The organism is Undibacterium sp. Rencai35W (assembly GCF_049340185.1).
In the GTDB taxonomy this organism is placed as follows: Bacteria; Pseudomonadota; Gammaproteobacteria; order Burkholderiales; family Burkholderiaceae_D; genus Undibacterium.
This window is the reverse complement of record NZ_JBMPPC010000005.1, coordinates 1-56,757: the sequence shown is the minus strand read 5'-3', so window position 1 is coordinate 56,757 and position 56,757 is coordinate 1. Positions and strand designations below refer to the sequence as shown.

Genomic DNA, 56,757 nt, shown 5'->3' with positions numbered 1-56,757 from the left:
GAGACAATGTACTGACCTCATTTAATAAAGAAAAAAACCTCTTCGCCCACGCTAGTCTGCACAGACTCAGAAAATTTATTGAAGATAATATTCTCGAATTCGTCAGCAAAACCCGCAAGGATCAAGCCTTTCAGTTTGATCATACGTACACGCAGAGCTGGATCAATATTACAAAGAAATTTGGCTTTCAGGAACGTCATAATCACGAGAGAAACGTGGAAGGTCTGCCCATCAGTGGTGCCTATTATTTCAATACCAATCAACACGACGGCGATCTCGCGATTTTCCCGACGGACATGCATTACAAATTGTTTGGCAATTATGTGATTGAACCGGCGATAGGTAAGCTGGTTCTGTTCCGTTCAGATGTGTTTCACCGGGTAAGCGCGAATATGACGGACAACGACAGAGTGTCATTTAGTTTCAATTATTTACTGACTAAGTAGGTTTTCTGTTTAGGTTTTCGGCTGGCGATGCGACGCCATGCCTTGCCTTGCAATGCATTACAACTGCAACCCGATCTCACTTCTTTGCCAAATAAAAAAAACCCGCCAGACCTCAGCGGGTAAAAGTTCTACTTTTTGGAGAGAGTAGAAATCAGGAATACATAGGGATAGTAAGACTAGTTACGGCTCCAGAAGTTCGATAAAGACAAAGTTCCGACAAAACAGATACAAACGACAGACAATTGAGTAAGGGCAAGATGTCATTTTTTTCTTCAATGTTTCGTCCTCGTTTGAGCTTTCACCAAGCGAAGCAACCAGATTACTTTTGAGAAAAACTGCGTCAGCTTAAGCAGCAATTGCTTCTGCGGCATCTACGCTAGTCAGCATTCTCAAGGCCTCAAATCCTTGCTGCAGATCGCGTTGTAAATCCTGCACCGACTCTAGCCCGATATGCAGTCGTATCATCGGCGACTTCCATTTAGAGGCATTAACGCTGCGGCAATTCGATGGATTGGTCGGCAGGATCAGGCTCTCGTAGCCACCCCAGCTAAAGCCGATGCCGAACAATTCCGTTCTGTCGATCAAGGCGGCGACTTGTTGTTCCGTGATGTCAGCGTGGAATACAGCCCCCATCAGACCGCACGCATAGTCAGGGTGAAAATCACGTTTCCATAATGCATGTCCTGCGGCACTGGGCATCGGCGGGTACAGGACCTCAGCGATCTCGGGTTGCGCTTGTAACCATTGGGCGATCTGCATGGCACTGACACGATGCACGGCCAGGCGTGCAGCCATACTGCGTAAGCCACGTAAGGCCAAGGCAGCATCATCGACACCGATCGACAAGCCAAGCTGTTTGTAGGTATCACGTAAGCGACCCTGCAACTCGGCAGTGGTCAGAATCACGCCCATCAAGGCATCGGAATGACCGACGATGTATTTAGTGGCTGCATGAATCGAGACATCAATCCCCAATTCAAATGACGACCAGCCTATCGGCGTCGCCCAGGTGCTGTCGGAGACCACGATAGCGCCGCGTGCGTGAGCGATCGCCGCAATCGCCGGAATGTCCTGAATTTCAAACGTCAGTGAGCCAGGAGATTCGACAAAAATCAGTTTAGTATTTAACTGCATCAGGCTGGCGATTCCACGGCCGATCGACGGATCATAATACGTGGTGCTGATACCCATTTGCTTCAGCAGTCCATCGCAAAACAAGCGCGTGGGATCATAGGTAGTATCGACCATCAGCAAGTGATCACCGGGTTTGAGAAAAGCCAGCAGCGTCGTGGTGATGGCGGAGAGTCCCGACGGTGTCAGCAGGCAGGCAGCAGCGCCCTCAGCGGCGCACAGCGCCTGCTCCAGCGCATAGGTGGTCTCGTTACCATGACGGCCATAAATCGCACGCGTGCCGGTCGCCTCCTTCAGTCCGGCGACATTCGGAAACAACATGGTTGACGCACGGATTACCGGCGGATTGACCGGACCGTGATGGGCTTTGCCTTTGCGGCCTGCATGAGTGAGCTTGGTCGCTGTCTGCCAGTGCGATGTGGGATGTGTCATTGTTGTTCTCGGATCGTTTCAGATTGCAGATTGTTTGAATTACTTGTATTACTTGAATTAAATTCGTGATCAAGACTCACGCAAAACGAAAAACTACTACTCATCATTCATATTGAATCCGCAGACTGGATGCGGCTTTCAGGGGCATTTCGTGCTAACAGGCGCACCCAGCCTGCGGATTCGTTTGGTGAATTTCTGAAAACTCTTTAATCGATATTTCATGGACCGGTTACTTCTACCGTTTCTCTATACCTGCGTGTCCCTGAGGTGAGAGGTTTTGGTTTTTGCATAAGTCCTCGTTGCCCTACACACGGTATTTTTTAAAAACAAATTCGCGGCGCCAGAAGCTGGGGCGGTACATCGTCGTTTTTTTAAATTAGGTGCAGGCAAATCCTAACAATGCTGAGATGAAATTTTTTACCAAACTTTCAGCTAAATTTCATGTATTTGAGAAAATTTTTCTATAAAATTAAATATATGGATAAAAAAGATATCGAAATTCTTCATATTTTGCAGAAAGATGCCTCCATCGCTCTGGCAGACCTGGCGCAGGCGGTACATTTGTCAGTCACCCCTTGCTGGCGGCGGGTGCAGAGACTGCAGGATGATGGTGTAATTCAGCAGCAAGTGGTGTTATGCGATCCGCGCAAACTTAATCTGGGACTGACTGTGATGGTGGCGGTCAAGGCAGCGCAACACAACGAAGCCTGGATGCAGCGCTTCGTCAGCGGTGTGCGCGACATACCGGAGATTGTGGAAATTTTTCGTATGAGTGGCGACATTGATTACCTGCTCAAAATGCATGTGCCAGACATGGCGGGTTTTGATATCGCGTATAAAAAGCTGGTCAAAGTTGCTGATTTACAGGATGTGAGTTCTAGCTTTGTGATGGAAGTCATCAAAAGCACCACGGCGCTGCCACTGGATTATGCGGTACTGAAAACGAGTAAATCCTGAAATCAATCAGATTAAAAATTCAATTGAAAATTAAATTAGCCAACATACTCCTATCGAGTATTTTTCCAATCCCTAATCAAATATTGCGGAATAAGGCTAGTTTTATATAACAAAGTGGGGAGTATGTCTCCGTGACGCAGAAAGTCTGAATGGAATTACTGGAAAGAATTGTCTCGATTATTTTGCCGGTGTTTATCGTGATCGGCCTCGGTTACGCCTATGCGCGCTACAAAGGGGCTGGCGTTAAAGACGATATGGTGGCGGTCAATCGGGTCAGCATGGATGTACTGTGCCCGCTACTGGTCTTTACCGCACTGGCTGGCAAAGATTTTGATGTCGCACACAATGCCTGGCTGATACTGGCAGGCGTTTTGATTGCCCTGGGTTCCGGTCTGTTGTCATGGCCTCTGGTGCGTCTGCTTGGTTACGACGTGCGCACCTTTGTGCCACCGATGATGTATAACAATTGCGGCAATATGGGCCTGCCTCTGGCAGCACTAGCGTTTGGCGCGAACGGACTGTCTGCGGCCGTCGCCTTATTCATGGCATGCAATCTGGTGTACTTCACGGTCGGGATCAAAATCATTCAACGCGGCCATCCCGATCATCAAGGTTCATCATTGAAATTTTTGTTCAGCCCAATGATGCTGTCCATGATGGTGGGCATGGTATTCGCATTGCTACATCTTCATTTGCCAGACTATTTATTCATCGCTATGAAAATGATGGGCGACGCCTGCATCCCCATCATGTTATTTGCGTTGGGCGTGCGTATGCTGGACATCAGTTTCTCTAGCTGGCGCATCGGCGTCGTGGGTGCATTGATATGCCCTGTGGCAGGTTTGCTGGTTGCGCTGTTACTCGATCCAATCCTGCCTCTCAACTCCGCTCAACGTGGCCAGATGTATCTGTTCGCCGCCCTGCCACCCGCCGTTTTTTGTTTTATGGTGGCAGAGCAGTATCAGCAAGAGCCAGATAAGGTAGCGTCCATCGTCTTACTCGGTAATCTGGCGGCATTGTTGTTTGTGCCGACAGGCTTATGGCTGGGGTTGCGATAGACAATTACGCAGACACTTTTATTTTTTGTCGTATAAAAGCTCTGCATCTGCACTGTTAATTTAGTTAAAATTCTTTCTTCTTATTTTTTGACTGTCATCATGAGCGACTACGTCCAGACCTCCATCCGTAACCATATCGGCTTTATTACTTTGGATCGTCCGAAGGCACTGAACTCGCTATCCCTGGCGATGGTTCGCGCTATTACGGCCACCCTGCTTGCGTGGCGCGACAATGCCGGAATCCGTGCAGTATTCATTCATAGCAGCAGCGAAAAAGCCTTTTGTGCAGGTGGTGATATTCGCTTTTTTTATGATGTCGGCACGGCGACGCCCAAAGGTGACAGCGCATTGCTGGAAGATTTTTTCACCGAAGAATACGCACTCAATCATCTGATTCATTTTTATCCTAAGCCTTATATCGCGTTGATGAATGGCGTTGTGATGGGCGGTGGCATGGGCATTGCGCAAGCCGGTGAAGGCTGTCGCTTGCGTATCGTGACAGAGCGTACCAAAATGGCGATGCCAGAAGTGAATATCGGGCTGTTCCCTGACGTTGGCGGGGGTTATTTTTTATCGCGTGTGCCGGGGCAAATAGGCACCTATTTAGGATTGACGGGTGAGGTGATCAATGCCGCCGATGCGCTATATGCAGGGCTGGCAGATGTGTATATCCCGACCACTGAATTGCCTGCTTTGATGGAGATGCTGGCGACCACGACAAGCAGCGATATACGCTTAAGCATTACTGAATTTGCCGAGACTTTTACTGGTCAGGTTAGTGCGGAGCAGAGCCAGCTTGCACAACATCGTGCGATTATTGATCAGCATTTCTCTGGTCATGATGCAAAGGTCATTGCCGCTTCTTTGGTCAGTGATCCGCATCCATTCGCACAGCAAGCAGCGAGCGTCATGCAAAAGCGTTCTCCGTTACTGATGAGTGTCACTCTGGAGCAATTACGCCGCGGAATCACAATGTCTGTTGCTGATTGCCTGCGCATGGAACGCACCATGGTGCGGCATTGCTTTAAGCATGGTGAAGTATTAGAGGGTGTACGGGCGCTGGTCGTTGATAAGGACAACGCCCCTCAGTGGCAACCAGCCAGCCTGGCGGATGTGACGACAGAAATGGTAGCGTCGTTTTTTGTCGATGCATGGCCAGATTACGCACATCCTCTGCGACATCTGGATGAATCGATTTAGTCTAAGTCTTGTCAATTCGCATTGAGCAATGAAAAAAAGCGCTGAAGAAAAAATTCTTCAGCGCTTTTTTTCATCGAGATGGTGAGGCAATTATCTCACTGCGACTTACTTCAGCAAACCAAACACTTTACCAATGATTTTGCTGCCGGCTCCGATAGGATCTTGTCTGATCGCTTTTTCTTCTTCTGCAATCATTAAATATAATCCATCTAAAGCGCGCTGCGTAACATAAGCTTCAACGGTCGCCTCTTGTTCGGAGACTACGCCAAATTTCTGCGCTTGCCCCATGACGGAATTGTACTTAGCAGACAACCCTGCTTTATCCGTTACCCCTTTGACGAGAGGTAAAAATTTTACACTTAAGGGTGCTGACGTTTTTTGTTTGAAAAAATCCGTCACCGAAGTATCGCCGCCAGTCAGGATATTCTTTGCATCGGTGACCGTCATTGATTTAACGGCATTCACCAATAGCGGTTTTGCCATTGGCACTGCTTGCTCTGCGGCGCGGTTCATGGACACAACGAGCTCATCCAACTGTTGACCACGACCGGACATTTTCAAAATCGGACGTGCCTTTTCGAGCAAGGATGGCAATTGAATTTTTACTTTGTCATTGTTTAAAAATCCGTTCTCCGCACCGAGTTTGGCAACTGCGGCAACCGAGCCTTTATCCAGTGCCGCTTTTAATCCTGCACTGGCATCTTGATTACTAAGATCATCAAGCGAGAAGGCAAAGACAGCGGAAGAAACCAGAAGCAAAGTAGAGGCCGTCGTCCGGCGAAAAATTGATGTGCGCAACATAGAACACCCCTTAACGGAATACATAATAAAAATGGATGGAAATATTGGATTGGCTTAATCTCGCCACTGATAAACGGTCTTTACTGCGGGACAACGATACTACTCAGTATGAGGCAAGAGTCGCCTAGACTTCGTCCACAGAAAATAGACGACGATGCTCAAGCATCGCGTATCGATCCGTCATACCCGCAATGTAATCAGCAATTTTACGCGCTTGCTGCGTGTCATGTGTAGCCTGGTCAGTGACAGTTTTTTTGATCTGATAGTCATCTGGTAGCAAAATGGGTTCGTCCATCATGACATTAAACAAATCTGTCACTACCCGGCGCGCCTTGCTGGACATGCGGTTAACCATGTAGTGACGATACAAATTCGCATGCAAAAACTGTTTGAGTAGTGTTGCCTCTTTTTGCATCGCATCTGAAAATGCAATCATCGGACTCATGTTACGCACATCATCAAGTGATTGTGGCGCGCAGTCTTTGATGCGTTGCTCCGAGGTCGCAATCAAGTCAACGATGAGTGCGTTGATCATGCGTCGTATGGTCTCAGAAATTGCTCGGCGACCGCTGATACCAGGATAAGTCGTAGCGACTTCTGCGCGGAATTTCGCATAAAAATCGAGTTCGTTTAATTGCGCTTCAATCAGCAAACCTGAACGCAGACCATCATCAATATCATGATTGTTATAAGCGATTTCATCGGCGAGATTCGTGAGCTGCGCTTCCAGACTCGCTTGCTTCTTCTGAATGAATCGCTGACCAACATCACCTAGCTTATGTGCATTCGTCAATGAACAATGCTTGAGGATCCCTTCACGCGTTTCAAAGCAAAGATTTAAACCATCAAAGGCACCGTAACGCTCCTCCAGAGTATCAACGACCCTCAGGCTTTGCAGGTTATGCTCGAATCCGCCAAATGCTTTCATACAGGCATTTAACGCGTCTTGACCGGCATGACCGAACGGTGTGTGGCCAAGATCATGAGCAAGCGAAATCGCTTCGACCAAATCCTCGTTCAGACGCAAATTCCGTGCAATCGAACGGGCGATTTGAGCAACTTCGAGGCTATGTGTGAGGCGCGTCCGGAATAAATCCCCCTCATGATTAACAAAAACCTGGGTCTTATATTCGAGACGACGAAATGCGGTGCAGTGAATAATGCGATCGCGATCACGCTGATATTCTGATCGCGAACTGGAAGCAGGCTCCGCATAACTGCGCCCGCGTGATGTCGCAGATTGAGCGGCATAAGGGGCGAGATGCGTATCGGAAAACATATTATTGGATGCTAGCGCGCAGCGTTTCAAGCAATTTTTCTTTCGGCACTGTGGTAATAAGGGGCGCACCTAGAGGCTTCAGCAGAATGAATTTAATTTGACCGCCTTCATTCTTTTTATCGACTTCCATCAACTCCAGCCAACGCTCCTCACCAAGATCAGGTGCAATTGTTGGCAAACCTGCAGCCTCAACCAGATTAGTGATCCGAACCTTGCTAACATAATCGATCAGACCAAGCCGGAAAGACAAATCTGCCGCCATCACCATGCCACAACCGACTGCCTCACCATGCAACCATTTACCATAACCTAAGCCAGATTCAATCGCATGGCCGAAGGTATGTCCGAAATTAAGAATAGCTCGCAAACCACCCTCGCGCTCATCCTGACGCACAACATCTGCCTTGATCTCACAAGAACGCGAGATAGCATAAGCGAGACTTTCAGGATCCTTAACACGCAGCCGATCCATATTCGCTTCTATCCAGGCAAAAAATGGTGCATCAATAATTGCGCCGTGTTTGATCACTTCGGCTAAGCCTGCCGATAATTCTTTATCAGGCAAAGTAGCCAATGTCGAGGTGTCGGCGATCACCGCCTGTGGCTGGTAAAAAGCACCGATCATGTTTTTACCCAGAGGATGGTTGATACCAGTCTTGCCGCCAACTGAGGAGTCGACCTGCGACAACAAAGTCGTAGGAATCTGAATAAAAGGTACGCCACGCATATAAGACGAGGCGGCAAAACCTGTCAAATCACCGATCACACCGCCGCCTAAGGCAATCATTGTTGTCTTACGATCACATTTCGCCTCTAGCAACGCGTCATACACTGTCATCAGACTATTCCAGGTTTTATGCTCTTCTCCATCAGGCAAAATGATACTGACAATTTGCTTTCCAGAGACACGCAACAACTCCTCGAGGCGGGCCAGATACAAAGGAGCAACAACATCGTTGGTGACGATAGCAACACGTTCGCCTTTGACGTGGAATGCAAGAATCGTTGGATCCGACAAAAGTGACTGTCCAACCGAAATTGGATAGCTGCGCTCACCCAAATCGACATGCAGAGTGTGATGGTTTTGTTGAAGCATTGTTACGCCTGGGATATTCGAGGAATTAGTACGCTGCTCAAGCTGAGCCAAGATAGATTGAACCAGAAACTGCACGTTAGGACGGCCAGTTTCAATGACCAAATGTGCGACTTCATGATAGAGAGGCTCACGCTGCGCCTCAAGTTCTTCGAGCTTTTTGCGCGGATCGGCAGTTCTGAGTAAAGGCCGATTCTTATCATGACGAGTACGCTGCAAAATACTGCTGATACCAGCACGCAGGTAAATTACCGTACCGCGCTCTTGCAGATATTTTCTGCTAGCCTCACTTAGAATCGCTCCACCACCAGTCGCCAGCACAATGCCATCTTGAGAAGTAAGATCACGAATTACATCTGCTTCGCGCTGCCGGAAACTGGTCTCACCTTCAATTTCAAAAATCACAGGAATCGAGACGCCAGTACGCGCCTCGATTTCGTGATCAGAATCAATGAACTGCTTATTGAGCTTTTTTGCCAGGGCCCGGCCAACTGTCGTTTTGCCGGAGCCCATTAGACCTACTAGAAAAATATTACCACTCATGCATAGCAATCATTCTGAACTGAAAGAGAATTCAGATCTACTTCGTCTTATAAGTAACACTTACTCGGGTGGATGCTGGACTACCTTTTGGACTTGTTAAATTAATCTGGAATATGTCTGTAGCAGTATTCGATCCAGTAATATCACATGTAGCAGATGGTTTAACATCAGCACTTTGCACTGTTCCTCTATTAGCAACCTGTCCGATTCCCAATGAGGCGTTCCAGTGCGCTATTTCTGGTACTGACAGAACTACCGTTGGAGTGCCTGACAAATTAGTTGTAGTTATTTTTGTCTTTTCAGGCATAGGATTATCGTTAGAGTCGACAACCTCAAACCAAAGTGTTTGATTTGTACACGAAGACGTAAAATCCATTGATATGGTTCCACCAGTCGTTGCTCTAGTTGTATTACCTTCATAGTCACCTGCGTTAACTTTATATATTTTTCCATAAGATCCTAAAACATAAAAAGTAGCACTCCTCGACAGAGAGGACGTTCCATTGGTCGAAGTTGCAACAATTGTGGCAACCCCATTTTGCCGTGGATTTTGACTTCTCCAAATTACGGAGCAATAACCAGGGAATTTTGGTAGTAAGGTAATATTGTCTTGATTTGTAAGGCATTGTGTTCCCCCAATACCCGCAATTGCCCCCACATCTGTCGAGAATACAACTTGAGTATTATCAGCAACTGCGCCACCAAATGAATCCGCTAATAATGCGGATACAATTAGTCTTTCGTCATCCCAATTGATACCTTCAACCCAGTCTTTACTTAAACTTAACGACATTGCCGCCTGAACAGGGACTCCCGTAGTTACTGTAATAGTATCAGAAATGCTACTAATCGCAGTTCCATCTATGGTTGCGACAGCTCTAACTGTTGTCGGCTGAGTACCCGAATTGACGGTAACGGTAACTTTTCCTGTTGCATCAGTAATGCCAGAATTTACAGGTAATGTCACAGGATTACTACTAATTGTCGAAAAGTTGACCTTAACATTTCCAATGCCAACTCCTGCACTATCGATAACGTTAAATATCAATAGCGCAACTTCTGTTCTACCAGTACCCCCAGCCCCTTTAATTACAATTGATTTATCACTTGGAACAGCAGAACTAAAGTTAATCGCAACGGGAGTAGCATTTGGGGGAGCTGCGACAGAAAAAGTGGTACTTGCTGAGATTACAGTCGTCCCTACTAGCACTGCAGATGCCGTGATAGTTCCTGCACCAGTTCCAGTGCCTGCCTTGATGCTAATTTGTGCAACACCTTTACTATCAGAGAGAGCTGTTCCACTTGTTGGCGACAAAATAGCTATAGAACTGCTCGATGCAAATGTTACGACAACTCCTGACACCGGTGCCCCGGAACCATTTGTCACGACTACCTTAGCTGTCAGCGTCGATGAACCGGCAATTAAATTACTAACGACGCCATTCTGGTCAAAAAGTGAGATCTGCAACTTACCATTTGGATCTTGGGTTGAGCTCCCACCTGATGATGTACCAGACGACCCACCACCTCCTCCGCAAGCGGAGAGAATTGCAACTAATGTCATAGACAGATAAAAACAGACTAATTTATGCACAGCAAATCTTTTACTAAATATATTCATAATTTTTCCTAGGCTAACAGCAAATAATTATCTTGTTGTTAAGCGATCAGTGATAATTTTTGGTGTAATAAAGACTAGTAACTCTGTTTTGTTATTCGTACTTCCGGTAGTTTTAAATAAGTTACCAAACAAAGGGATATCTCCAAAAAATGGAATCTTAGTAACATCACCTCGTTCAGTTTGCTGAAAAATACCCCCAAGTACAACCGTACCACCATTTTCTACCAAAACCATTGTTTTAACTTCTTTAGTATCAATTGCGTAACCAGCACGCGTTTCAACGCCAACACTATCTTTATGAACATCAACGTCTAAAATGATATTTCCATCGGGCGTAATCTGCGGCGTAACCTCCAGCCTCAAACTTGCTTTTCTGAAAAATATTGAGGTCGCACCACTACTTGTAGCAACTTGATAAGGTAATTCCGTTCCTTGCTCAATAGATGCTTTTAGTTGATCTGCGGTGACGACTCGTGGACTAGAGATAATTTTCCCTTTACCATCAGCTTCAAGGGCTGACAATTCTAAATTTAAAAATCGATTAGCAGCAGAAGAAAAGAGACTTACCGCCAAGCTACCTGGGGTAAGCCCATTAATACCTGCGGCCGGCAAACTGACGAATTGGGTATTTGGCAAATAACTCTGATCGGTTAATTTTGCCTGTCCAGTTTGTTCGCCCACCCCTAGATAATTCCCTGTAACAGCAACCCTCTGATTCCCACTTAGCTGGTACCCCGTGTCACCACCACGCAATCCCCTCATATCGGCAAAGCCCAATTTCGCGCCAAGATTTTTGCTAAATTTATCATCAGCTTCGACTATACGAGCCTCAATTAAAACCTGCTTTGAAGCAATATCTGTTTTTTGAATTAACTTTCTCACTTCCTCAAGTTTATTGGCAACATCTGTAACAAACAATTGATTTGTTCTTGGCTCTATCACTGCACTACCACGTTTAGATAGAATTCGGTTTGTGCTAGAACCGTCAGCACCAAAAACTTGCTTAAATGCCTCTGCTTTTTGATAATTTAGTTGAAAAGCTTCTGTCTTGAGCGGCTCTAGCTCAGCGATTTGAGCCTTTTGTTCTAGCTCAAGCTTTTCCTTGGTCAACAATTCATCCTTTGGAGCAATCCAAATTACTGATCCATTCTTACGCATATCCAAACCTTTAGATTGCATAATAATATCAAGAGCCTGATCCCAAGGAACATCTTTTAAACGTAAAGTTGAGCTGCCAGTAACCGTATCGCTTGCAATAATATTTAACCCACTAAATTCAGCAACGATTTGCAATAACGCACGAACTTCAATATTTTGAAAGTTAAAAGAAAGCCTTTCTCCACGATACCCCTGAGTTCCTTGGGTTAATTTGTTAGGATCCTCTTTAATAGGCTTCACTTCAATGACCAACTGAGTATCACTTTGATAGGCGCTATGTTCCCATAAGCCCTGCGGTTCAATAGTCATGCGAACATTCTCGCCTTGTATTCCTGTTGTGATAGTTTGCACAGGAGAACCGTAATCTCCAACATTTAAACGTTTTCTGAGTATCTCAGGAAGCCCCACTTTGATGAAATCAACAACGATTTTCTGGCCCTGCTGACGAACATCAACAGCGACCTGATTATTTGGTAAGTCGACAACAATCCTTCCTTCACCATTACTTCCACGACGAAAATCAATATCGCGCAGATTCTGTTTAACTAAAGTAATCGCTTTAGGCGTAGTCACAGGTAAGCCTACGGAGTTTACGGCAGTTGCTATTCCGCCGGATCCATCAATGGTAACGATGATCGAATTACCCTCTATTGCAGTTGCATAATTGAGCGGCTTATTCATGTTAAAAACTAGTCGAGAGCGACCGCTAGCTTCAACAAGATTCACGCTTCGCAGCTCGCCAATATTGACCTCAACAGAAGACTTACCAGTACCATTGCTGGTGTCTGAAAAATCTAAAGCGATTCGAGCAGGATTTGTTATTGCAAATCCAATAGGAGATTTTATAACCGGATTTTTCAAACCAATTTTGACAATAGTATTAATACCCTGCTGATTAGCAGTAATCGATTCGATACTATTAGATTGTGCAAAAGTTAGCTGACAAAATGTGAGTAAACTCACTGCAGTTAGTTTGACAAGCATAGCGCTTCCTTTACTTGCATTTATTAAGGCATTCATTTTTTTGCTTCCTGCAAATCTAACTTCGCTTGACGTTCAGTCCACTCTCCAGCCGCGTCTTGAACGATTTCCTTAATTTCAATTTCGTTGTCAGTAATTTTTGTAATCATGCCGAAGTTTTGACCTAAATAATTACCAATCTTTGCTTGAATAACTTTATTTTCACCAGACACATGGATTAAGGCATATTTTAAATTTGGCCTCTCTATAGTGCCAACCATATGAAGTGTATCTAACGGATAGGACTCTAAAGCTTCCCTTCTCCTCTCCATATCTGGTTTTAAGCCATTGTTTGATTCAGCCTTTAATCTTGCGAGCACTACCAATAATTTCGCCGAATTAAAGGGGTCGACGTCATTTTTTCCAGCGTACGCAAACGGAACGTAAATTTTTGGCTCAGTGACTTTAGAAATAACTACACGGGTATCTTTCTTTACTTGCCCCATCCACTCCTGAACATCTGATACGCCATTATCACTACAACCTGCTAAGCCCGTGCTCAAAACTAATGTAAAAAAAATGGGTCTAAAAGAGCGTGTCATTTTTTAGCTCCTTTTTTTAAAGCCGCTTGTGCAGAAACCTCTTCTGGATCAAGATAACGAAAAGTCTTTGCAACTACATCAAGCACTAAAATATTATCTTTATTAGTAGCAATAGCTAAATTATTGAGAGTCACAATTCGAGGTAATTTAGCTATATCACTCACAAACTCCCCCATATCGTGATAACTACCAACCAATTTAATATCTATTGGTAATTCGGCATAATAATCTTTAACTGTTGGCTGCCCAGGCTTAAACCCATCAAACGTCAACCCCCTACCAGTAGCCGCTTGGTTGATATCCGACAACAGTGCATCCATTTCGGCCTTACTAGGCAATTGTTTCTCCATCGACGCGACGTATTGGAGGACTAATTTACGCTGCTCTTTAAGAGCATCCAAACTAATGGCTTGTTGCATCTTTTGCTTATAGGAATCCTTTAGTTTTTGCTCCTCCTGCTGCCCCATGTCAAGATCTGTTAATTGAGCGTCCCAATAAACGAACCATCCTAGTGTAATAAGTGCAATTAATAGCAATGCTGCAGCGAGTAGTCTTGGTGCGAGCGGCCACAAACCTGGATGTAATCCGTTTAAATTACTAAACTGCCCGCTAACCGACTCACTAAGCTCATTCAATGTTGTCATCATTATTTCCTGTTCGGTTCCTATCAAGGCTTTTTGATATCTGGATTTATGATGGCGGCACCAGAAGCGGCAGCAGAGTCCCTCTCACGAGGACGTTTGATCCCTACATTAACAGTGAAATCAAATACCTTCTTCGCATCTCGACCTTGACCAAGTCCTGCAGATTTAATCTCAATCAACTCAGGCTTATCCATCCAAGGAGACTTATTACCGAGATTACGCAAAAACTCTGAGACTCTTTGATTCGACTGCGCGTAACCGTTCAGTACAATTCGTTGACCGTCTTGTTTGAGTGCTTTTAAAAAGACTCCCTCAGGCGTCAATTTAACCAATTCGTCCAACATAAATACGGGCTGATTTCTATCGCCCTGCAGATCTTCTACAGCTTGCTGGCGAGCTTTTAATCCGTCGATTTCCTGCTTCAAGCTAGCAACTTCCTTAATTTTTTCATCTAGCTTAGAATTTTCTGCTTTAATAAAATTATTTCGGTCCGACTGCTGAGAAATCCTCATGGAAAAAAAGGTTCCGACTGTAATAATAATTAACGCAGCAACTATCGCAGAAAATAATAGCAGAGTGTAAAAATCATTCTTAAGTTGCTTCCGCTTAGCCTCACGATGAGGAAGGAGGTTAATTTTTATCATTAGCCAAATCTCCGCATTGCGAGGCCACAAGCCACCATATAAGAAGGTGCGTCAGTACGCAAAGCCTTCTCGCTTACATTTGACGATAGTTCCATACCTTTAAACGGACTAACAACGCTAGTGGATATTTTCGTACGCTCTGCAATCATATCTACAAGCCCAGGGATGACTGCGCAACCACCCGCCAGGAAAATCTGATCTACCCTGGTGTAAGGAGTGGAGGTGAAAAAGAATTGGATTGCTCGGGTGACTTCAAGGGCTGCACTCTCTAGAAACGGCTCAAGCAACTCCATTTCGTAACTATCGGGCAAATCCCCTTGTTTTTTCTTGAGTTCCGCTTCTTCAAAGGCCAGGCCATAATTGCGTACAATATCTTGCGTCAGCTGATTACCGCCAAATTGCTGATCGCGCTCGTAGATCACCTCTCCGTTGAGCAAGATAGAGATGTAGGTGACCTTAGCACCGATTTGAAACAAGGCATAAATCTGATCTTGGCCCGCATTTGGTTGCTGCCCAATCAGTCGCAAGACGGATGCGCGTGCAGCATAGGATTCGATATCCATGACCTTAGCCTGTAAGCCAGAGGCCTCAGCGACAGCGACCCTATCTTCGATTTTCTCTTTTCTTGAAGCAGCCAGCATGACTTCAACATCTTCCTCGGCGTTATTAGCCGCAGGACCAATGACGCAAAAGTCTAGGCTGACCTCATCCATTGCAAACGGAATATATTGGTTGGCTTCTGACTCAACCTGAAGCTCAAGTGCCTGCTCGCTCAAATTACCAGCCAAGATAATTTTCTTCGTGATCACAGCTGAGGCGGGCATCGCAAGTGCGACATTTTTTGCACTGACTCCGCTTTTTTTTATTACCTTACGAATCGCCTCTGAGACCTGTTCGATATTTTCAATATTTCCGTCTACCACTGCACCTTTAGGCAGCAATTCGGAGCCATAACGTTCTAGTTTGAACGCCTTATTGCTCCCCTCAGAAATCTCCACAAGCTTGACATCAGACGTACTGATATCCAGGCCAATTAAAGGCGGATTTTTTCTACCGAGCAATGATGCAAGATCTAAAGCCAAGGATATCCCCTCAAAAAATACTGTTTTATTTGCATTACTTTTAGCCTGCGGCTGTTGCTACAAAATGCCTAAATATTGCGCGCGTCAAATAGAAATTTTCGTTTAAAAACCGCTATTTAGGAGACAATCATCCAAGCTTACATGAAATCCTAGCAATAAGCGCTTCATTGTGTAAAGCATTTTCCACGCAGCATCAACATTATCCGTTGCCAATTCCCCACGCAAAAAATGAGATTCACCCGCAGAAACAACAAAAATTCACATAAATTCCTGTTATTTAATTGCAAAAAAGCAAAATTTTATCAAAAATCCAATCCAATTTAGATTTAGCAACGTTTGGTTACACAAAAAATAAATACCGGAAACTACAAGCTGGCAATACCAATTATTGTTGCTTTTATTTATACACTTCACTGCTTTCGCTGGGCGACTTCCCTCAAAGGATATAATGTCAGCCTAAATTCTCAATCGAAACACCACTAAAATCTCCCATGCCAGCGACACCCACTTCTTCAGATACATCAAAACAACAAGCAACAACGAAGACCCGCCATTGGGCAGTCAAGTTACTGCTGGGAACTGGCGGCATCATTCTGGGTTTATTCATCGCCGGATTGCTGATGATCGGATTCGCCTTAACTATGGCTTATCCGAACTTACCTGAACTGGATTCGATCACCAGCTATCGTCCGAAGATGCCGCTACGCGTGTTCTCTGCCGACAATATGCTGATCGCCGAGTTTGGCGAAGAAAGGCGCAATGTCGTGCATTTCAAGGAAATTCCTGAAATTATGAAAAAAGCTGTACTGGCGATTGAAGATGATCGTTTTTACGAACATGGCGGAGTCGACTATTTGGGTATCACCAGGGCAGCACTGCATAACCTGACCGGTGGCGCCAAGCAGGGTGCCTCAACGATTACGCAACAGGTAGCGCGTAACTTCTTTTTGTCCAGCGAACAGACCTTTAAACGCAAGATTTATGAAATCCTACTGGCCTGGAAGATTGAACAAAATCTGACCAAAGATCAGATCCTTGAGGTGTACATGAACCAGATCTACCTAGGTCAGCGTGCTTACGGATTTTCTTCTGCGGCGCAAATCTATTTCGGCAAAAGCCTGAAAGAACTCACCATCGCCGAAGCCGCGATGTTGGCTGGCTTGCCAAAGGCACCGTCTGCCTACAACCCAGTCGCCAATCCCAAACGCGCCACGGTTCGCCAGCAATATATCTTGCAAAGAATGAAGCAACTTGGCTACATCACCGAGGCGCAATATGAGCAAGCCAAAACCGAAGTATTTCATACCAAAACTGATAGTAGCGAATTTGGCATCCACGCCGAATATGTGGCAGAGATGGCACGCCAATTAGTGTACGAGCAGTTCAAGGAAGAAACATACACCCGAGGATTAAACGTCTACACCACGATCACCAAAGCGGACCAGGATGCCGCCTATCTGGCGCTGCGTCGTGGCGTCATGGATTATGAAAAGCGTCACGGCTACCGCGGCCCTGAGGCCATCATTGAAATCCCAGACAGCAAAGAAGCCGCTGAAGATGCGATCGAAAAAGAACTCGCTCAACATTCCGATAGCGATGACCTAGTGATTGCAATGGTGCTTGATGCCAATCCTAAACAGGTGAAAGCCGTGCTGGCATCTGGCGAAGAGATCCAGATTACAGGACCAGGACTGACATTTGCCGCTGCAGGCTTGGCGGCAACCGCACCAGCAAACAAAAAAATTCAGCGCGGTGCGGTCATACGCGTCACGCAAGAAGGCAAAAACTGGAACATCACTCAACTGCCTGAAGTGCAGTCAGCCTTTGTCGCTGCCAGTACCACCGACGGTGCAATTCGTGCGTTGGTTGGCGGCTTTGACTACAACATCAATAAATTTAATCACGTGACACAGGCATGGCGTCAGCCAGGCTCCAGCTTCAAACCATTTATTTATTCGTCGTCACTAGAAAAAGGGCTGTCACCGGCAACCATCATTAACGACGCGCCTATCAGTTTTGATGCGGGTCAGACCGGTGGTCAGGCTTGGGAGCCGAAGAACTACGACGGCAAATATGAAGGTCCGATGACCATGCGCAAGGGTTTAACCAAATCCAAAAACATGATCTCGATCCGTATCCTGCATAAAGTTGGCGCGAAATATGGGCAAGAATATACAAATCGCTTTGGCTTTTTACCGGAAAAAAATCCACCCTACCTAACCCTGGCTCTTGGCGCAGGTGCGGTAACGCCCTTGCAAATGGCGGGCGCCTATGCCGTCTTTGCCAACGGCGGGTACAAAATCAATCCCTATCTGATCTCAAAAATCACCGATACAACAGGCAAAGTCTTATCGCAGGCAAACCCCGACAAATCCGGGGATGAAGCCAATCGTGTAATCGACGAACGCAATGCGTTTTTGATGGATAGCATGATGAAAGATGTCGTGCGCTTCGGCACGGCAACCAAAGCATTATCCCTGAAGCGCCCTGATATCGCGGGCAAAACCGGTACCACCAATGATTCGTTTGATGCCTGGTTTGCGGGTTATCAGGCCAAGCTGGTCGGAATTGCCTGGATCGGCTTTGACCAGCCAAGAAATCTAGGTAATAAAGAAACTGGCGGCGGGCTGGCGCTACCGATCTGGATAGGCTATATGCAAAGAGCGCTCAAAGATATTCCTATCGAAGAGCGCCCGGTACCGAACGGCATTATCTCTGCCAATGGCGACTTTTATTATGCTGAAAATCCACCAGGGACTGGCGTTCAATCCTTAGAAGCAGAAACAAAAGTCATCGAAGAATAGATAAAGCTATAAATACAGCAGAGTTTGCGCCCTTGCCTCTGGTATCGCGATAACGACGTCTGAGACAATTGCATAAGCTTTGCGGACTACATCGCGCCCTGCACTTTAGCTACGGCGGACAAGGTGCTGAAAAATTCTGAGCCGTCGCGCGTATTAAGCCAGTGCTGACCGTCGTAGCGATAGTGAAAGCCACCAGAACGCGCTGCCAGCCACATCTCTTGCATCGGCGCCTGACTATTTACAATGATTTTTGAGCCATTGTTGACGAACTCGATTTCCAATACGTTACCACTTCGTTTGCACTCGACATCCAGTTCATCATTCTCAAACGCCTGTTCAAAAATACTCTCTACCTGACGCAGGCAAGTATCCGCCAGTGTCAAAAATTCGGTTTCGGTCATGCTACACTCCAGCGCAAACTTAAAACGCCATTGTAAGCCTTAATCCCAGATCGACTCCCAAAGGACCACGGAGTGCAAGGGCAATCAGCTTGCAAGTGTAGGCAGACAAGTAACCGTCCACATCAAGCAGACAAACGCTCACATCAACCAGGAATTTGTATGATCATGAAAATCACACGACTGTTCATCAGTACCGCATTCTTGTTCGCAGTCACTGCCTGCGGCCAAAAAGGTCCTTTGTACATCCCGAATAAATCGGGCTTAACAGCAGCAGCTGACGTCGAACCCGCTACCGCTCAGATAACAGCAACACGATAAAAATATATACTAGAGGTGAGTATATTTAAAAGCCTAGGAAAAAAATGCGGCATAAGGCATGTTTTCACCTATACTCCCCCATTATTAGCATTAGTCATCAGCTCTCAGCATGATAGGTGAGGCCAATTCTGGCCGGCATCCCTGCGTATCTTGCAAAACCGCTCGTATCGCCGCCATATCCTTGTCCACGTCGCCAATTAGCGGCAAATAATCGATCAGGCCGATTTCTTTTTTAGCGAAATCGAAATACGCACACCCCACCGGAATCTTGGCGGCCAGCGCAATATGATAAAAACCGCTGCGCCAATATGGGCGATGACTGCGCGTCCCCTCGGGTGTGATAGCCAGCCAATACCAGTCAGCGCGGTTGATACGTTCGGCTAAGCGGGCGATAGCCCCGGTTGATGCCTTGCGCTCAACTGGCTCGCCACCGAGATAGCGCACCAGACGACCGATGGTCGCGCCAGTTACTCCTTCGAACAGCGTGGATTTAGCAATGAAGTGAAAAGGCATACCAATCGCCCACATCGCCAGAACACCAACGACGAAATCCCAGTTTGATGTATGCGGATACACGACGATCACGCCACGCGGTCCGGGCAAGGGTTTATACAATACCCGCCAACCGATCAGTTTCATTGTTATTACAGCAAAACGCTGCAATCCTGTCTCGACATTTTTTGTTGTAAGTAGATGTGCTGTCATAATTTTTCAGTATGATGTCCGGCGATTATGCCAAGGAGAAATTAATGATGCAAAACAAACTGTCGTTTTTGTTCGTGCTAAGTTTGTTTAGCAACACAGCCTTCGCCGCCCACCCGTTGGTGACCGAGGATACGGGCATGCAAGGTCTCGACAAGCAGCAGATCGAACTCAATATGGATCATGTCGACTTCGCAGGCAGGCGCACTCAAGTCAGCGGACTCACCTATACCTATGGACTGCGCGACAGCATTGATCTGTATGCCAATCTACCGCTGACCTGGAGTCAGCCGTCCGGCATTAACGACGTGGCACTCGGCACTAAGATCTTGTTTTTGGAAAAAGAAGAGCTGAAACTCGCATTCAAAGCGGAATGGCAACTGCCAACCGGGAATCCGAAAAAAGGATTGGGAAGCGACAGTCAGGATGCGAATTTATTGCTAGTCGGTAGCTATGATCTCTCGGACTGGACCGTGCAAAGCAATCTCGCCCTGACGGCACATCGATTCCGCGACACGATCAGCCACAAGGACAGCCGCAGCGTCGTATGGCGTGCCTCAACTGCCGTGCTCTATACCATCCGGCCTGAGTGGAAAGTATTAGCAGATATCAGCATCGCACAAAATGAATTGCTCTCCCGGCGCAATGCGGAAGTCACGAGAGTCATCGGCATCATTGCCTCCCCCACGCCAGATATTGACGTGGATATAGGAGTGCAATTTGTACAGCATAATAGTGGCCTGGAAAAACGATGGGGCGCGGGACTTAGCCTGCGCTATTGAGTGCTGCTGTTGAGTACAACTATTGAGTGCCGCTACTGAACACTCTGCTTATTAATGACGACCGGCTATGGGCATACGGCTACTTTGCCAACGCCAGAACAAGCGCGCAATAAGCAATGCCGCTACGATCAGGCCGAATAAAACTGGCTGAGAAAAATCATGCTTACCGGCCTTCATCCAAAAATAATGTAGAACGCCTAAGGGAGCGATCAGGTAGATCAGGCGATGCAGCCATTGCCAGCGCTTACCGCCCAGGCGTTTAATCATGCCATTGGTGCTAGTCACCGCCAGCGGCAGCAACAAGACGAACGCTACAAAACCAACTGTAATAAAAGGCCGCTTCAATACATCCTTCCACATCTCGGCCACATCAAATCCATGATCGAACCAGAGAAATGTCGTGAAGTGCAGCAAGGCATAAAAAAAAGTGAATAAGCCCAACATACGTCGCAACCGTATCAACCAATGCCACTGCGTGAGTTTACGCAGGGGTGTCATCGCCAGCGTAATACACAGCAGATACAAGGTCCAGTCACCCGTATTTCTGGTAATGAATTCGACCGGATTGGCACCCAGCTTATCCAGAAAAGCGAAACTGAACAGACGTAAAAACGGCAACAGCGCGACGATGAACAAAATAACTTTAATCAACGAGAGTTGCTTAGGTGATGGCTGATATGCTGGCAAGCGCATTACATAATCCAAAGTAGGTGGCGTAATTAGGGATGAAACAGATGTGGACAGTTCATTACTATGATCAAAACTCCTCTAATTTCGGCAGATTGCGCGCATTTAACACTGCTTTTACGACATTCATCCGGCGTAATCCAGCATTAATTACAAAGAGACAAACCGGCTGAACCGACCAAAACTAAGTACGGCTCAAGCCTGCTCAGATCAATAGAATTTTTTCAAATCCATCCCTGTATATAAAGAGGCGACTTCGTTATAACCGTTGAACATCAGCGTCTTGCGCTTTTTGGCGAATAAGCCGTCCTCACCAATACGGCGCTCGGTTGCCTGCGACCAGCGCGGATGATCAACATCAGGGTTCACATTCGAATAAAAACCGTACTCACTTGGTGCAGCGATATTCCATGCGGTTCTGGGCTGTTCTTTCGTTAAGCGGATTTTGACAATCGACTTCGCTGATTTAAAACCATATTTCCAGGGTAAAACCATGCGTACCGGTGCGCCGTTTTGATTCGGTAACACTTCGCCATACATACCCAGACTCAGCAAGGCCAGAGGATGCATCGCCTCATCCATACGCAAACCCTCTACATACGGCCACTCAAGCACCGGACGGCGCAAACCCGGCATCTGTTTCTTGTCATCCAGTGTGATGAATTCGACAAATTTCGCATTACCGGTCGGCTCAACTTTTTTAATCAGGTTCGATAAAGAATAACCAATCCACGGGATCACCATCGACCAACCCTCAACACAGCGCAAACGATAGACCCGCTCTTCCAGCGGGGCGAGTTTGAGTAAGGCATCAAGATCCAGCGTCACCGGCTTCTTCACTTCGCCCTCGATTGTGACAGTCCATGGCCTGGGCTTAAGCGTGCCCGCGTTCATCGCCGGCTCTGATTTATCGGTGCCGAATTCATAGAAATTGTTATAGGTTGTCGCGTCTTTGTACGCTGTTTTTTTCTCGATCAGCGCATAAGCGGGATTCAGCGTCGCAGCAAGTTTTTGCGCGCCCGGCGTCTGGGCAAATGCTTCACGGTTCGCCATCTCAAACAAGGCGCTACCGGCAATCGACCCGACCGCCAACTGACGAATGAAATCCCGGCGCGACTCAAATACCTCACGCGGCGTGATCTCGGATGAAAATGGCAATTCGATACCGTTGGGACTACGTTTGATCAACATGATGACTCCATTTACGACGACGAAGGGATGAACTTGCTTGATTTATAAGCCAGTCAAGATGACGGCTTACAACTTAGACGACGCAAGTAAGGATTTAGTTTCTCATGAGTCGACATAGTCTGCTGAACCTTACATTTTTTTGATGTTCGCCATAAAAAAAGCACTGCATTTTCAAATGCAGCGCTTTTTTCCGGTCAGTACAAACTTACAGTGCGCCGTAAGAATGCAAACCCGACAAGAACATATTCACGCCGAGGAAAGCAAAGGTGGTCACGATCAGTCCGATCAACGCCCACCATGCCGCCATCTGGCCTCGCAACCCCTTCATCAGACGCATGTGCAACCATGCAGCATAGTTGAGCCAGACAATCAGTGCCCAGGTCTCTTTAGGATCCCAGGACCAGTAACCACCCCAGGCTTCTGCCGCCCAGAGCGCACCGAGAATGGTCGCAATAGTGAAGAAGGCAAAACCGACTGCAATCGCTTTGTACATCACATCATCGAGCACTTCGAGCGAAGGCAGGCGATCTTGCAAATAACCTTTAGATTTCAGCAAATAGGCGACCGCTACCATCGACGCCAGGGCAAAAGTACCGTAACCAATGAAGTTTGCCGGCACATGGATTTTCATCCACCAGCTTTGCAAGGCCGGTACCAGCGGCTGAATCTCGGACGCATCGCGTTTGACGGTATACCACAGCAAAAAACCGACCGCAGCAGAAATCACAATCAGGACAAACGGACCGAGCTGACGCGTCGCATATTGTTGTTCGTAATACAGATAGAACAGCGCCGTGATCATCGAAAACAGGATAAATACTTCATACAGGTTCGAAACCGGAATATGACCAATATCCGCGCCGATCAGGTAAGACTCATACCAGCGCACCAGCATACCAGTGAAACCCATAATCACCGCAGACCAGCAGAGGATAGATCCGACCGAAGAACCGAAATCCGAGCGCGCAATCAATCCGCCCCAATAAAACAAGGTGGATAAAAAGAACAATGTGCTCATCCACAAAATCGCCGATTGACTCGACAATAAATACTTCAGGAAAAACTTTTGATTCGCCATTTCCAGCGAACCGTTATACAAATGCACAGCAAAGAAGGTGATTAAAGCAAGGACGAGGAACAGGCGACGTACTGGTTTCCAATGCCATCCAAGCCACGCAAACGCAGGAACTGCGCATACCAGAATACCTTTTTCATACACGTCCATAAAAGTACCAAAGCGACCAAGTGCCAATATCGCGCCAATACTAAGCGCAAACGCATAAAGCCAGTCCAGAGTACCAAGACGTTTAAAGAACCCTTGGTAAGGTGCGTTGTTATGTGTCATTTCCATCATGTTTCCAATCTTAAATCTTACTTTCTGGCGTCAAGCGATATATCTGGGACGAAAGGAGCAAGGATCATCCGCTCACTAAAGTGACCACAGTGTAGTCGATTAGCTCGCTTAGGGTACTTGTCCCGGCGTTGATGCAGATCCAGACTGCGGCGACAAATGCGCGAGCTGGTTCTTCAATTGCTCAAATTCTTTTTCAAAATCCAGCGTCTTACGTTGCGAACTCAATGCCATCAGGGCAGTGGTAATGTTTTCGCCACTTGCACCAACATCATTGTCTTTTAACCAGATCCATAAGCGACGCTCCCGGATATAAAACATCGAGAATACGCCAATCACCAGGAACAGGCATCCGAGATAGACCACGTTCTTGCCAGGCGAACGCGTTACCTGTAATACCGATGCCTTCACTTCTTCAAACCCGCTAAGCTGCAAATACACTGGCGCACCATAGAAAAAAGAATCAGACAAAGCGTTGATCGATAACTGCATAAACCGGGCGCGTTTCTCTGTCAGTTCCAGTACAGGCAAACCCGCTTGTTCACGTGAGACTTGCCACAGATCCCACATGCTGCCATTGAGTATCTTCATAAAAACATCGGCGGCTTTTCCCTGCTCCGCTGCTGGAATTTGCTCAAGAAAACGGGAGATCGCGACAAAACCGGTGGCCTGATTTTTACTGTCTTTAGTATCTCCCGCAAAAATTGCCAGACCTTTTAGTGCAGACAAGCGCAACTGTTCCTGTAATTGTTTTTGCATTTGCTCTGAGCTCTCGGGCAGCGCATGTTTGACATAGCGCTGGGCAGCGATCTCACGCCATGCTGGATTTGCTAGCGCAGCACGCAGCCTCATCCACTCAATGATCGTGTCATCATCGTCAGCCGGGATGCGCAGATAACGAAATTGCTCATTCGGATTGTCACGCGTACCGGCAAGGAACATCGTTGCACCGTCGAGCTCCATCGGCTGCATATAATTATGGAATTCTCTGGCCTGTCCGGTCTTGTCTCGCAGTTTGTACTGCACACTCGGGCCGACGTTTTTTAAGTCTTTGCTGTTCGCATTCTTTGCCGCCGATCCGGTATGTTTGTCCAGATCGAGGCTCAGTTGCTGATTAAAACTCGTATTGGTATTCACCGCGCGCAGGTCTTGCCCGGCTTTCATATTTTCCACATTGAATGGCCGGAAGCCCGACCACTCTATCGTGTAATCATTGTCACCCGCCGATTTGAGAGGAGTAGAGCCACCAACCTCGCCTGCCAAAGTGAAGCTAGTCGATTGGGCTCCACTCATAGGAAAGGCCGTCATGGACAAGCGACTGCCGCCATCTTCAAAACTTGACTGATACACTGCCACACCTTTGTAGATCAGCGGCTCATTCACTTTGATGGTGGCGGAAAAAGTCTTACCGGTTTCATGATCCTTGACCATGACCTCGCTGGCGAACAACTTCGGCATACCCGTCGAATAATAATCAATGATGAATTTATTCAGTTTGATGGTGAAGGGTAAATCCTGAATCAGCACGCCTTTAGGCTGAGGAATAATCGCCGTGCTGCTGGTCGCGCCTTCCGGGATCATGGTGTTGCCACGGAATGTAGGATTGGACAGAGATAAACGATGTTGTTGCGGAATATTCGCGATAATACCGCTGCCATCAAATGCGACCTTACCCATAAACCATTGCTGCATGCGGATAGATAAATCCGAGTCCAGCATACCGCCAATGCAGATAATCACAATCGCACTGTGCGCAAAAATATAACCCCATTTGTTTGCAGCACCTTGCTTGGCACTGATCAGCGTCGCACCGTCTTTTTCAGAAATTTTGAATTTATAGCCAAGTCGTGCAATGTGAGCGCTAATCTGAGTCGCGCTGGCAATCCGCGACCCGGCCATATGCCAATCCGCTTTGTGATGAAAATTACGCAGAGACTGCTCGCGTACGTTGTCACGCCAGCTGCGCATATCCTTCAGCATTTTGGGTGCATTACGGATCAGGCACAGGCTGGTCGACAAGACCAGAAACGTCATGATCAGCAAAAACCACCAGGCCGAATACACAGCATACAAACCGAGTTTGGCAAAGATCTCAAACCAGAACGGACCGAACTGATTCACATAATTTGGCATAGGCTCGTTCTGTTTCAGCACCGTGCCGATGGTGGAGGCAATCGCAATCAGCGCTAGCAGGCTGATCGCAAAACGCATTGATGACAGCAACTCAACCGCATCCGCCAGCCAGCGACGCTCGGTTTTGATCTGTATTCCAGCGGTATTTGTTTCCATAAAATCCTGAAAATAAAAAAGGGGATGGCTTTTGCCACCCCCTCCATTGACTACTTATTTATTTGATCGGCGATTACTTAAGCTTACTTAAGAATACTTATTATCGCTTACCTTCTTACTTCAAGCCTGCGACGTAGTCAGCAACTGCTTTGATTTCATCATCGGACATGCGTTTGGAGATCGTCGTCATCTGTGCGCTGTTTTTACGCACGCCAGTACGGAAATTCGTCAATTGTGCAATCGTGTAATCCTGATGCTGACCCGCAATACGCGGGAATTGCGCCGGAAGACCAGCACCATTTGGACTATGGCAGCCAGCACATGCAGGAACATTTTTCTCAGCGATACCACCACGGTAAATTTGTTTGCCGATTTCGACGATATCTTTATTTTTTGCAGAACCTGGCTTGGATTTTTGTGTGCTCAGGTAGGCCGCCAGATTTTTCATGTCGTCTTCTGTCATCGCTTTAGCAAATGTCGTCATGACGGCATTGTTACGATCGGGACCAGTAAAATTCGATAATTGTTTAGCGATGTAGGCTTCGTGCTGACCAGCCAATTTAGGATTCACAGAGATGGTTGAGTTGCCAGCTGTACCGTGGCAGGAGGCACAGGCCACGATGCCGCGTGCTGCATCGCCATTGGTGTACAGAGCTTCGCCTTTGGCCGGGTCTGCTTTAGCAGGAGCTTTGTGCTCTTCGTTGGCATAGGCCATTGAGGTGACTGAAGACAACGCCAGAACAGCGATGCTGAGGGACTTCAAGAAAGGAGAAAAAGCACGGTTCATTCAAACACCTTGAGACTAAATGATGGAAATCTGCCCTATTGGCAACGCATAGTTGTGCTGTTGGTAGCGATGCCTGAATTGCATCCGCACGACCCGACAGTACAATAAATACAACAAACATACAAAATGCGGGATCGGAAACATGCAGCCCAATACCTAACCCCTTATTGTACAATAGCTTTTAAGTGAAACACTTTCTTCTGTTGCATTTTCCATGCAATTTCGATGCTCCGGGTTGCTTCGTTCTGCCTAGTCCAGTGTAAGTAACATCTAAATACGGACTTTAGTGCCGGCTTCACCCCGATCATCTTTACTATTATTTAAAGCGCACGTACCTCTTATGTCTATCCTATGGCAAGCCCGTTTCTTTACCACGGTCAATCATCTGCGCGATTTGCCGCACACCACAGTACCGGAAATTGCCTTTGCCGGTCGCTCCAATGCGGGCAAATCGACTGCGATTAATATTTTGTGCAATCAAAAAAAGTTATGCTTCGCATCCAAAACACCGGGACGCACACAGCATATCAACTATTTCTCCATCGGCGGCGCTCATGTAGGGCAGCATCGTAAAGATGAAACCCGTGTCGATGAAATCCGCGCCTTGCTGGTCGACTTGCCGGGTTACGGCTACGCCGAAGTTCCGGGTGCGGCTAAAACTCACTGGAATCAATTGCTGGGCTCGTACGTACAAAAACGCGATCAACTATCCGCCCTGGTCCTGATGATGGATGCACGTCGCCCTTTTACCGATCTCGATACGCAAATGCTCGAATGGTTTGCACCGACGGGCAGACCCATCCACTGCCTGCTGACCAAGGCGGACAAACTGAACCGCAACGATGCGACCAATGCACTACGCCTGACCAATAATATTTTATCCAGCTATACCGATGCGAATGGCCAACCGTTTCCTTTTACGGCCCAATTATTTTCATCACTGAAACGCACAGGTATTGAAGAGGCTGATGCCAAGATACAAAATTTGTTGGGGCTAGATATTCCGCTTACGCCAAGTATTCCGCTGACCGAGAATACCGCAGACACCCACACCAGCGACCCGGCAGCCATTGGTACACAAGATTAAAAAAAGCAAAAAGCGCAAACCGATCCAGGCTGAGAAAAAAGAGGTCAATAACCGGCAATGCGCCGATTGCATAATCGATTGGATAATCGCAGTGTGATGTGCGGCCATAAAAAAACCCCGGCCGATTGCATCGAGCCGGGGGAATAACGCCGATTCGCATAGGGACGAACGACGCCCGCTCAGGGAGGAGAAGCGGTAGGCTTAAGACACTGGATTTTAAAGACCTGCACTTAACACCTATCCCTCTGAGCTTGCGCTTGGAAAAAAGTTTCATTACTCTGAACAAAAAATTTTTACGGTGATCGTCATGTCTATTACAAAACCTGCCCAATTCCCTGCTATCCGTATGCGCCGTATGCGCCGTGATGTGTTCTCACGTGCACTAATGCGCGAGAACAGCGTGACAGCATCTGATCTGATTTATCCTGTGTTTGTGATTGATGGCGTCAATCAATGTGAAAAGGTTGCGTCTATGCCCGGCGTGGAGCGTGTCTCGGTGGATGTGCTGCTTGGCGTGGCAGAAGACTGCGTTGCCCTCGGCATCCCTGTGATGGCCTTGTTCCCGGCGATCAATCCTGGGCTGAAAACACTAGACGGCGTTGAAGCGACTAATCCAAAAGGTTTAATCCCGCGTGCAATTCGCGAACTCAAAAACCGTTTTCCGGAACTCGGCATTTTGACCGACGTTGCGCTCGATCCTTATACCAGTCATGGTCAGGATGGCCTGATCAATGCAGACGGTTATGTCTTGAATGACGAAACCACCGAGATGCTGGTGCGCCAGGCATTGACCCAAGCGGAAGCCGGTGCCGATATCGTCGCACCAAGCGACATGATGGATGGCCGTATCGGTGCGATCCGTCATGCGCTGGAGTCGCACGGCTATATTCATACCCGCATCATGGCTTACTCAGCTAAATATGCGTCCGCGTTTTATGGTCCATTCCGCGATGCCGTTGGTTCAGCAACCAATCTGGGCAAAAGCGATAAAGCGAATTATCAGATGGATCCGGCAAACAGCGATGAAGCGTTGAGGGAAGTCGCCCTTGATCTGGCAGAAGGTGCCGACATGGTCATGGTCAAACCAGGCATGCCGTATCTCGATATCGTGCGACGCGTCAAGGATGAATTCAAAGTACCGACGTTCGCTTATCAGGTCAGTGGCGAGTACGCGATGATCAAAGCCGCTGCGCAAAATGGCTGGCTCGACCACAACAAGACGATGATGGAAACCATGCTGGCATTTAAGCGTGCAGGTGCCGATGGCATCCTGACGTATTTTGCCCGCGACGTCGCACGCTTGCTGAAACACACTGCCTGATCACCAGGCGACTGCTTATTACGATGACGCTGACTCTGTTAATCATCGTCTCCGCTGCGCTAGCGATCGCTGGTGCAGGCGCGCAAGACAATGTGATCTGGCTGCACTATGTGTGCAAGCCGCTGACCACCATGTTGATTTTTTATCTCGCTTTCCGTGCTACCAGTGTTAGCCCGCCGTATCGACGGGCTATATTGACGGGCATTCTCTTTTCCCTATTCGGCGATATTTTTTTGATGCTGCCAGCGACCGTCGTCAAGCCTGGATTTTTGCTTGGCCTCGGTAGTTTTTTGTGTGCGCATATCTGCTTTCTGCGCGCACTGACTAGCGATCACCGCTTCTTTTCACGTCCGCTAATTTTTCTTGGTATTGGTACGCTTGGCGCAGCGAATTTATTCGTGCTGTGGCCGGGACTTACTTTGGATTTGCGTATCCCGGTTGTCATCTATGTCGTCTGCCTGTTGTGCATGACAGCTCAGGCCATCACACGCCATCTGAGCATACAAACCTCAGCAAGCAAATGGGCAATGGCTGGCGGCATACTATTTATGCTGTCAGATACGCTGCTGGCTTACAATAAATTTTATACGCCGCTACCGCAAGCGAGCCTGCTGATTCTGTCGACTTATTATGCTGCACTGAGCCTGATTGCGCGTTCGGTGAACCGCTCCTGAATACGAGTTAATTACATCTGAATTTTCTTACCCCGACACCTCAAATCATTTTTATCGCGATCATCATGCAAGAGAAAATTATTACCTTTGCGAGTCCCGTTTTTTTCTTATTGATCGCCATTGAATTCATCGTTGCCCGACGTCGTCAGCGTCATCTGTACCGGATTAACGATGCCATCAATAGTTTGAGTCTGGGCGTGATGAGTCAGATCATTGGCGTGTTTTTAAAAGTCTTGGCAGTCGGTGTTTATGCTTGGGTCGCGCAGCGTTGTGCGATCTTTCATTTATCCGGCGATGATTGGTGGGTCTGGGTGTCCGGCTTGTTGCTGTATGACTTCTTGTATTACTGGCTGCACCGTATGGGGCATGAGACCAATCTTTTGTGGGCGGCGCATGTCGTCCATCATCAGAGTGAAGCATACAACCTGACTACCGCATTACGCCAGACCAGCACTGGCGCTTTGTTCGGTTGGATTTTTTATTTGCCGCTGGCGGTGCTCGGCTATCCTGTGCATGTATTCATCATCGTTGCATTGATCGATTTGCTATATCAGTTCTGGATTCATACCGAACAGATCGACAAGCTCGGCTGGTTTGATCGCGTGTTCGTGTCACCATCTAATCACCGGGTACATCACGGTGTTAATGATCTGTATCTGGACAAAAACTACGGTGGCATTTTAATCTTGTGGGATCGCTTGTTCGGTACCTTTATCGAGGAACAAGATGCACATCCGGTAGTGTTCGGCACACGCAGTCCGTTACGCAGCTGGAACCCTCTCTGGGCTAATCTCGAAGTATATAAAGCCGTTGCTGCCGATGCCTGGCGTACCCGCAACTGGTGGGATAAATGCCGTATCTGGCTGATGCCGCCAGGATGGCGTCCTGCCGATATTGCGGCAAGAGAACCGGCGAAATCCTTCGATATACAACGTCCCGAATACAATCCGCCACTGAACGGAGCTCGCATGTGGTATTGCCTGATTCAGTTCGCAGTGAGCTTGCAAGTTGCCACCCATTTTCTGACGGTTGCACCTGTCGCTCATGCCGCACAATTGGTGCCGTATGCAATCTGGCTTGTCGCCGGGCTGTGGATCGTCGGCGGTTTAATGGAACAAACACGCTGGCATACCGGATATATCGGGTTGGAAGCCGTGCGATTACTCACCACATTAGTGATGGTCGTTGTCAGCGCTAGCTGGTTTCAATTAGTCGCTTTACCAGTGTTGGCTCAGATGGCAATCGCTACCGCCTGTATTGCCTCACTTATCGGACTCGGACTCATTTTTAAGACTACTGGGCATGGACATCTTTCACGTTAATGACACACAAGTTGTACTGAACCCGGATGCATCGGTTCAGCCGCAAGGATTTATCTGGCTCGATGCAACACATGATGAGGTGAATCTGAATCCCGAAGCATGGCGCGAAGAGGTCGCACGACTGACAGGTACACAAATTTATGATTTGCATTTAAAAGACGCGGTCAATTTAACCCACCCGTCTTACTTCGATGCGACCCAGGATTATGAGATGGTAGTGTTTCGCAAACTGGCATTGAATGGTGAAGCGAGCGCATTAACAGTCGCGGAGCAAAGCGAGCAGCAAAAGCGCAAAATTCCTGCTGCACTGAATAAACTCGTGACGGTGCCGGTCTCGTTTTTTTTGATGGGAAATGCACTGGTCACTGTCCGAGCAGAAAAAAGCCGCACCATCGATAACGCGCGTACCCGCCTGCTCAACTACAAACACAAAGCAGAGGGTAACGGTCACTCCAGTCGCCTGCCCTGCTCGCCAGAGGATCTGATGTTACGGCTGCTTAACGCGATGGTGGATCAGTATCTGGAATTACGTCAGCCACTGACCCAGCAGCTCGATCGTTGGCAACATGCACTGCTTGATCCGCGTCGGCCTTTTAACAACTGGATGGCGCTGCTCGACTCGCGGCTGGAATTGCGTAAGCTCGATAATCTTTGCGAGGAACAACGTGACGCATTGCAGGAGTTACGTGACCACATCGTCGATGCGCATGACGGTAGCGACAGCAATGATGGCCGCGCCAAGGATTTGCTGCTGGTTCGGACCAACGATGTGATGGAGCATATCAGCCGTGTCCTGAACCATGCCCGCCGCCTGGAAGCATCACTGGAATCGGCAGTGCAAATTCATTTTTCTGCGATGGCACACCGGACCAGCGAGATCATGCGTACGCTGACCGTGATCACCGCGCTGTTTATGCCACTGACCTTGATTACCGGCGTATTCGGGATGAATTTCGAAGTCATGCCTTTACTCAAAAATGTATCGGGATTCTGGATCACAATGGGTGCCATGCTGCTGATCGTGATTGGATTGTTAATCTACTTCCGCAGTCAACGCTACCTTGAAGATCAGGCAAGCCGCCGTCGCGACTGATATCCGTATCATATACTGGGGTGGAGTAGGAACAAAAATAGGCATTTATCCGCAATGATTACCTAGGGATTTAAAAATACTCCTCCATATTTGAATCAATATAAAGAAACCATATGCAAGAACTCAGCTTTCTCTGGCACGACTACGAAACCTTCGGCGCACAAGCGCGGCGTGATCGCCCCGCCCAATTCGCCGCGATCCGCACCGACGCTGAACTCAATGAAATCGGCGAGTCCATCATGCTGTACTGTCAGCCAGCGAATGATTTTTTACCAGATCCGCAATCGTGCCTGATCACGCATATCACGCCACAAACCTGTCTCGAGCGCGGCATCCCAGAATATGAATTCGCCGCAAAAATTGAACGTGAACTAGCCCAAACCAGTACCATCGGCGTCGGTTACAACACCATCCGCTTTGACGACGAGATTACTCGCTTTATGTTCTGGCGCAATCTCATGGATCCGTATGCGCGCGAGTGGCAAAACCAATGCGGCCGCTGGGACATCATGGACATGCTGCGCACCACCTATGCGCTGCGCCCGGAAGGCATCAACTGGCCGACCAATGAGGAAGGCAAGCCAAGCTTCAGACTTGAGCATCTGACCGCAGCGAATGGGATTGCGCATGAAGCGGCGCATGATGCCTTGTCCGACGTACGTGCCACGATTGCGCTGGCGCGTCTGGTACGGGAAAAGCAGCCGAAGCTCTTTGACTTTTGTCTGGCTTTGCATAAGAAAGATAAGGTCGCGGCAGAAATCGGTTTGCCTATGATGGGTAAAGCGTTTCTGCATGTCTCTGGCATGTTCCCGACCGAGCGGGGTTGTCTAGCGCTGATGTGGCCACTAGCAGTCCATCCCAAAAATAAAAATGAAGTCATCGCCTGGGATCTCGCTCACGATCCGGCAGAACTGGCAACGCTCGACGCTGCGACAGTGCAATTACGCATGTTCAGCAAAACCGGCGATCTGCCTGAAGGCGTCAGCCGCCTGCCCGTGAAGACGGTACATTTAAACAAATCACCAATCGTCATCGGCAATCTCAAAACCCTGTCACCAGCGATGGCCGAGCGCTGGAAAATAGATATGAATGTAATACAAGAGCATATCGACAACGCCACCGTATTGATGAGCGATCACGCTGCACCATTACGCGCATTGTGGGAGCAAGTATATGCACCGCGCGATCACGAGACAGCGGATGTCGATGAAGATCTGTATGGCGGCTTTGTGGGTACAGGAGACCGGCGTTTGCTAAACGATTTGCGTACGATGACACCGGAACGTTTGGCACAGGCACAGCCAGATTTCCAGGATGCTCGCTTAAGCGAATTGCTGTTCCGCTACCGCGCAAGGAATTTCCCTGACAGCCTGAATGAGATGGAACAAGCGCAATGGGAAGAACATCGCATTGCCAGACTACTCGATGGTGAAGGCAAGGCACGCAATGTCGATCAGTATTTCAATGAGATTGACCAGCTGTCAGAAGAGGCCAGCGAAGCCGACGAAGAGATTTTAGGCGCACTGTACGACTATGCGGAGATGGTGGTGCCGGCTCGATAATCTAAAATGTTATACAGAGATCAAATGTGGAGATCGGACAACTTAGTAGATCACTGAGCAGATCGCTAAACTGAACGTCAGAACGATTTACCTCAATCTGTGACCAGAATGACTCACGATGCCGGATTCCACGTCGGCATAAAGATCAAGTATTGACATCGCAATTCGTCGCGATTTCAATGCTTTTTTCTTAGCCAGAAAATAATACAAAACTTGAACTATTGCAAAAGTTGCACTATAAAGGAGTATTACGCACTTATTACATAAGATGCTTATGGCTCCTGAAGACATGGATCAACTATTTGGCCTGCTCCTGGAGACAGCCCCCATCGGCGTAGCGGTCGTCAACCGCGACATGACACTGCGCTACATCAACAAGCGCCATGCAGATCTCAACCACCTGCAGGTTTCTGCTCAAGTCGGTCACCACATTCGTGATTTTTTACCCGCAGCTGCCGTCACAGTTGTCGAACCAAAATTACAGTTTGTACTTGATACCGGCTCACCCCTAGTAAACCAAGAGATCCGCGCAGTCGATCCGTTGCAAGCAGGGCGACCACTACATCGACTCGCCTCATATTACCCATGGAAAAACAAGCATGGAGACATTCTCGGCGTGCTGGCGATCATACGCGATGCGACGATTGATCAGTTTTCAGAGCAATTAGTCAGAGAGAGTGAGCAGCGTCTTTTGCGGGTGCTCGACAACCTCTATGCTTTTGTCGGCGTGCTGGCGATTGACGGTACCTTGCTGGATGCGAATGCCGCACCTTTATTGGCGGCGGGCCTTCACATTGAAGATGTACGAGGAAAGAAAGTCTGGGACTGTTATTGGTGGACGCATGACAGTGAAGCGCAAGAACAATTAAAGCAAGCGATAGAACGCTGTCGCCAAGGGGAAACGCTGCGTTACGACGTGCAAGTCAGAATGGTCAATGACAGCCGCATGTGGATCGACTTTATGCTGGCGCCGCTGTACGACAGTGAGGGGCGCATCACACACCTGATACCGTCCGGCATGGATATTTCGCAACGACATGCCAGCGAGAGTCGCCTGCAATTATCCGAAGAACGCTTTCGCTCGGTAGTTGAATCATCAGACGATGCGATTATCAGTAAATCCTTAGATGGTCTGATCACCAGCTGGAACCCAGCCGCAGAACGTCTGCTCGGCTATCAGTCCGCAGAGATCATCGGTCAATCGGTCACGCTCCTTTTTCCTCAGGATAAATTGAGCGAGGAAGCGGAGATCATGAGGCGCATCCAGCTCGGCGAGCGGGTGCCTTCGTTCGAAACAGTCCGTATCCATAAAGATGGACACAAGGTTGATATCGCCGTCACCATCTCGCCCCTGCGAGGCAATAATGGCGCGATCGTCGGCGCCAGTAAAATCGCCCGCGATATTTCGGAACAAAAACGCTATCGCGAATTACTGGAACGAGCGCTCGATGAAAAAACCTCACTCCTCCACGAAGTCCATCATCGCGTAAAAAATAATCTGCAAATCGTATCCAGTCTGCTACATCTGCAAGCGCGCAAAGAAACACCCGAAGTCAGGCAGGCACTGGCAGAAAGTCAGGGGCGCATCAAGGCAATGGCGCTGGTCCATCAGTTGCTATACGAATCAAATACAACCGCCGATATCAATCTGGCTGATTACCTGCGACACCTGGTTTCTTTGACGAGCGCGACCTACGGCATGAGCAGCCGGGATATACAAATTTTATTCATCCCATCACATGAAAAAATCAAAATTGATATTCAGCGTGCGATTCCTTGCGGACTGATTATCAATGAGCTGATATTGAATGCGACAAAACATGCATTTCACGGCAAAACTAGCGGCAAAATTACGATAGAGCTGCACGCCGGTGCTAATAACAAGGCACGAATCGTATTGTCAGATAACGGCTGCGGGCTGCCAGAAGATTTTAGCTGGAGCGGTGAAGGCAGTCTGGGCAAACAACTGATTCCAATGTTTGTGCAACAGTTAAAAGGAGAATTACAGACAGAATCGACATCCAGTGGCGCACATTTTGTGATTGAGTTTGTTTCATAGATTCAGGAGAAAAACAGATGCATGCAGAAACGATACTCATAGTTGAAGATGAACCCGTCGTGGCACTGGATCTGCGACAGACTCTGGAGGAAATGGGACATCGTGTCTGCGGCATTCAGTCAAATATGAAGGCAGCAATCAGTGCAGTAGAAAAATATAGCCCGACGCTGATCTTGATGGACATCAACCTTGAAGGTCAGGAGGATGGCATTGACGCCTGCAATCATATTTATCTGCGTTGGAAATTACCGGTGATTTATCTGACTGCATTTGCTGATGAAAAAACCATTTTACGTGCAGCAGCTAGTAAGCCCTTCGGCTATTTACTGAAGCCTTATGAAACGAAAGAACTGGCAGCAGTCATTCAGGTCGCACGATCACGCTGCGATACGGAGCAGGCACTGGTCAAATCAGAAGAGCGCCTTGCCATCGCGATTGAGGCAGCCGAACTCGGCACTTGGGAGTGGGAATCTTTGCTAGATCATGTGCAGGGTGATGCGCGCTTCCAGTCTATTTGGGGTAGCAACTTGAGCCGCTTTTCTGCAGGTATGACGGCAATGCTTGATCGTATCCATCCGGAAGACAGGGAGAAGGTTGATCAGCTCTTACATCAGGATGGCTTCTTCAGCAGCATCTTCAGGGCTCGCAGGGATTCCGGCGAATTTGCCTGGCTGGAGATGCACGGCAAACTGCGTCCAGGAAAGAACGGAAGCAAACAAGTGATCGGCGCGTTACGCGACATCACAACACGCAAGCAAATGGAAGAACGGCTGCGGCAGGCAAGTGTCGTATTCAGCTCGACGGCTGAGGGCATTCTGATATTGGATGATCACTACCGCATCGTCTCTGCTAATCCAGCCTTTACTAAGCTCACACAATACACATCCGATGAGGTCATTCATCGCCATCCTGACGATTTTTTACTGGTCCGTCGGGAAGGCGACCTTACCTACCAATCCATTGCAGAATCGATCGATGGTTATGTCTATTGTGAAGTCGCTTGCCGTTGCCGGGATGGTCGCATTTTTCCGACCTTACAGCATATTTGTGCGGTCAAGGATGAGGCCGGTGAGGTACAGCAATTTGTACACATCATTTCAGACATCAGTGCAATCCGCGATGTGGAACTCAAACTTGCTCACCTTGCCTATCACGATCCATTAACGGGTTTAGGTAATCGCTATCTGCTGGAGCAAAGACTGGACATCGAATTAGAACGCGCTCATTTTAACGGCAAAAAAATTGCGATTCTGTTCCTTGATCTTGACGGTTTCAAAGCCATTAACGACACGATGGGTCACAATATCGGAGATCGCGTCATTCAGGAAGTTGCAAAGCGTATTAGTCAGCATATCCGTCGTCATGATGAAGCGATTCGGCTGGGCGGTGATGAGTTTGTTGTGGTCGCACCCGAGCTGCATGAAATTAGCGAGGCTTTTTTAATTGCCGAAAAACTGCTCAATGCTTTGTCACAAAAACCTATCAACATTGAAGAACAGGAACTCATGATCGGTGTGAGTATTGGTATCGCCATTTATCCCGATGATGGTACTAATGTGACGCAACTTTTAAGCGCTTCAGACAGTGCTATGTATGAGGCAAAGCGTTTAGGCAAAGGACAATTCTGCACCTATACCAGCAACCTGATAGAACGTGTCAGGGCGCGCCTGAATATAGAACAAAATCTGCATGTTGCGCTCGAAAAAAATGAATTCATTCTTCATTATCAACCGGTGATCAATTTACTGCAAAATCGCCTGATCGGATTTGAAGCCCTTGTGCGATGGAATCATCCGACACTGGGGTTGATCGGCCCCGATACCTTCATCAGTATTGCGGAAGAAAATGGATTGATTGAACGTCTTGGTTATTGGGTGCTGGATACGGCGTTAGCACAACTCAAAGAGTGGGAACTAGCAGGGCACACTAATCTATTCATGGCTGTCAATGTATCCCCTCGACAATTCAATGACGAGCATTTTGTCCATCATCTCGGACACGTCTTGCAGACGCATAAGTTGCGCGGCGAGCAATTGGAAGTTGAAGTCACCGAATCAGTGATCCAGGATTTTCACAAGAGCCGCAAAATCGTTTCTGCTATCAGGGACTTGGATATTACTGTTGCGATTGATGATTTTGGCACGGGGTATTCCTCACTTGCATTGCTTAAACATTTACCGATTACCAGAGTCAAAATTGATCGTTCGTTTATCGTGAATTTACCGGGTACGTCACGTGATCTTGGTATGGTGCATGCGATTATGCATATGGCGAACAGTCTGGAGCTCAATGTCACAGCGGAAGGAATAGAAACACCAGAGCAAGCAGGCTTATTGCGTGAACTAAAGTGTCCCGCGGTACAGGGATATTTTTTTGGACGCCCTCAGGAGGCGAATTATTTTTCTTCCGACTGGCTGAGATTGTCGGCAATAACGGGGCATTTTCAGTGGTGACTCATTGAGCTTAGTTGCAGCGCACCCCAAGATAAAACGCCCCTTTAATTTGGGGCGTTTTATTTTCTAGCTTTTTTCTACCTCTGATTTTCCGCACGCATATCGACTAACTTATTGCATGTCATCAGTCGACAATAAGATCAGCGTTAACATGCGCATTTATTTATTTATTTGGCTGTGGAGTAATGCGCAAATAAGGACGAGGTGCAGTATAGCCTTTTGGATATTTTTGTTTGATCACGTCTTCATCTTTGATCGATAAAGGAATAATCACGTCATCACCATCGCGCCAGTTACCAGGTGTCGCCACCGAATAAGCATCAGTCAGTTGAAGTGCATCAATGACACGCAAGACCTCATCGAAATTACGTCCGGTAGTTAGTGGATAAGTGATGATCAGACGTACTTTTTTCTTTGGATCGATGATGAACAAAGAACGTACGGTAACGGTCTCCGACTGATTCGGGTGAATCATGTCATACAGTGCGGCGACCTTTTTATCCGCGTCAGCAATGATAGGAAAACCGACGATAGTTTTTTGTGTATCTTCAATATCCTTAATCCATTGCAGATGTGATTCTGCACCATCGACAGACAAGGCAATTGCTTTGACATTACGCTGATCAAACTCTGGCTTTAACTTTGCGGTCAAACCTAGCTCCGTTGTGCATACCGGTGTAAAGTCAGCAGGATGGGAAAATAAAACAACCCATGAATCACCCGCCCAAGTGTGAAAATTCAATTTACCTATCGAAGAATCCTGTTCAAAATCAGGCGCGATATCACCTAAACGCAGAGTCATGTTTTTCTCCAATCAAAAAAGTTTGAGATAAAAACTATAGAACGCAACCACAATAGATTCAAGGACAGAGAAGTTGATTGCTTATATCTTGTCCGGTATATGCTGCAATAGAAAATACCGGACAGTTAGTTGATACGGTAGAGCAATACGATTAATTGTATGTTCGTCGTCATTACTTACCGGCATTAGTCTTCAACGTACTCTCTGCTCACTACTCGATATTCACCTCACCTAGCGATGTCAAAAATTTCTCTGCATTTTGGTAACCAATGACACGGCCAGAGGCAATTTCCTCACCGCGCTTATTGAAGAAAATAATCCCTGGTGGTCCGAATAAATTAAAGCGTTTTAAGAGCGCCTTATCGTCGGCATTATTGGCGGTCACATCAACCTGCAATAACAACATTTGTTCCATCTGCGCTTTGACTTTGTCGTCGGTGAAGGTGAGTTTTTCCATTTCTTTACATGACACACACCAGTCCGCGTAGAAATCGAGCACTGCTGTCTTACCTTTAGATTGTGCGATGGCGGCATCTAGTTCTGCAACCGACCTGACTCGCGTAAAGCTAACACCATGTTTTTGTCCGCCCGTCAGATGTGCCAGCGGGGCAAAAACATCTCGTCCCCCGGTGAGAACACCGGCTAATTGAGCCGCACCAGCCAAAGCAAAAATAATGGCGAATCCTTTTGAATACAAATTCCCTTTGTGCAAAAACAGCAGATAGATAGCGTAGCTGATCAGCAATACAGACCAAGCTACCATTTGTGACCAGACGGGTATCACCGGCGAAACCATCCAGATTGCCATCGCGAGCATGAGCACGCCAAAGAAACGCTTGATGCTTTCCATCCAGGCACCTGCGCGCGGTAGCAGGCTACCCGCAGACAAACCAACTAATAACAAAGGAACGCTCATTCCCATTGCCATCGCAAATAAGGCAGAACCGCCAACAACCACATCACGGGTTTGACTGATATAGACCAAAGCACCGGCCAGTGGCGCCGCGACACAAGGACCGACAATGAGTGCCGACATTGCCCCCATTAAAAAGACGCCAATTAACTTACCGTTGCGCTGACCTTCAGATGCAACCGTCAGTTTTGTTTGCAACGCGGCAGGTACCTGTAACTGATACACACCAAACATGGCAAGAGACAAAATCACCATGAGCAAGGCAAACGCGCTAAGCACCCAAGGATTTTGTAATGTTGCCGCCAAGCCCTCACCCAGGAGTCCGGCAGCAACGCCCAATGCGGTGTAAACAAGCGCCATACCAAGCGCATACATCATAGACAACAGAAACCCACGACTACGGCGCACCGAGGTGCCTTCACCAACGATAATGAACGACAAAATAGGCACCATAGGCAGTACACAAGGTGTGAACGACAAACCCAGTCCTAGTAAGAAGAATAAAGGCAGAATGACGATTAACTTACCACTCTTCAATGCAGCGCTGATGCTGCTGATCTCAGTAGTTGAGGTCTGACCCTGGCTATTGGCGCCATCAGAAACTGGTTTGGTCACGGAGGTGTCCACCTTAGCCGACGCATCGGCACCAGCAAGTGTAAATACCGCCTCTTGCGGCGGATAACACAATCCCTGATCGGCACAACCCTGACTGGTCACTCTCAAATTAAAATTACCAGAAGCTTGTATTGGAACTCTCACTACAATATCGTGGCGATAAGTTTCGACTTCTTTTTGAAAGGTTTCATCAAACTTGACTTTACCTTTAGGCAGCACTGGCTCACCTAATTTGCTATCGGTCGAAACAAACTTCAAACGTTCGCGATATAAATAGTAGCCATCAGCAATGTGAAAACTGACCTCAGCAACGCCGGGCTCACTCATTTTGGCGCCGACTTTGAATGCGACCTCAGGGTCTAAAAAATCCTCTGCCTTGATTGAGGTAAATGTCGTTGCTAACGCAATGAATAAGCTGAGGAAAGCAGTCCATCTAATATGGAACTTAGACAAGCCGTTTGAAAAGCGAACTTGAGAATACGTCGTAAAAGTTTTCATGCAGATCCTGTTTCATGGAGAACCCATTGCAGATAAGCCGGTAAGCCTTGCGTGATGGGAATGCCGATAATTTCTGGTATTTCGTAAGGATGAATGCTCTGGATAAGAGTTTGTAAAGCCGTATATTTTGCTTCGCTCGTTTTGATCAGCAAGGCAATTTCTGTTGCAACCTGAGGTATGTCATTCCAATTATAGAAAGACCTGATTGCTGGCATTACGTTCACCCAAGCAGCTAATTTATTTTCCAGAGCGGAGTGAATAATCGCCTGAGCGACGGCTTCATCCGGCACATTGGTCATAACGAGCAACACTTTATCCATATTTGTGCACTCATTCTGGAAATAGATAATCCATGATTCTAACAAGGTCTGACTGATCATGCCCGTCGCCTTATGATACGTACGAATGTAAAAAAGCCAGGCAATGCCTGGCTTTTTTGACGCTTTATACAAACAGCAAGTTACTCTGCTGTCGGCGCTGCATCAACATCAGTAACTTCTGGACGATCTAACAGTTCTACGTAGGCCATAGGCGCGTTGTCACCAACACGGAAACCCATTTTCAAGATACGCAGGTAACCACCATTACGATTTGCGTAACGTGGGCCAAGTTCAGCGAACAGTTTCAAGACCATTTCCCGATCACGCAAACGGGAGAAAGCCAAACGCTTGTTAGCCAATGTGTCTGTTTTACCCAAAGTCAGAATCGGCTCGATAACACGGCGTAATTCTTTTGCTTTTGGTAAAGTTGTTTTAATAGCTTCGTGGCGCAGCAACGATACTGTCATGTTGCGCAGCATTGCCAGACGGTGGGAAGAGGTACGATTCAGCTTACGTAAGCCGTGACGATGACGCATGATATTTCCTTTCAGATTTTTAAAATAATTCCAGCTCTTCTATCACTGGGTTTTACAGTGCGGGCCGGTAATTGCTTGAGACTACTGATACAACCGATACTACTTACTACTAATTTATTGAACAGCCTGAATAAATTTACTATTCAGGCGTGACCATAAATTACTTTTCCAGGCCAGCTGGTGGCCAGTTTTCCAATTTCATGCCGAGAGACAAGCCACGGGAAGCCAGAACCTCTTTGATCTCGTTCAAAGATTTGCGACCCAGATTTGGTGTCTTCAACAATTCATTCTCGCTACGTTGGATCAGATCACCAATGTAGTAAATGTTTTCTGCTTTCAAACAGTTAGCTGAACGTACTGTCAATTCCAAATCATCGACTGGACGCAACAGAACCGGATCAACTGCCGGTGCGCGCGATGGCGCTTCAGCAGCAGCTTCTGTACCCTCCAGAGCAGCGAAGACATTCAATTGATCAACTAAAACTCGGGCGGACTGGCGAATCGCCTCTTCTGGCGTAATAACACCATTCGTTTCGATATTAATGACCAGTTTATCCAGATCTGTACGCTGCTCTACACGCGCGGACTCAACAGAATAGGATACACGGCGTACTGGCGAAAATGACGCATCCAGTATCATACGACCGATCGTTTTGTTCGCATCTTCTGACAGACGCCGAACGTTACCTGGCACATAGCCGCGGCCTTTTTCAACCTTAATCTGCATATCCAGCTTACCGCCGGCTGTCAGATTAGCAATAACGTGATCTGGATTAATCAGCTCTACATCATGCGGCAAGTCGATATCAGAGGCCAGTACTGCGCCTTCGCCATCTTTCTTTAATGTCAGCGTGACTTCATCACGGTTATGCAACTTGAAGACGATGCCTTTCAAGTTCAACAAAATATCTACAACGTCTTCTTGAACACCATCTAAAGATGAATATTCATGAACGATACCGGCGATAGTAACTTCTGTCGGCGCGTAACCAACCATAGAAGACAACAATACACGACGTAAAGCATTGCCTAATGTATGACCATAACCACGTTCGAATGGCTCCATCACAACTTTAGCGTGACCAGCACCCAACATTTCCACGTCAATAATGCGTGGCTTCAATAGATTGTTTTGCATAACAATGTCCTTTTCAATACCCTCGACTCGTTACGTCGATAAGGCTGATGGCATTAAAGAAAAAAGCCTGCCTATCAAAAAATAGGCAGGCGGTGAAACTTGAATATTAACGTGAGTACAATTCAACGATCAGAGATTCGTTGACATCATGAGCGATATCGCTACGATCTGGCATAGACTTGAAAGTACCTTCCATTTTCTTTGGATCTACAGCGACCCAGGAAGGCATACCAGTTTGCTCTGCCAAAGAAAGCGCTTCAACGATACGTACTTGTTTTTTTGATTTTTCACGAACAGCAACAACATCACCAGCTTTAACTTGGTAGGAAGCGATATTCACTACGATATTATTTACTGTGAATGCTTTGTGACTTACCAGCTGACGTGCTTCAGCGCGAGTGGAACCGAAGCCCATACGATAAGCAACGTTGTCCAGACGGGATTCCAGCAACTTCAACAGTGTTTCGCCTGTGTTGCCTTTTTGACGGTCAGCTTCAGCAAAGTAACGGCGGAACTGACGTTCCAAAACGCCGTACATACGTTTAACTTTTTGCTTTTCGCGCAACTGGTTACCGAAATCAGAAGTACGAGCACCGGAAGTGCGACCATGCTGACCTGGTTTTGCATCGAGTTTGCATTTTGAATCTAATGAACGACGTGCGCTCTTTAAAAACAGATCCGTGCCTTCGCGACGGGATAATTTTGCTTTTGGTCCGATATAACGTGCCACGATATTTTCCTTGTAAATGACGTAATGTTTTCTACACTACGCTAGTCTGATCTGCCTGCAATCAGACGGTGGTCTTAACAACAAAGACGGTGTCTTTGTCAATTCTAAAACTTCCACAACACAAAACCCGCCAACGAAATGGCGGGCCTGCATTCTAACGGAGATTCCGCAAGAACGCCAGCAGAAAATAAATCTGCTTAGATACGACGACGCTTTGGAGGGCGGCAACCGTTATGCGGAACTGGAGTCACGTCTTGAATCAGGGAAATTTTAATACCCAGATTGTTCAACGCGCGCACTGAAGATTCGCGACCTGGGCCTGGGCCTTTGATACGAACTTCCAGATTTTTGATGCCGCATTCTACGGCAACTTTACCAGCTGCTTCTGCTGCAACCTGCGCTGCAAACGGTGTAGATTTACGTGAACCTTTGAAACCCGCACCACCAGCAGTTGCCCATGACAGCGCATTGCCTTGACGATCAGTGATCGTGATGATGGTATTGTTAAATGAAGCGTGTACGTGGGCAATACCCTCGGCTACGTTCTTTTTAACTTTTTTACGAGCGCGGGCTGCTGCTGCGTTATTTTGTGCTTTTGCCATAATATTTCCTTGAATCTAGTTACCTAGATTATTTCTTCAAAGATTGCGCTGCTTTACGTGGGCCCTTACGTGTACGAGCATTCGTACGTGTACGTTGACCACGGCAAGGCAAGCCCTTACGATGACGCAGGCCGCGGTAGCAACCTAAGTCCATCAAACGCTTGATGTTCATCGAGAGTTCACGACGCAAGTCACCCTCTACGACGAATTTTGCAATCTCGTCGCGGAGTTTTTCCAGTTCGTTGTCGTCCAGATCTTTAACTTTTTTATTAGTTAAAACACCGGTAGCGGCGCAGATGTCTTCTGCGCGTGGGCGGCCAATACCATAGATAGCTGTTAAGCCGATTACGGTATGCTGATGATTTGGGATATTAACCCCTGCGATACGTGCCATTCGTTATTCCTCGTCAATAACCTGAATTAACCTTGACGCTGTTTATGGCGTGGTTCTGTGCAAATTACACGAACTACACCTTTGCGCTTGATGATCTTGCAATTGCGGCAAATCCGCTTAACTGATGCGAGAACTTTCATTTTTTGCCCTCTTCCTTCTTTACTTGGTTACTTAGTACGGAACACTATTCGCGCCCGGCTCAAATCATAAGGCGTCAATTCCACTGTCACCTTATCGCCTGGAAGAATACGAATATAATTCATACGCATTTTTCCAGAAATATGGCCTAGTACAATATGCCCGTTTTCCAACTTAACTCGAAATGTTGCATTTGGAAGATTCTCAAGAATCTCACCCTGCATCTGTATAACGTCGTCTTTTGCCATTCGGTCTGCTGTTCCTCTGAGTGCTACCTTGAAGGTATGCCACCCTTGAAATTTGCTTTACGAAGAAGCGATTCGTATTGCTGTGACATCACATAGTTCTGCACTTGTGCCATGAAGTCCATTGTCACTACCACGATAATCAATAATGATGTACCGCCGAAGTAAAATGGAACCTTCCAGTGTGCCACCAAGAACTCTGGCAACAAACAAACCAAAGTAATGTAAAACGCTCCGGCCAAAGTCAGACGCATCAAAATTTTATCGATATAACGCGCTGTTTGATCACCTGGGCGAATACCTGGTACAAATGCACCGCTCTTTTTCAAGTTATCTGCAGTTTCTTTGCTATTAAAAACTAAAGCAGTGTAGAAAAAACAGAAGAAAATAATTGCAACGGCGTATAACAAAGCATGAATCGGTTCGCCAGGAGCCATCGATGCAGAGAGATCTTTTAAGAAGCGAATAAAACCGCTATCTGAAGACTCCATACCTTTGGTGAACCAACTTGTAATCGTCGCAGGAAACAAAATAATAGAAGAAGCAAAAATCGGAGGAATTACACCAGCCATATTAAGCTTCAACGGCAAGTGACTGCTTTGCCCACCGTATACTTTATTTCCTACTTGACGCTTCGCATAATTGACCAGAATTTTACGCTGACCACGCTCCACGAATACCACAAAGAAGGTTACTGCAGCGGCAATCAAGCAAATCAATAATGCAGATAAAGCATTCATAGAACCTGTACGAACCAGTTCAAACAGACTAGCCAAACCATTGGGCAAACCTGCTGCGATACCTGCAAAAATGATGATCGAAATACCGTTCCCTAATCCACGCTCAGTAATTTGCTCACCTAACCACATTAAAAACATGGTGCCGGTAACCAAAGTGACTGTCGTAGTGAAGCGGAATGCCACGCCAGGGTCAATCACCAGTCCGGGCTGAGCTTCAAGACCGAAGGCAATGAAATAAGCCTGTAAAGTTGCGAGCAACAAGGTTCCATAACGCGTATATTGTGTAATCTTACGACGACCAGATTCACCTTCTTTTTTTAAGGCTTCTAATTGAGGCGAGACTATCGACATCAACTGCATGATAATAGATGCAGAGATATACGGTGTGATCCCTAGTGCAAGCACAGCGAATCGTGACAATGCACCACCGGAAAACATATTAAACATCCCCAAAATACCACCTTGGTTTTGCTTAAATAAATCAGCCAATGCATTAGGATCAATGCCTGGAACCGGTATGTGCGCACCTATCCTATATACAACTAGTGCCCCCAGCAAGAACCAGAGTCTTCCCCAAGGAAAACCACTGGCGGCACTTTTAGCTTGTTGTGGAGATGTTGCCAATTATTGCTCCAGTGTCAGCACTGATTAAGCGACTGAGCCGCCAGCAGCTTCGATTGCAGCTTTAGCGCCTTTTGTAGCGATTAAACCGTTCAAAGTTACTTTTTTAGTGATTGTACCTGCCAGGATCACGCGAACAACGCGAGCCAATTCAGACACTACACCAGCTTGTTTCAAGGCTAGAATATCGATTTCAGTCACTGGTAAATTTTCCAGATCTGTCAGACGAACTTCTGCTTTGTACGGCGTTGCCAAGGATTTAAAACCACGCTTAGGCAAGCGACGTTGCAAAGGCATTTGACCGCCTTCAAAACCGACTTTATGAAAACCACCTGAACGAGACTTTTGACCTTTATGACCACGGCCTGCTGTCTTACCTAAACCAGAACCGATACCGCGACCAACACGACGTTTGTAGTGTTTTGCGCCATCTGCTGGCTGGATTGTATTTAATTCCATAATTTGCTCCGATCGCAAACCTAACGGCTTACGATACAACCTTCACAAGATACGAGACTTTGTTGATCATGCCACGTACGGATGGTGTGTCTTGCAATTCAGAAACTGAATTCACACGACGCAAACCCAACCCACGGACTGTAGCGCGATGAGACTCACGAGTCCCGATCAAGCCTTTGACCAAAGTTACTTTTACTGTCTTTGTCATTTCGCTCACCTTAGCCCAGAATTTCTTCAACGGACTTGCCACGTTTCGCAGCGATTTCCGATGGCGTACTCATTTTGGACAAACCATCCAAAGTTGCACGAACCATATTGTATGGATTAGTGGAGCCGTTGGATTTAGCAACGACGTTAACCACACCCAATACTTCGAAAATAGCGCGCATTGGTCCGCCCGCAATAACGCCAGTACCTTCTTTAGCTGGCATGATCATCACTTTGGATGCACCATGGCGGCCTGTAACGGCATGCTGCAAAGTACCGTTGTTTAAAGTCACCTTGATCATCTTGCGACGTGCTTCTTCCATTGCTTTTTGTACGGCGACAGGAACTTCTTTCGATTTTCCCTTACCCATACCGATACGGCCATCACCGTCACCAACGACTGTCAGTGCTGCGAAACCCATGATACGACCACCTTTAACCACTTTGGTTACACGGTTGATCGCGATCATTTTTTCGCGCATGCCATCATCTGGCTTGTCGGCTGCCGTTTTCGCTTGCATTTTTGCCATGACGAATTTTCCTTAGAACTTCAGACCAGCTTCACGCGCGGCTTCTGCCAACGCCTTGATGCGGCCGTGGTAACGGAAACCGGAGCGATCAAACGCGACTTCGGTAACCCCTGCTTTCAATGCTTTCTCTGCAACGCGCTTGCCGATCAATGTTGCCGCAGCTGCATTGCCACCATTGCCAGACGCTGCTGCCAACTCTGCACGAACTTCTGCCTCTAGGGTAGAAGCCGACGCTAACACTTTGGCATCTGGGCCAATGATGTTTGCGTAGATATGCAGATTTGTACGGTGTACCGCCAAGCGGTTCACCTTGAGTTCTGCGATCTTGGCACGGGTTTGAGTCGCGCGGCGCAGACGTGATTGTTTCTTGTCCATCGTCAACCCCTATTACTTCTTCTTGGTTTCTTTAATCACAACCACTTCGTCCGCGTAGCGGACACCCTTGCCTTTATAAGGCTCTGGGCTGCGGTATGCACGGACTTCAGCTGCTACCTGACCTACTTGCTGCTTGTTGATCCCTTTAATCAGGATCTCAGTAGGTGTTGGTGTAGCGCACGTTACGCCTTCCGGCATTTGGTGCACAACTGGATGTGAAAAACCCAAGGACAAATTTAATTTGTCGCCTTGTGCTTGCGCTTTATAACCAACGCCAACCAAAGTGAGTTTTCTTTCGAAGCCTTTAGTAACGCCGTTAACCATGTTATTGACCAGAGCACGTAATGTGCCTGTCATTGCATTGGCTTCACGACCATCATTGGCTGGTGAAAAACTCAAAGTGCCGTTATCGTTCGCTATTGTGACCAAGCCGTTTAAGCCTTGAGTCATCGCGCCCATTGGGCCTTTTACTGAAATCGCTTCTGCCGAGATCTTAACTTCTGCACCTGCTGGCAAAGCGATTGGCATTTTACCTACTCGTGACATCTTGCACTCCTTAGGCGACGTAGCAAATAACTTCGCCACCGACACCGGTTGCGCGTGCTTTGCGGTCAGTCATGACGCCTTTTGGTGTGGAAACAATCGCCACTCCCAAACCGTTCATCACACTTGGGATTTCGTCTTTACCTTTGTAAATACGAAGACCAGGACGTGAAACACGTTCCAAGCGCTCAATAACAGGACGTCCTGCATAATATTTCAAACCGATTTTCAATTCGGATTTACCTGCAGCTTCAACAACTGCGAAATCCTCAATGTAACCTTCATCTTTAAGTACGCTTGCAATTGCAATCTTTACTTTGGAAGATGGCATCGCAACAGCAGTCTTTTGAACAACTTGCGCGTTACGAATGCGGGTCAGCATATCGGCGATAGGATCGCTCATACTCATTGCATATTCTCCTATTACCAGCTGGCTTTAGTCATACCCGGAACTTCACCACGCATGGCGACTTCACGGAGTTTAATACGGCCCAAACCGAATTTACGGAATGTTCCACGTGGACGACCTGTCAAGGCGCAGCGATTGCGCTGACGAGTCGGATTGGAATTACGTGGCAATGCCTGCAATTTGAGGCGAGCTTCATAACGCTCTTCCTCAGATTTTGATTGGTCATCAATGATGGCCTTCAATTCGGCGCGTTTGCCAGCGAATTTCTTCACCAGATCTGCACGCTTTTGCTCACGATTAATCAGTGCCAGTTTTGCCATGGCGACCTCAGTTTCTGAACGGGAATTTAAATGCGGCGAGAAGGGCTTTCGCTTCTTCGTCGGTCTTTGCTGTCGTCGTGATACTGATATTCATACCACGCAGCGCGTCAATCTTGTCGTACTCGATTTCAGGGAAAATAATCTGTTCCTTGACGCCGATATTGTAGTTACCACGACCATCAAACGCACGACCAGACACACCACGGAAGTCACGTACACGCGGCAAAGCCACTGTAATGAAACGATCCAGGAATTCATACATTTGAGCGCCACGCAAAGTTACCATACAACCAATTGGATAACCTTCACGAATTTTGAAGCCAGCAATAGCTTTGCGCGCTTTAGTGACAACAGGCTTTTGACCAGCAATCTTCGTCAAATCACCAACAGCGTGCTCAATGATCTTTTTATCAGCAACTGCTTCTGACAAACCCATGTTCAGGGTGATTTTCAAGATACGAGGCACTTCCATTGAAGATTTGTAAGAGAATTTCTCTGTCAAATCAGCAACAACTTTTTCTTTATAAAATGCTTGTAGACGGGCCATGATGTTATGCCTTCACAACTTCGCCAGTCGACTTATAGGTACGGACTTTCTTACCATCCACAACCTTTAAGCCTACACGGTCTGCTTTACCAGATGCAGCGTTAAACAACGCAACATTGGAAACATGAATCGGCATCAATTTATCAACGATGCCACCAACTGCGCCAGTCATTGGGTTAGGCTTAGTCGCTTTTTTAGCAACATTAACACCTGCGACAACAACGTAATCAGCTCCAACGCACTGCTGAACCTGACCACGCTTACCTTTGTCTTTACCCGTTAAGACGATGACTTCGTCGTTTTTACGAATTTTGCTCATGACGTTCCCTTACAGCACTTCTGGAGCAAGCGAAACGATTTTCATGAAACGCTCAGTACGCAGTTCGCGTGTCACTGGGCCGAAAATACGAGTTCCGATAGGCTCAAGCTTTGCATTTAACAAAACTGCAGCATTGCTGTCGAACTTTACCAAAGAGCCATCTTGACGACGAACACCCTTAGCAGTACGAACCACAACTGCATTGTAAATCTCACCTTTTTTTACACGACCGCGAGGAGCAGCAGATTTCACAGTGACTTTAATAACATCACCGATACCTGCATAACGACGCTTAGAGCCGCCCAACACTTTAATGCACAATACTTCACGAGCACCAGTGTTGTCAGCCACTTCCAGCCGGCTTTCTGTTTGAATCATAATGTTCTCTTTCCCAACTTAATCCACATAATCCGCACGATGCAAATCTGTAGTCAGTCTTGGTCCCGCCAGCCAACCCAATACACAACAAACAATGCACGAGCCAACTGATTAGGTGGACGAATTTTTAATTACTTTCACAACATATTTAATGTCGAGAAAGGCATTTAGGCTGCCACTTACAAGCTTTGCAAATGACAGCCAACTATTATTACATCAAAAAACGATTTGTGCAATAACTTTATAAAACTTGAGCAACTTGAACCACACGTGTCACCGTCCAAGCTTTAGTCTTGGAGATTGGACGACCTTCTTGAATCTCAACAGTGTCGCCAGCCTTTGCCTGGTTTGCTTCATCGTGTGCATGGTACTTGTTAGTACGGACGATGATTTTGCCATACAAAGGGTGCTTGACGTGACGTTCAACGACCACTGTTACAGTCTTGTCCATCTTGTCAGAAACAACCTTGCCAATCAATGTGCGCTTCAATGCCACCTTAACTTGATCGTTCATTATTTGGCATCCTTCTGATTCATGACAGTTTTTACGCGTGCGATATCGCGACGAACCTTCTTCAATTGAGAAGTATTATTCAGCTGTTGCGTAGCAATTTGCATACGCAGGCTGAACTGAGCCTTCAACAATTCATTCAGTTCTTTCGTCAAAGCCGCCTGATCCTTACTTTGGAGTTCAGATACTTTCATTTACAACTCCTATTATTGGCCGACTTGACGCACGACGAACGTAGTCAATAACGGCAGTTTAGCTGCAGCCAAGCGGAACGCTTCGCGTGCCAGCGCTTCATCAACGCCATCCATCTCATACAACATTTTGCCTGGTTGAATCTCAGCAACGTAGTACTCAGGATTACCCTTACCATTACCCATACGAACTTCCGCTGGTTTTTGGGAGATTGGCTTATCCGGAAAAATACGAATCCAGATACGGCCACCACGTTTGATATGACGAGTCATAGCACGACGTGCCGCTTCGATTTGACGCGCAGTAATACGACCACGGCCAACCGCCTTCAGACCAAATTCACCAAAAGAAACAGCTGTGCCGCGAGTATGTGAAATACCCTTGTTACGGCCTTTTTGTTCTTTACGATACTTTCTGCGTGCTGGTTGCAGCATGATTATTCTCCTGCTTTCTCAGCCGGTGCTGCTGCTACGCCATCCGCCTTAGTGCGAGCACGTTTGGCTGCTGGAGCTGCTGCTGTACCGGGTGTGTTTTGTCCTTCTGGGCGCTTAGTGCGAGGACGGCTATTTGGCTTGCCATCATCACGACGCGGACCACGACGCTTTTTGTCGTCTTCCGGAGTGGATTCAATCACCGGTGCGTCGCCATTAGCTAAACGGTCACCTTTGTAAACCCATACCTTAACGCCAATAATGCCGTAAGTTGTCGATGCTTCGCCGAAGCCATAATCGATATCAGCACGCAGCGTATGCAGAGGCACGCGGCCTTCGCGATACCATTCTTTACGTGCGATCTCAATACCATTCAAACGACCGCCAGACATGATTTTGATACCCTTAGCACCCAGACGCATTGCGTTTTGCATCGCACGCTTCATAGCGCGACGGAACATAATACGTTTTTCGAGTTGCTGAGCAATGGAATCAGCGATCAATTGTGCGTCGATTTCTGGCTTGCGAATTTCTTCAATGTTGACATGCACAGGCACGCCCATCAACTTCGCCAGGTCAGCCTTCAACACTTCAATGTCTTCGCCTTTTTTACCGATTACAACACCCGGGCGGGAGCTATAAATAGTAATACGGGCATTTTTTGCCGGACGCTCAATAGTAATACGACCTACGGATGCGTTTTTCAGTTTTTTCTTCAGATATGCACGTACTTTCAGATCTTCACCAAGCATGGAGGCAAAGTTACCATTGCCTGCATACCAGCGTGATGACCAGTTACGTGTTACCGCAAGACGAAAACCGGTTGGATGTATCTTCTGTCCCATCGTGACTCCTTAATTACCGACAGTCACGTAAATGTGACAGGATTGTTTAGAGATACGATCACCACGACCCTTAGCGCGTGCTGTGAAGCGCTTCAGGATCGCACCTTTTTCAACATAGATAGTCTTCACTTTCAACTCATCGATGTCGGCGCCATCATTGTGCTCAGCGTTTGCAATTGCAGACTCCAACACTTTCTTGATGATTGTTGCGCCTTTTTTCGGGCTGAAGGCCAAGATATTCAATGCTTGATCTACTTTTTTACCGCGAATCAGATCAGCCACCAGGCGACCTTTTTGCTCAGACAGACGCACACCGCGCAGAATTGCTTTAGTTTCCATCATTGCACCTATCTCTTAGCCTTTTTATCGGCGGCGTGACCCTTGAACGTACGAGTCAACGCGAATTCGCCAAGTTTGTGACCAACCATGTTTTCGGATACATATACTGGTACATGCTGCTTACCATTATGTACCGCGATCGTCAGGCCAATGAAGTCCGGCATAATTGTCGAACGGCGTGACCATGTCTTAATTGGTTTTTTGTCTTTAGTTGCTTGCGCAGTTTCGACTTTCTTCACCAAGTGGGCGTCGCAAAACGGCCCTTTTTTCGCTGAACGTGTCATGTGTTATCCCTTATTTCTTACCACGGCGTGAGACGATCATCGAAGTAGTACGCTTGTTGCGACGTGTCTTCTTACCCTTGGTCTGTTGACCCCATGGCGATACTGGATGACGGCCGGCTGCAGTTTTACCTTCACCACCACCGTGCGGATGATCGACCGGGTTCATTACCACACCGCGAACGGTAGGACGAACACCGCGCCAACGCATCGCACCAGCTTTACCAATCTTACGCAAATTGTGCTCGCCGTTACCGACTTCACCGATCGTTGCACGACATTCAATGTGAATGCGACGAACTTCACCGGAGCGCAAACGAACCTGCGCGTAAGTGCCATCACGAGCCATCAACACAACACCAGCACCGGCTGTACGCGCAATCTGAGCACCTTTGCCTGGCAGCATTTCGACGCAATGCATCGTAGTACCAACTGGAATATTGCGAATAGGCAAGCAATTACCAGATTTGATCGACGCTTGCGAGCCATTCATTACCTGATCACCGACAGCCATACCTTTAGTTGCAATAATGTATTGACGTTCACCATCCGCATAGCACAACAAAGCGATGTGCGCAGTACGGTTAGGATCGTATTCAATACGCTCAACTTTTGCAGGAATACCGTCCTTAGTACGCTTGAAGTCCACCAGACGATAATGCTGCTTGTGACCACCACCAATATGGCGGGTAGTGATGTGACCGTTATTATTACGGCCAGCAGTTTTTGATTTTTTTTCCAACAGAGCAGCAAACGGACGGCCTTTATACAGACCCTCAGTTACTACTTTCACCATACCGCGACGACCTGGTGAGGTTGGCTTCATCTTAACGAGTGCCATGCTTATGCCCCCTCAGTGAAGTTGATTTCCTGACCAGGCTTCAAGCATACAAAAGCACGTTTTGTATGATTGCGACGGCCATTAAATCTACCGGTACGTTTTTGTTTACCTTGGCGATTTGCAACTTGAACAGATTCAACTTGAACCTTGAACAGCAATTCCACGGCGGCTTTAATTTCTGGCTTGGTTGCATCTGGCATTACCAGAAAAACCACCTGCTCATTCTTTTCAGCAACCATAGTTGCCTTCTCAGAAATCACAGGAGCCAGCAACACCTTCATCAGGCGCTCTTCGCTATGCTTTACTAATGCGTTCATGCCAGCATCTCCTCAATCTTTGCCAATGCAGGCTTAGTGATCAACACTTTCTTGTAAAAAACCAGAGAAACTGGATCAGCGTAGCGTGGCTCAACGACCAAAACATTTACCAGATTGCGAGCAGCCAGCATCAGATTTTCGTTGAATTCTTCAGTAATAATCAAAACTGAATCCAAGCAACCCATTGCCTTCAACTTATCAGACAATAATTTTGTCTTTGGAGCATCAACAGCCAGAGTATCAACGACATTCAAACGACCTTCACGAGCCAACTGAGACAGAATCGAGCAAATACCTGCGCGATACATCTTCTTGTTAACTTTGTGAGAGAAATTCTCATCAGGCGAGTTCGGGAATATACGACCACCTCCGCGCCACAGCGGGGAAGAGGACATACCAGCACGAGCGCGACCAGTACCTTTTTGACGCCAAGGCTTTTTGGTTGTGTGATGAACTTCTTCACGATCCTTTTGCTTACGATTGCCACTACGAGCATTCGCTTGGAAAGCAACAACCACTTGATGAATCAAAGCTTCGTTGTAATCACGACCGAAAATAGTATCAGGAGCAGCAACATTAGATGCAGCTTGACCTTGTTCGTTTAGGAGCTTCAGTTCCATAGATTAAGCCCCCTTCTTTGCTTTAACTTTAATAGCAGGAGATACAATCACCTGGCCATTTTTCGCACCAGGCACAGCACCCTTCACCAGCAACAACTGACGCTCAGCATCAATGCGAGCAATTTCCAGATTTTGCACAGTACGATTCACATCACCCAAGTGACCAGTCATACGCTTACCAGGAAAAACACGACCTGGATCCTGCGCCATACCGATAGAACCTGGCACGTTATGTGAACGAGAGTTACCATGAGTTGCACGACCAGAAGAGAAGTGATGGCGCTTGATAGTACCGGCATAGCCTTTACCAATCGTAACACCTTGCACGTCTACTTTTTGACCAGCTTCGAACAAGCCAACAGGCACAACATCACCCGCCTTGAGTTCAGCAGCTTTAGCAGCATCGACACGGAATTCTTTTAAGACAGTACCAGCTTCAACACCTGCTTTTGCGAGGTGACCTGCAGCCGCTTTTGTTACGCGGGATGCACGGCGCTGACCGAAAGTTACCTGAACAGCGGAATAACCGTCTGTATCAGGAGTTTTGATTTGTGTCACGCGATTGTTAGATACATCTAAAACTGTGACTGGAATTGAATCACCATCATCAGTAAAGATACGCATCATACCAACCTTGCGACCAACAAGGCCCAAGCTCATTGTTTTCTCCATTCCCACCTACGATTGGGTGGGGCTGACTGTTTAAAAAACTTAAACAAATAGGTCAGCATAAGCCGACCCACATCTAAGCCTTCGATTATAGCCTGCAAAATTTTATTTCACAAGACTAATTATTTGAAAATACCAAAAATTGTGGTATGTGGCATTTTCAGAAAAATTTATTGCAATTTAATCTCAACATCCACACCAGCTGGCAAATCCAACTTCATCAACGCATCAACAGTCTTATCTGTTGGATCAACGATATCCATCAAACGCTGATGAGTGCGAATTTCGAATTGATCACGGGAAGTTTTATTCACATGCGGGGAACGCAAAACGTCAAAACGCTGAATACGCGTTGGCAAAGGAACCGGCCCCTTAACAACCGCACCAGTGCGCTTAGCTGTTTCAACGATTTCCAGTGCAGACTGGTCGATCAACTTGTAATCAAACGCTTTCAAGCGGATGCGGATTTTTTGATTTGTAGACATAACAATCCTATAAAGAACGAGCCGACACCTGATTTGGGACGGCATTTTAAACAAAGAACGAATACTAAAAAGTCGGCTGCCATACCAAAAAGTATGACAGCCGACTAGTGTACTACAAAATTAAAGCAAACCACCGAACAAATCACCTAATTTAGGTGATTTGTTCGGTAAGTTTATTACTCAATAATTTTAGCAACGACACCAGCACCAACAGTACGGCCACCTTCACGGATCGCGAAACGCAGACCTTCTTCCATCGCGATCGGGTTGATCAGCTTGACTGTGATGGAGACGTTATCACCTGGCATGACCA

64 protein-coding genes and 1 pseudogene (1 of these 65 only partly in view) are annotated in these 56,757 nt (G+C 47.1%); 15 read left to right on the top strand and 50 right to left on the bottom strand.

Annotated elements, in window-relative coordinates; all coding sequences use genetic code 11:
- On the top strand, positions 1-446 hold the 3' portion of the coding sequence (locus tag ACO0K3_RS12180) for a putative 2OG-Fe(II) oxygenase (RefSeq protein WP_422984927.1). It extends 154 nt beyond the left edge of the window; the window shows 446 of its 600 coding nt (coding positions 155-600); its start codon lies off the left edge, out of view; the stop codon is at positions 444-446.
- Between the two features lie 345 nt (positions 447-791).
- On the opposite strand, the gene metC is transcribed toward ACO0K3_RS12180, so the two are convergent.
- Positions 792-2,009: a cystathionine beta-lyase gene (gene metC / locus ACO0K3_RS12175; protein WP_422984925.1), complete on the bottom strand. Its 1,218-nt coding sequence runs from the start codon at positions 2,007-2,009 to the stop codon at positions 792-794.
- A gap of 477 nt (positions 2,010-2,486) precedes the next feature.
- On the opposite strand from metC, the gene ACO0K3_RS12170 reads away from it, so the two are divergent.
- From ACO0K3_RS12170 to ACO0K3_RS12160, 3 genes are all read left to right on the top strand, one after another.
- The gene (locus ACO0K3_RS12170; protein ID WP_422954686.1) at positions 2,487-2,966 is read left to right on the top strand and encodes an Lrp/AsnC family transcriptional regulator; all 480 of its coding nucleotides are present in this window, start codon (positions 2,487-2,489) and stop codon (positions 2,964-2,966) included.
- 149 nt (positions 2,967-3,115) lie between these two features.
- Positions 3,116-4,024 (top strand): AEC family transporter, encoded by a 909-nt coding sequence (locus tag ACO0K3_RS12165; protein WP_422984923.1) that lies wholly within the window; start codon positions 3,116-3,118, stop codon positions 4,022-4,024.
- A gap of 99 nt (positions 4,025-4,123) precedes the next feature.
- Entirely contained in the window at positions 4,124-5,224 is a 1,101-nt protein-coding gene (locus ACO0K3_RS12160) for an enoyl-CoA hydratase/isomerase family protein (protein ID WP_422984921.1), read from the top strand.
- Between the two features lie 105 nt (positions 5,225-5,329).
- Here ACO0K3_RS12160 and ACO0K3_RS12155 read toward each other — a convergent pair whose 3' ends face one another.
- The 9 genes from ACO0K3_RS12155 to ACO0K3_RS12115 form a co-directional block, all read right to left on the bottom strand.
- Positions 5,330-6,025 carry a DUF4197 domain-containing protein gene (locus ACO0K3_RS12155; protein ID WP_422984919.1) on the bottom strand — a complete coding sequence of 232 codons (696 nt, stop codon included), beginning with the start codon at positions 6,023-6,025 and terminating at the stop codon, positions 5,330-5,332.
- 124 nt (positions 6,026-6,149) lie between these two features.
- Positions 6,150-7,304, bottom strand: coding sequence for a deoxyguanosinetriphosphate triphosphohydrolase (locus tag ACO0K3_RS12150; protein ID WP_422984917.1), 1,155 nt, complete (start codon positions 7,302-7,304; stop codon positions 6,150-6,152).
- Position 7,305: 1 nt separating this feature from the next.
- Complete coding sequence (gene aroKB / locus ACO0K3_RS12145) at positions 7,306-8,940, bottom strand: bifunctional shikimate kinase/3-dehydroquinate synthase AroKB (protein WP_422984915.1); 1,635 nt, start codon at positions 8,938-8,940, stop codon at positions 7,306-7,308.
- A gap of 37 nt (positions 8,941-8,977) precedes the next feature.
- A complete protein-coding gene (locus tag ACO0K3_RS12140) occupies positions 8,978-10,561 on the bottom strand; it encodes a hypothetical protein (RefSeq protein ID WP_422984913.1) in 1,584 nt (527 codons plus the stop codon).
- Between the two features lie 27 nt (positions 10,562-10,588).
- Positions 10,589-12,703: a type IV pilus secretin PilQ gene (gene pilQ / locus ACO0K3_RS12135; protein WP_422985515.1), complete on the bottom strand. Its 2,115-nt coding sequence runs from the start codon at positions 12,701-12,703 to the stop codon at positions 10,589-10,591.
- A gap of 32 nt (positions 12,704-12,735) precedes the next feature.
- Positions 12,736-13,281: a pilus assembly protein PilP gene (locus tag ACO0K3_RS12130; RefSeq protein ID WP_422984911.1), complete on the bottom strand. Its 546-nt coding sequence runs from the start codon at positions 13,279-13,281 to the stop codon at positions 12,736-12,738.
- On the bottom strand, positions 13,278-13,925 hold the full coding sequence (locus tag ACO0K3_RS12125; protein ID WP_422985513.1) for a type 4a pilus biogenesis protein PilO: 648 nt from the start codon (positions 13,923-13,925) through the stop codon (positions 13,278-13,280). Before ACO0K3_RS12125 ends, ACO0K3_RS12130 begins: the two co-directional genes overlap by 4 nt.
- A 23-nt stretch (positions 13,926-13,948) precedes the next feature.
- A complete protein-coding gene (locus tag ACO0K3_RS12120; protein ID WP_422984909.1) occupies positions 13,949-14,569 on the bottom strand; it encodes a PilN domain-containing protein in 621 nt (206 codons plus the stop codon).
- Entirely contained in the window at positions 14,569-15,651 is a 1,083-nt protein-coding gene (locus ACO0K3_RS12115) for a pilus assembly protein PilM (RefSeq protein ID WP_422984907.1), read from the bottom strand. Before ACO0K3_RS12115 ends, ACO0K3_RS12120 begins: the two co-directional genes overlap by 1 nt.
- Before the next feature lie 491 nt (positions 15,652-16,142).
- Here ACO0K3_RS12115 and ACO0K3_RS12110 point away from each other — a divergent pair, with 491 nt between their 5' ends.
- Entirely contained in the window at positions 16,143-18,455 is a 2,313-nt protein-coding gene (locus tag ACO0K3_RS12110) for a penicillin-binding protein 1A (protein ID WP_422984905.1), read from the top strand.
- Between the two features lie 86 nt (positions 18,456-18,541).
- On the opposite strand, the gene cyaY is transcribed toward ACO0K3_RS12110, so the two are convergent.
- On the bottom strand, positions 18,542-18,856 hold the full coding sequence (cyaY, locus tag ACO0K3_RS12105; protein WP_422984903.1) for an iron donor protein CyaY: 315 nt from the start codon (positions 18,854-18,856) through the stop codon (positions 18,542-18,544).
- Between the two features lie 165 nt (positions 18,857-19,021).
- On the opposite strand from cyaY, the gene lptM reads away from it, so the two are divergent.
- A complete protein-coding gene (gene lptM, locus ACO0K3_RS12100) occupies positions 19,022-19,174 on the top strand; it encodes an LPS translocon maturation chaperone LptM (protein WP_422984901.1) in 153 nt (50 codons plus the stop codon).
- A gap of 90 nt (positions 19,175-19,264) precedes the next feature.
- Here the strand turns inward: lptM and ACO0K3_RS12095 are convergent, their stop codons facing one another.
- Positions 19,265-19,879 (bottom strand): 1-acyl-sn-glycerol-3-phosphate acyltransferase, encoded by a 615-nt coding sequence (locus tag ACO0K3_RS12095; RefSeq protein WP_422984899.1) that lies wholly within the window; start codon positions 19,877-19,879, stop codon positions 19,265-19,267.
- A gap of 44 nt (positions 19,880-19,923) precedes the next feature.
- Here ACO0K3_RS12095 and ACO0K3_RS12090 point away from each other — a divergent pair, with 44 nt between their 5' ends.
- Entirely contained in the window at positions 19,924-20,658 is a 735-nt protein-coding gene (locus ACO0K3_RS12090) for a transporter (RefSeq protein WP_422984897.1), read from the top strand.
- Between the two features lie 51 nt (positions 20,659-20,709).
- Here ACO0K3_RS12090 and ACO0K3_RS12085 read toward each other — a convergent pair whose 3' ends face one another.
- From ACO0K3_RS12085 to ACO0K3_RS12065, 5 genes are all read right to left on the bottom strand, one after another.
- Entirely contained in the window at positions 20,710-21,351 is a 642-nt protein-coding gene (locus ACO0K3_RS12085; RefSeq protein WP_422984895.1) for a sulfite oxidase heme-binding subunit YedZ, read from the bottom strand.
- Positions 21,352-21,555: 204 nt separating this feature from the next.
- Positions 21,556-22,536 carry a protein-methionine-sulfoxide reductase catalytic subunit MsrP gene (gene msrP / locus ACO0K3_RS12080; RefSeq protein ID WP_422954702.1) on the bottom strand — a complete coding sequence of 327 codons (981 nt, stop codon included), beginning with the start codon at positions 22,534-22,536 and terminating at the stop codon, positions 21,556-21,558.
- A gap of 205 nt (positions 22,537-22,741) precedes the next feature.
- Positions 22,742-23,887 carry a c-type cytochrome biogenesis protein CcsB gene (gene ccsB / locus ACO0K3_RS12075; protein WP_422960221.1) on the bottom strand — a complete coding sequence of 382 codons (1,146 nt, stop codon included), beginning with the start codon at positions 23,885-23,887 and terminating at the stop codon, positions 22,742-22,744.
- A gap of 111 nt (positions 23,888-23,998) precedes the next feature.
- Positions 23,999-26,176, bottom strand: a complete 2,178-nt coding sequence (locus ACO0K3_RS12070) for a cytochrome c biogenesis protein ResB (protein ID WP_422984893.1) — start codon at positions 26,174-26,176, stop codon at positions 23,999-24,001.
- 115 nt (positions 26,177-26,291) lie between these two features.
- Positions 26,292-26,963, bottom strand: a complete 672-nt coding sequence (locus ACO0K3_RS12065; RefSeq protein ID WP_422960219.1) for a c-type cytochrome — start codon at positions 26,961-26,963, stop codon at positions 26,292-26,294.
- A 340-nt stretch (positions 26,964-27,303) separates the two neighbouring features.
- On the opposite strand from ACO0K3_RS12065, the gene yihA reads away from it, so the two are divergent.
- The 8 genes from yihA (at position 27,304) to ACO0K3_RS12025 (ending at position 38,534) form a co-directional block, all read left to right on the top strand.
- Entirely contained in the window at positions 27,304-28,050 is a 747-nt protein-coding gene (gene yihA, locus ACO0K3_RS12060; protein ID WP_422984891.1) for a ribosome biogenesis GTP-binding protein YihA/YsxC, read from the top strand.
- A 307-nt stretch (positions 28,051-28,357) separates the two neighbouring features.
- Positions 28,358-29,371 carry a porphobilinogen synthase gene (gene hemB, locus ACO0K3_RS12055; RefSeq protein WP_422984889.1) on the top strand — a complete coding sequence of 338 codons (1,014 nt, stop codon included), beginning with the start codon at positions 28,358-28,360 and terminating at the stop codon, positions 29,369-29,371.
- A 23-nt stretch (positions 29,372-29,394) separates the two neighbouring features.
- Positions 29,395-30,045 (top strand): lysoplasmalogenase, encoded by a 651-nt coding sequence (locus ACO0K3_RS12050; protein WP_422984887.1) that lies wholly within the window; start codon positions 29,395-29,397, stop codon positions 30,043-30,045.
- 65 nt (positions 30,046-30,110) lie between these two features.
- Complete coding sequence (locus tag ACO0K3_RS12045; protein WP_422984885.1) at positions 30,111-31,367, top strand: sterol desaturase family protein; 1,257 nt, start codon at positions 30,111-30,113, stop codon at positions 31,365-31,367.
- Positions 31,348-32,460, top strand: coding sequence for a magnesium transporter CorA family protein (locus ACO0K3_RS12040; protein ID WP_422984883.1), 1,113 nt, complete (start codon positions 31,348-31,350; stop codon positions 32,458-32,460). The genes ACO0K3_RS12045 and ACO0K3_RS12040 overlap by 20 nt, the downstream gene beginning before the upstream one ends.
- A 113-nt stretch (positions 32,461-32,573) precedes the next feature.
- Complete coding sequence (gene sbcB, locus ACO0K3_RS12035; protein ID WP_422984881.1) at positions 32,574-34,022, top strand: exodeoxyribonuclease I; 1,449 nt, start codon at positions 32,574-32,576, stop codon at positions 34,020-34,022.
- A gap of 274 nt (positions 34,023-34,296) precedes the next feature.
- Complete coding sequence (locus tag ACO0K3_RS12030; protein ID WP_422984879.1) at positions 34,297-36,081, top strand: PAS domain S-box protein; 1,785 nt, start codon at positions 34,297-34,299, stop codon at positions 36,079-36,081.
- 17 nt (positions 36,082-36,098) lie between these two features.
- Positions 36,099-38,534, top strand: coding sequence for a two-component system response regulator (locus ACO0K3_RS12025; RefSeq protein ID WP_422984877.1), 2,436 nt, complete (start codon positions 36,099-36,101; stop codon positions 38,532-38,534).
- A 163-nt stretch (positions 38,535-38,697) separates the two neighbouring features.
- Here ACO0K3_RS12025 and ACO0K3_RS12020 read toward each other — a convergent pair whose 3' ends face one another.
- The 33 genes and pseudogenes from ACO0K3_RS12020 to tuf form a co-directional block, all read right to left on the bottom strand.
- Positions 38,698-39,336, bottom strand: coding sequence for a peroxiredoxin (locus tag ACO0K3_RS12020; RefSeq protein WP_422984875.1), 639 nt, complete (start codon positions 39,334-39,336; stop codon positions 38,698-38,700).
- 211 nt (positions 39,337-39,547) lie between these two features.
- Positions 39,548-41,362, bottom strand: a complete 1,815-nt coding sequence (gene dsbD / locus ACO0K3_RS12015) for a protein-disulfide reductase DsbD (protein WP_422984873.1) — start codon at positions 41,360-41,362, stop codon at positions 39,548-39,550.
- Positions 41,359-41,742, bottom strand: coding sequence for a divalent-cation tolerance protein CutA (cutA, locus tag ACO0K3_RS12010; protein WP_422984871.1), 384 nt, complete (start codon positions 41,740-41,742; stop codon positions 41,359-41,361). Before cutA ends, dsbD begins: the two co-directional genes overlap by 4 nt.
- Before the next feature lie 80 nt (positions 41,743-41,822).
- Entirely contained in the window at positions 41,823-42,218 is a 396-nt protein-coding gene (rplQ, locus tag ACO0K3_RS12005; protein WP_262835016.1) for a 50S ribosomal protein L17, read from the bottom strand.
- 160 nt (positions 42,219-42,378) lie between these two features.
- Positions 42,379-43,356, bottom strand: a complete 978-nt coding sequence (locus ACO0K3_RS12000) for a DNA-directed RNA polymerase subunit alpha (protein ID WP_262835015.1) — start codon at positions 43,354-43,356, stop codon at positions 42,379-42,381.
- 106 nt (positions 43,357-43,462) lie between these two features.
- Complete coding sequence (gene rpsD / locus ACO0K3_RS11995) at positions 43,463-44,086, bottom strand: 30S ribosomal protein S4 (protein WP_422984869.1); 624 nt, start codon at positions 44,084-44,086, stop codon at positions 43,463-43,465.
- Between the two features lie 197 nt (positions 44,087-44,283).
- Complete coding sequence (rpsK, locus tag ACO0K3_RS11990) at positions 44,284-44,688, bottom strand: 30S ribosomal protein S11 (RefSeq protein WP_110255932.1); 405 nt, start codon at positions 44,686-44,688, stop codon at positions 44,284-44,286.
- A gap of 28 nt (positions 44,689-44,716) precedes the next feature.
- Positions 44,717-45,082: a 30S ribosomal protein S13 gene (rpsM, locus tag ACO0K3_RS11985; RefSeq protein WP_262835013.1), complete on the bottom strand. Its 366-nt coding sequence runs from the start codon at positions 45,080-45,082 to the stop codon at positions 44,717-44,719.
- 26 nt (positions 45,083-45,108) lie between these two features.
- Entirely contained in the window at positions 45,109-45,222 is a 114-nt protein-coding gene (rpmJ, locus tag ACO0K3_RS11980; protein WP_014004415.1) for a 50S ribosomal protein L36, read from the bottom strand.
- A 27-nt stretch (positions 45,223-45,249) separates the two neighbouring features.
- The gene (infA, locus tag ACO0K3_RS11975; protein ID WP_014004414.1) at positions 45,250-45,468 is read right to left on the bottom strand and encodes a translation initiation factor IF-1; all 219 of its coding nucleotides are present in this window, start codon (positions 45,466-45,468) and stop codon (positions 45,250-45,252) included.
- Between the two features lie 23 nt (positions 45,469-45,491).
- Positions 45,492-46,829 (bottom strand): preprotein translocase subunit SecY, encoded by a 1,338-nt coding sequence (secY, locus tag ACO0K3_RS11970; RefSeq protein WP_422984867.1) that lies wholly within the window; start codon positions 46,827-46,829, stop codon positions 45,492-45,494.
- 24 nt (positions 46,830-46,853) lie between these two features.
- Entirely contained in the window at positions 46,854-47,285 is a 432-nt protein-coding gene (gene rplO, locus ACO0K3_RS11965; RefSeq protein WP_262835007.1) for a 50S ribosomal protein L15, read from the bottom strand.
- Positions 47,286-47,313: 28 nt separating this feature from the next.
- Positions 47,314-47,493, bottom strand: a complete 180-nt coding sequence (rpmD, locus tag ACO0K3_RS11960; protein WP_126771746.1) for a 50S ribosomal protein L30 — start codon at positions 47,491-47,493, stop codon at positions 47,314-47,316.
- A 10-nt stretch (positions 47,494-47,503) separates the two neighbouring features.
- Entirely contained in the window at positions 47,504-48,022 is a 519-nt protein-coding gene (gene rpsE, locus ACO0K3_RS11955; protein ID WP_262835004.1) for a 30S ribosomal protein S5, read from the bottom strand.
- 12 nt (positions 48,023-48,034) lie between these two features.
- Complete coding sequence (gene rplR / locus ACO0K3_RS11950) at positions 48,035-48,397, bottom strand: 50S ribosomal protein L18 (protein WP_422954718.1); 363 nt, start codon at positions 48,395-48,397, stop codon at positions 48,035-48,037.
- Positions 48,398-48,409: 12 nt separating this feature from the next.
- Complete coding sequence (gene rplF, locus ACO0K3_RS11945; RefSeq protein WP_422984865.1) at positions 48,410-48,943, bottom strand: 50S ribosomal protein L6; 534 nt, start codon at positions 48,941-48,943, stop codon at positions 48,410-48,412.
- Positions 48,944-48,953: 10 nt separating this feature from the next.
- Positions 48,954-49,349: a 30S ribosomal protein S8 gene (gene rpsH, locus ACO0K3_RS11940; protein ID WP_422960205.1), complete on the bottom strand. Its 396-nt coding sequence runs from the start codon at positions 49,347-49,349 to the stop codon at positions 48,954-48,956.
- A gap of 14 nt (positions 49,350-49,363) precedes the next feature.
- Entirely contained in the window at positions 49,364-49,669 is a 306-nt protein-coding gene (rpsN, locus tag ACO0K3_RS11935) for a 30S ribosomal protein S14 (protein WP_153236341.1), read from the bottom strand.
- Between the two features lie 7 nt (positions 49,670-49,676).
- Complete coding sequence (gene rplE, locus ACO0K3_RS11930) at positions 49,677-50,216, bottom strand: 50S ribosomal protein L5 (RefSeq protein WP_422954720.1); 540 nt, start codon at positions 50,214-50,216, stop codon at positions 49,677-49,679.
- 4 nt (positions 50,217-50,220) lie between these two features.
- Positions 50,221-50,535, bottom strand: coding sequence for a 50S ribosomal protein L24 (rplX, locus tag ACO0K3_RS11925; protein ID WP_422954721.1), 315 nt, complete (start codon positions 50,533-50,535; stop codon positions 50,221-50,223).
- 9 nt (positions 50,536-50,544) lie between these two features.
- Positions 50,545-50,913, bottom strand: coding sequence for a 50S ribosomal protein L14 (gene rplN / locus ACO0K3_RS11920; RefSeq protein WP_016836029.1), 369 nt, complete (start codon positions 50,911-50,913; stop codon positions 50,545-50,547).
- 241 nt (positions 50,914-51,154) lie between these two features.
- The gene (rpsQ, locus tag ACO0K3_RS11915; RefSeq protein ID WP_422954722.1) at positions 51,155-51,427 is read right to left on the bottom strand and encodes a 30S ribosomal protein S17; all 273 of its coding nucleotides are present in this window, start codon (positions 51,425-51,427) and stop codon (positions 51,155-51,157) included.
- Positions 51,427-51,618, bottom strand: a complete 192-nt coding sequence (rpmC, locus tag ACO0K3_RS11910) for a 50S ribosomal protein L29 (protein WP_422984863.1) — start codon at positions 51,616-51,618, stop codon at positions 51,427-51,429. The genes rpsQ and rpmC overlap by 1 nt, the downstream gene beginning before the upstream one ends.
- Positions 51,619-51,630: 12 nt before the next feature.
- The gene (rplP, locus tag ACO0K3_RS11905) at positions 51,631-52,050 is read right to left on the bottom strand and encodes a 50S ribosomal protein L16 (RefSeq protein ID WP_188566869.1); all 420 of its coding nucleotides are present in this window, start codon (positions 52,048-52,050) and stop codon (positions 51,631-51,633) included.
- 2 nt (positions 52,051-52,052) lie between these two features.
- Complete coding sequence (rpsC, locus tag ACO0K3_RS11900) at positions 52,053-52,892, bottom strand: 30S ribosomal protein S3 (RefSeq protein WP_422960204.1); 840 nt, start codon at positions 52,890-52,892, stop codon at positions 52,053-52,055.
- Positions 52,893-52,901: 9 nt separating this feature from the next.
- Positions 52,902-53,234, bottom strand: a complete 333-nt coding sequence (gene rplV / locus ACO0K3_RS11895) for a 50S ribosomal protein L22 (RefSeq protein ID WP_188566867.1) — start codon at positions 53,232-53,234, stop codon at positions 52,902-52,904.
- Between the two features lie 5 nt (positions 53,235-53,239).
- Positions 53,240-53,515, bottom strand: coding sequence for a 30S ribosomal protein S19 (gene rpsS, locus ACO0K3_RS11890; RefSeq protein WP_262834994.1), 276 nt, complete (start codon positions 53,513-53,515; stop codon positions 53,240-53,242).
- A 10-nt stretch (positions 53,516-53,525) separates the two neighbouring features.
- Positions 53,526-54,353, bottom strand: a complete 828-nt coding sequence (gene rplB, locus ACO0K3_RS11885; protein ID WP_422954724.1) for a 50S ribosomal protein L2 — start codon at positions 54,351-54,353, stop codon at positions 53,526-53,528.
- A gap of 2 nt (positions 54,354-54,355) precedes the next feature.
- The gene (gene rplW / locus ACO0K3_RS11880; protein WP_354330054.1) at positions 54,356-54,670 is read right to left on the bottom strand and encodes a 50S ribosomal protein L23; all 315 of its coding nucleotides are present in this window, start codon (positions 54,668-54,670) and stop codon (positions 54,356-54,358) included.
- Positions 54,667-55,290, bottom strand: a complete 624-nt coding sequence (gene rplD, locus ACO0K3_RS11875; protein WP_262834991.1) for a 50S ribosomal protein L4 — start codon at positions 55,288-55,290, stop codon at positions 54,667-54,669. The genes rplW and rplD overlap by 4 nt, the downstream gene beginning before the upstream one ends.
- Positions 55,291-55,293: 3 nt before the next feature.
- A complete protein-coding gene (rplC, locus tag ACO0K3_RS11870) occupies positions 55,294-55,950 on the bottom strand; it encodes a 50S ribosomal protein L3 (protein WP_422954726.1) in 657 nt (218 codons plus the stop codon).
- Positions 55,951-56,129: 179 nt separating this feature from the next.
- Positions 56,130-56,444: a 30S ribosomal protein S10 gene (rpsJ, locus tag ACO0K3_RS11865; RefSeq protein ID WP_262834989.1), complete on the bottom strand. Its 315-nt coding sequence runs from the start codon at positions 56,442-56,444 to the stop codon at positions 56,130-56,132.
- 176 nt (positions 56,445-56,620) lie between these two features.
- Positions 56,621-56,757, bottom strand: a pseudogene (gene tuf, locus ACO0K3_RS11860) (elongation factor Tu); the annotation flags it as partial.

Bases quoted from the DNA above. Each gene is read 5' to 3' on its own strand.
- rplP (WP_188566869.1), bottom strand. From the start codon at position 52,050: ATGCTGCAACCAGCACGCAGAAAGTATCGTAAAGAACAAAAAGGCCGT.
- aroKB (WP_422984915.1), bottom strand. From the start codon at position 8,940: ATGAGTGGTAATATTTTTCTAGTAGGTCTAATGGGCTCCGGCAAAACG.
- rplD (WP_262834991.1), bottom strand. From the start codon at position 55,290: ATGGAACTGAAGCTCCTAAACGAACAAGGTCAAGCTGCATCTAATGTT.
- ACO0K3_RS12140 (WP_422984913.1), bottom strand. From the start codon at position 10,561: ATGAATATATTTAGTAAAAGATTTGCTGTGCATAAATTAGTCTGTTTT.
- cyaY (WP_422984903.1), bottom strand. From the start codon at position 18,856: ATGACCGAAACCGAATTTTTGACACTGGCGGATACTTGCCTGCGTCAG.
- infA (WP_014004414.1), bottom strand. From the start codon at position 45,468: ATGGCAAAAGACGACGTTATACAGATGCAGGGTGAGATTCTTGAGAAT.
- ACO0K3_RS12045 (WP_422984885.1), top strand. From the start codon at position 30,111: ATGCAAGAGAAAATTATTACCTTTGCGAGTCCCGTTTTTTTCTTATTG.
- ACO0K3_RS12170 (WP_422954686.1), top strand. From the start codon at position 2,487: ATGGATAAAAAAGATATCGAAATTCTTCATATTTTGCAGAAAGATGCC.
- ACO0K3_RS12030 (WP_422984879.1), top strand. From the start codon at position 34,297: ATGGCTCCTGAAGACATGGATCAACTATTTGGCCTGCTCCTGGAGACA.
- ACO0K3_RS12040 (WP_422984883.1), top strand. From the start codon at position 31,348: ATGGACATCTTTCACGTTAATGACACACAAGTTGTACTGAACCCGGAT.
- rpsH (WP_422960205.1), bottom strand. From the start codon at position 49,349: ATGAGTATGAGCGATCCTATCGCCGATATGCTGACCCGCATTCGTAAC.
- ACO0K3_RS12130 (WP_422984911.1), bottom strand. From the start codon at position 13,281: ATGACACGCTCTTTTAGACCCATTTTTTTTACATTAGTTTTGAGCACG.
- ACO0K3_RS12110 (WP_422984905.1), top strand. From the start codon at position 16,143: ATGCCAGCGACACCCACTTCTTCAGATACATCAAAACAACAAGCAACA.
- rplF (WP_422984865.1), bottom strand. From the start codon at position 48,943: ATGTCACGAGTAGGTAAAATGCCAATCGCTTTGCCAGCAGGTGCAGAA.
- rplR (WP_422954718.1), bottom strand. From the start codon at position 48,397: ATGGACAAGAAACAATCACGTCTGCGCCGCGCGACTCAAACCCGTGCC.
- lptM (WP_422984901.1), top strand. From the start codon at position 19,022: ATGAAAATCACACGACTGTTCATCAGTACCGCATTCTTGTTCGCAGTC.
- rpmC (WP_422984863.1), bottom strand. From the start codon at position 51,618: ATGAAAGTATCTGAACTCCAAAGTAAGGATCAGGCGGCTTTGACGAAA.
- rpsC (WP_422960204.1), bottom strand. From the start codon at position 52,892: ATGGGACAGAAGATACATCCAACCGGTTTTCGTCTTGCGGTAACACGT.
- rplC (WP_422954726.1), bottom strand. From the start codon at position 55,950: ATGAGCTTGGGCCTTGTTGGTCGCAAGGTTGGTATGATGCGTATCTTT.
- pilQ (WP_422985515.1), bottom strand. From the start codon at position 12,703: ATGCTTGTCAAACTAACTGCAGTGAGTTTACTCACATTTTGTCAGCTA.
- rplW (WP_354330054.1), bottom strand. From the start codon at position 54,670: ATGAACGCATTAGTAAAGCATAGCGAAGAGCGCCTGATGAAGGTGTTG.
- ACO0K3_RS12085 (WP_422984895.1), bottom strand. From the start codon at position 21,351: ATGCGCTTGCCAGCATATCAGCCATCACCTAAGCAACTCTCGTTGATT.
- rplX (WP_422954721.1), bottom strand. From the start codon at position 50,535: ATGAGCAAAATTCGTAAAAACGACGAAGTCATCGTCTTAACGGGTAAA.
- ACO0K3_RS12065 (WP_422960219.1), bottom strand. From the start codon at position 26,963: ATGAACCGTGCTTTTTCTCCTTTCTTGAAGTCCCTCAGCATCGCTGTT.
- rpsS (WP_262834994.1), bottom strand. From the start codon at position 53,515: ATGACACGTTCAGCGAAAAAAGGGCCGTTTTGCGACGCCCACTTGGTG.
- ccsB (WP_422960221.1), bottom strand. From the start codon at position 23,887: ATGGAAATGACACATAACAACGCACCTTACCAAGGGTTCTTTAAACGT.
- ACO0K3_RS12025 (WP_422984877.1), top strand. From the start codon at position 36,099: ATGCATGCAGAAACGATACTCATAGTTGAAGATGAACCCGTCGTGGCA.
- ACO0K3_RS12165 (WP_422984923.1), top strand. From the start codon at position 3,116: ATGGAATTACTGGAAAGAATTGTCTCGATTATTTTGCCGGTGTTTATC.
- cutA (WP_422984871.1), bottom strand. From the start codon at position 41,742: ATGATCAGTCAGACCTTGTTAGAATCATGGATTATCTATTTCCAGAAT.
- yihA (WP_422984891.1), top strand. From the start codon at position 27,304: ATGTCTATCCTATGGCAAGCCCGTTTCTTTACCACGGTCAATCATCTG.
- ACO0K3_RS12090 (WP_422984897.1), top strand. From the start codon at position 19,924: ATGATGCAAAACAAACTGTCGTTTTTGTTCGTGCTAAGTTTGTTTAGC.
- rplN (WP_016836029.1), bottom strand. From the start codon at position 50,913: ATGATTCAAACAGAAAGCCGGCTGGAAGTGGCTGACAACACTGGTGCT.
- rpsJ (WP_262834989.1), bottom strand. From the start codon at position 56,444: ATGTCTACAAATCAAAAAATCCGCATCCGCTTGAAAGCGTTTGATTAC.
- rplE (WP_422954720.1), bottom strand. From the start codon at position 50,216: ATGGCCCGTCTACAAGCATTTTATAAAGAAAAAGTTGTTGCTGATTTG.
- rpsK (WP_110255932.1), bottom strand. From the start codon at position 44,688: ATGGCAAAAGCACAAAATAACGCAGCAGCAGCCCGCGCTCGTAAAAAA.
- rplV (WP_188566867.1), bottom strand. From the start codon at position 53,234: ATGATGGAAACTAAAGCAATTCTGCGCGGTGTGCGTCTGTCTGAGCAA.
- ACO0K3_RS12095 (WP_422984899.1), bottom strand. From the start codon at position 19,879: ATGACAGCACATCTACTTACAACAAAAAATGTCGAGACAGGATTGCAG.
- ACO0K3_RS12125 (WP_422985513.1), bottom strand. From the start codon at position 13,925: ATGACAACATTGAATGAGCTTAGTGAGTCGGTTAGCGGGCAGTTTAGT.
- rpsE (WP_262835004.1), bottom strand. From the start codon at position 48,022: ATGGCAAAAATGCAAGCGAAAACGGCAGCCGACAAGCCAGATGATGGC.
- ACO0K3_RS12050 (WP_422984887.1), top strand. From the start codon at position 29,395: ATGACGCTGACTCTGTTAATCATCGTCTCCGCTGCGCTAGCGATCGCT.
- rplO (WP_262835007.1), bottom strand. From the start codon at position 47,285: ATGGAATTAAATACAATCCAGCCAGCAGATGGCGCAAAACACTACAAA.
- rpmD (WP_126771746.1), bottom strand. From the start codon at position 47,493: ATGACAAAGACAGTAAAAGTAACTTTGGTCAAAGGCTTGATCGGGACT.
- rplB (WP_422954724.1), bottom strand. From the start codon at position 54,353: ATGGCACTCGTTAAGATGAAGCCAACCTCACCAGGTCGTCGCGGTATG.
- dsbD (WP_422984873.1), bottom strand. From the start codon at position 41,362: ATGAAAACTTTTACGACGTATTCTCAAGTTCGCTTTTCAAACGGCTTG.
- ACO0K3_RS12020 (WP_422984875.1), bottom strand. From the start codon at position 39,336: ATGACTCTGCGTTTAGGTGATATCGCGCCTGATTTTGAACAGGATTCT.
- rpsQ (WP_422954722.1), bottom strand. From the start codon at position 51,427: ATGAACGATCAAGTTAAGGTGGCATTGAAGCGCACATTGATTGGCAAG.
- ACO0K3_RS12160 (WP_422984921.1), top strand. From the start codon at position 4,124: ATGAGCGACTACGTCCAGACCTCCATCCGTAACCATATCGGCTTTATT.
- ACO0K3_RS12150 (WP_422984917.1), bottom strand. From the start codon at position 7,304: ATGTTTTCCGATACGCATCTCGCCCCTTATGCCGCTCAATCTGCGACA.
- metC (WP_422984925.1), bottom strand. From the start codon at position 2,009: ATGACACATCCCACATCGCACTGGCAGACAGCGACCAAGCTCACTCAT.
- hemB (WP_422984889.1), top strand. From the start codon at position 28,358: ATGTCTATTACAAAACCTGCCCAATTCCCTGCTATCCGTATGCGCCGT.
- ACO0K3_RS12000 (WP_262835015.1), bottom strand. From the start codon at position 43,356: ATGCAAAACAATCTATTGAAGCCACGCATTATTGACGTGGAAATGTTG.
- rplQ (WP_262835016.1), bottom strand. From the start codon at position 42,218: ATGCGTCATCGTCACGGCTTACGTAAGCTGAATCGTACCTCTTCCCAC.
- ACO0K3_RS12155 (WP_422984919.1), bottom strand. From the start codon at position 6,025: ATGTTGCGCACATCAATTTTTCGCCGGACGACGGCCTCTACTTTGCTT.
- sbcB (WP_422984881.1), top strand. From the start codon at position 32,574: ATGCAAGAACTCAGCTTTCTCTGGCACGACTACGAAACCTTCGGCGCA.
- ACO0K3_RS12070 (WP_422984893.1), bottom strand. From the start codon at position 26,176: ATGGAAACAAATACCGCTGGAATACAGATCAAAACCGAGCGTCGCTGG.
- rpsM (WP_262835013.1), bottom strand. From the start codon at position 45,082: ATGGCACGTATCGCAGGGGTTAATATCCCAAATCATCAGCATACCGTA.
- rpsN (WP_153236341.1), bottom strand. From the start codon at position 49,669: ATGGCAAAACTGGCACTGATTAATCGTGAGCAAAAGCGTGCAGATCTG.
- rpmJ (WP_014004415.1), bottom strand. From the start codon at position 45,222: ATGAAAGTTCTCGCATCAGTTAAGCGGATTTGCCGCAATTGCAAGATC.
- msrP (WP_422954702.1), bottom strand. From the start codon at position 22,536: ATGTTGATCAAACGTAGTCCCAACGGTATCGAATTGCCATTTTCATCC.
- ACO0K3_RS12120 (WP_422984909.1), bottom strand. From the start codon at position 14,569: ATGATAAAAATTAACCTCCTTCCTCATCGTGAGGCTAAGCGGAAGCAA.